Source organism: Micromonospora parva, assembly GCF_000718515.1.
In the GTDB taxonomy this organism is placed as follows: domain Bacteria; phylum Actinomycetota; class Actinomycetes; order Mycobacteriales; family Micromonosporaceae; genus Micromonospora; species Micromonospora parva.
Window position 1 is genome coordinate 1 of record NZ_JNZS01000043.1, and the last position, 40,396, is coordinate 40,396.

Here is a 40,396-nt window from a genome sequence, read left to right on the forward strand (position 1 = left end):
TGGGGGTAGCTCCTTCGGGGGTAGGAACACCCGAACCGCCAAAGGGGGGAACGGCGGCGGGGTGTGAGCACCTCGTCCGGCGCTGCACAAACAAACGGGAAAAGTCTCAGGGGTCGGCGACTTCACGGGCGCGGGGGCTCGTGGCGCCGGGGTCCAGGTGTAACGACCGGGCGGCCGGGGTCATTCCCCGGTGGCCCAACCTGCCGGCACCCCCATCACAGCGGTGCCTGCGGTCGATCGTCCCCGGCCCGGCCACGATTCCCGCCTGCGCGTGCGCCCGGCCACCACCCACAAACACCCACAACCCGACACACCACCCACACAACCACGGCCCCACGGCACCGAACCGGCCCGCACGCCCGTGATCCACTCGGGTTCCCGGAAACCGGGGCATCCGGGACGCCAGGACACCCCGACTTCATGAAACCCGAGTCGATCACGCATCGTCTGACGACCTCGGCTGGCGCATAACCGGACAAACATCGCGGCGAGCAAGGTCGGGTGGGTTCGTCTGCGATAGCGCGATGGGATCAGCCTGAGCGACACCGGCCCGGGTGGGCGTTACCCTGACACCATGCAGGCCGTCTCCCCCACCGCGACCGGCGTGGCGTTTCTGGCCCGCCCGGGTCGTCCCGCTGTGGTGGCGCGGACGCTCGCCGAGCTGGCCGGTCCCACTCGGGGTGTGGTGGAGCTGCCGGTGCGGCTGATGTGGAACGCCGAGCGCACCTTCGACCTCGGCGACCCCGACCAGCTGCTCTGGATGTACGAGAACGTGCTTCGCGAGACCACCCGGGCCGAGGATCTGCGCTCCCTGATCAACGGGCGGACGTTGCGCCGGGTGTGGCGACTGCTCAACCTGCCTCGGGGCGTACGCCAGGCGTGGGAGAGCCGGCACCGCGGCCTGCGTACGGCGTGACCGAACCGCATCTGCACGAGTTCTACCGGGAGGTGGCCCGGGTGGCGCTGTCCGCCGCCGGGCCGTACCGGTTCGTGCTGGGTGGTGGGGTGGCGTGGGCGGCGCACGGTCTGGTCGCCCGACCGACGGAGGACGTCGACCTCTTCGCGGACGTGGAGGGTGCCGCGGCGGCGGCGTCCGCCGGGGTGCGCGTGGCTCTGGAGCGGGCCGGGTTCCTCGTCACTGACGCCGACCCGGACAGTGAGCTGGCCGAGCTGTTCGACGGGTACGAGCAGGACATGAAGGACTTCGTGGTGAGCCGCGACGGACGGCAGATCCGGCTCAGCCTGGCCCGGTTGGACCGCCAGCAGAGCCCGGTGGTGATGGACCTCGGCCCGGTGATGGACGTCCGTGACCTGGTGGCGAACAAGATCGCGGCGTTGGTCAACCGGCGGGAGGTTCGCGACTTCATCGACGTGGCCGCGGCTCTCGACCACTATGACGTTACCGAGCTGTTGGTGCTGGCCCGTCAGGTCGATCCCGCGCTGGACCCGGACGACGTCCGCGCCGCTGGCCGCTACCTGGACCGGCTCTCCGACCAGCGCTTCGGCCGGTACGGCCTGGGCGCCGCCGAGGTCGCCGAGATTCGACAACGCTTCGCCAGCTGGCCGCGTTAACCCCACGCCCGACCGCACCGCACCATCGGTGCGCACCACCCGACCACGCCCGATGAGCCGGTTCGCGGGAGCGTGCGGGGCACTGAGCCAGCACGGCCGGTGGCCCCGGCACACCACAGCGCCGGGTGGGCGCCCGCACGACGCCCACCCGGGTGGGTCATCACTTGGTCGGTCGACCGCCGGTGACGCCCAGGATCTCGCCGGTGACGTAGCTCGACTCCTGCGAGGCGAAGAAGACGTACGCGGGTGCCAGCTCGGCCGGCTGCCCGGGGCGTCCCTCGGGGGTGTCGGTGCCGAACTGTTCCACCTTCTCCTTCGGCATGGTGGCCGGGATCAGCGGCGTCCACACCGGACCGGGAGCGACAGCGTTGACCCGGATGCCCTGCTCGGCCAGGTCGGCGGCGAGGGCCTTGGTGAAGTCGGCGATCCCCGCCTTCGTGGTGGCGTAGTCCAGCAACTGCGGCGACGGGTCGAACGCCTGGATCGACGACGTGTTGATGATCGCCGCCCCTTCGGCCAGGTGCGGGATGGCGGCCTTGCAGAGCCAGAACATCGCGTACAGGTTGGTCTTGAACACCCGGTCGAACTGCTCGGTGCTGATCCCGAGGATGCCCTTGTCCTGCGACATCTGGTACGCCGCGTTGTTGACCAGGATGTCGAGGCCACCCAGGTCCCGCACCGCCCGGTCGACCAGTTCCTGGCAGTGCGCCTCGTCGGTGATGTCGCCACGTACCGCGATGCCTCGGCGCCCGGCGGCCTCGATCAGCCGGACGGTCTCCCGGGCGTCGGCGTCCTCCTCCTCGCCAAGGTAGGAGATGAGGACGTCCGCGCCCTCCCGGGCGAAGGCGATCGCGACCGCCCGGCCGATCCCGGAGTCACCGCCGGTGATCAGTGCCCGCTTGCCGTCGAGTTTGCCGCTGCCCCGGTACGACTCCTCCCCGTGGTCCGGCTTGGGGGTCATCTCCGCGGTCGCGCCCGGCGCCGACTGCTGCTGTGCGGGTTGGCCGGACTGCTGGCCGTACTGGCTGGTCGGGTCCTGCTGGGTGTGCTGGTCCTCGCTCACTGCTGCCATCTCCTCGTCGCGCGCGGGAGGTGGGGCTCTCCCGCGAATGTCGTCGTGATGGCCCTACCCTGCGTCGGCCTGCGGAAACCGTTGCAGCTGTCGGGGCTGGCGTGGCGGGAGTGTCAGCTGCTGGTTATGGTGCGCAAGGCGCTCACGAGGCGCGTCCACCCCCATGGAAAGGCACGTCATGACCTCTGGATCCGGCCCGTCGCGCCGCCAGGTGCTCGTCGCCGCGGCGGCGGCGGCGACCACCCCGCTGATCGCCGCCGCGCCCGCGCAGGCGGCCGGCCCGGCCCGGCCGCGCACCTGGGACCTCACCCTCCTGGGCACGTCGGACACGCACGGCAACGTCTACAACTGGGATTACTACCGCGACGCCGAGTACGACGACAGCAAGCAGAACGACATCGGTGTTGCGAAGCTGGCGACCCTGATCAACCAGATCCGTCGGGAGCGGCGCGGCAAGGCGACGCTCGTGCTCGACGCCGGCGACACGATTCAGGGCACGCCCCTCGCGACGTACTACGCCAAGCAGGAGCCGATCACCGCCACCGGGGAGAAGCACCCGATGGCCCGGGCGATGAACGTCATCGACTACGACGCGGTGACCCTGGGCAACCACGAGTTCAACTACGGTCTGCCGCTGCTGGACCTGTGGATCCGCCAGCTCGGCTTCCCCGCGCTCGCCGCGAACGCCGTCAACGCGAAGACCGGCAAGCCGTCCTTCCTGCCGTACGTCATCAAGAAGGTCTCCCTCGGTTTCGCCGCGCCGACCCTGCGCGTCGGCATCCTGGGGCTGACCAACCCCGGCGTGGCCATCTGGGACAAGGGCAACGTCGAGGGCAAGCTGCGCTTCGACGACATGATCGCGACCGCCGCGAAGTGGGTGCCGATCATGCGGGCCCGCGGCGCGGACCTGGTGCTGATCTCCGCGCACGGCGGTGACAGCGGCACCTCCAGCTACGGCCCGGAGCTGCCGAACGAGAACCCGGTGGCGCTGATCGCCCAGCAGGTGCCGGGAATCGACGCGATCCTCTTCGGCCACGCGCACAACGAGGTGGTCGAGCGGTTCGTCACCAACGAGCGGACCGGCGCGCAGGTGCTGCTCTCCGAGCCGTCGAAGTGGGGCCAGCGGCTCACCCGCATGGACTTCACCCTGGCCCGCGAGCGTGGTCGGTGGACGATCACCAAGAAGGCCGCCACCATGCTGAACACCAACACGGTGGTCGAGGACCCGAAGGTGCTCGCGGCCGTGCGGGCCCAACACCAGAAGACCATCGCGTACGTCAACCAGGTGGTCGCGCAGTCGACGGTGGAGCTGTCGGCGGCCGAGTCGCGGTACAAGGACACGCCCATCCTGGACTTCATCAACCACGTGCAGACCGAGGTGGTCGGCGCGGCGCTGGCCGGCACCGCGTACGCGGACCTGCCGGTGCTGTCGATCGCGGCGCCGTTCAGCCGCACGGCCGTCTTCCCCGCCGGCGACGTCAAGATTCGCGACGTGGCCGGCCTGTACGTGTACGACAACACCCTCGAGGCGGTGGTGCTCAGCGGGGCCGAGGTGCGCGCGTACCTGGAGTACTCGGCGAAGTACTTCCGCACCCTGGCGCCGGGCGCGCCGGTCGACCCGGAGCAGATCAGTGACCCGGCCGTGCCGGACTACAACTACGACGTCTTCTCCGGCGTCGACTACGACATCGACATCTCCAAGCCGGTCGGGCAGCGCATCACCCGCCTGGTGCTGGCCGGCACCGACACGCCGGTGGCCGACAACGCCCAGTTCGTGGTGGCGGTGAACAACTACCGGCGCAGCGGCGGCGGCAACTTCCCCGGCATCGTGAAGACCCAGGTCTACAACGCGCAGCAGGAGATCCGCCAGCTGCTCATCGACTGGGCGCAGGCCAAGGGGACGATCGACCCGGCCGACTTCTTCCAGCCCAACTGGCGGCTGGTACGCGAGGGCGTGCCGGTCTTCTGACCTCAGCGCAGCATCGACGGGCCGTGGGTGGCGACACCCGCGGCCCGTTGTGCGTTGTCAGCCGGCGTGGCGCAGGTCCCAGTGGACCGGGTCGTCCCACACGTCGGGCCGATCGCTTCGTGACTCGGTTTCGGTCAGCTCGACCCGCTGATCGGGGCGGGCGGCGAGCGGCAACTGCCCGAACCGTACGTGGCGCAGGAACGCGTACTCGTCGTCGGTGAACGGCTGCTCGGTCATCGGCACCTCCTGACTCCCCTGCGATTGTCCGACGCCCAGCCCGTTGGACACCAGTGGCGGGGCGCACGTCGCATAGGGCATCCTAGGATCCTGGGTGAATAGCGGGTGCCCGGCGGGGGGCGGGTAACCGATCCAGCACCGCGAGGGCTGCCCGGATGGGGCGGCGGCGCAGCATCTCGTCGAAGCTCGCCCGACCCTGGCAGAACTGCACGAACATCCGCCAGCCCGGCGGGGTCGCCAACAGGGCGTGGAACACATCCGGGCGGCGGGTGAACACGTCGAGCAGCCGGAACCCCGCCCGCATCTCCGGCAGCAGACGCTCGGCCACCGCCCGCTCGTACCCCGCCAGATCACCGCCCGCGACCGCCGCCCCGGCCAACGCACCGGACCGCAACGCGAAGCTGATGCCCTCCCGGCTCCACGGCTCCAACAGCCCCGCCGCGTCCCCCACGACCAGCACCCGGCCGTTGCGCAACGGTGAATCCTCCGCACGGCACCGGGTCAGGTGACCGGAGTCGTGCTCCGCCGGCAACCCGGTCAGACCCAACCGGTCGACGAACCGCCGCAGGTATTCACGGGTCCCCTCCCCCGCGCCGCGACCGGCGATCACACCGACGGTCAGCCGGTCACCCTTGGGAAAGACCCAGGCGTACGAGCCCGGCATGGCACCCCAGTCCAGCAGCAGCCGACCCCGCCACCGCTCCTGCTCGACGGGCGGCACTGGAAGCTCCACCTCCAGACCCAGATCCACCTGCTGGTACCGAACCCCGACATGCCGGCCGGTCACCCCCGACGAGCCGTCCGCCCCGATCACGGCACGAGCCGCGATCGTCGTACCGTCGGCCAGCCGCAGGCGTACCCCATCAGGGTCCTGCTCGATAGCGCGGACCGCGACCCGCTCCCGCATCTCGGCCCCGGCGGCGACCGCCGCGGCCCGCAGCCGGTCGTCGAACTCCTCGCGGCGCACCATCGTCACCACCGGACTGTCGTTGCGGCGAGTGAACTCCCGTCCGCCGTCGCGGGTGAACGTCACCCGGTCCACCCGGTCGTGCGCGGGCACCTCGATCCGACCCTCGACGGCCGCCAGCGAGGTGCCGATCAGACCACCACCGCAGGTCTTGTACCGCGGGTGCGCGGCCCGCTCGACAACAAGTGTGGAAACGCCCGCACGGGCGGCGGCGTGCGCCGCGGACAGCCCGGCGGGGCCAGCGCCGACAACGACGAGGTCCCAAACGATCACGGAAGCAGCCTAGGGCACCACCGACGCGCGACCGGCCGACCCGCCCGCCGTCGCGACCGCCCGATCGGGTGCGCATCTTCGGTCACCGAGGGGGTAACCGGCGCACGGCAACCGCCACCGCAGTGGCGGCCGAGCGAAGGAGGAACCATGCAGCAGGTGCCACTGTCGGAGGCCGAGCAACGGGTGTACCAGGCGGTCACCACCCTTGAGGCACGCGGGCAGGTGCCCTACCCGGACCTGATCGCCGAGGAATCCGGACTCACCGAGGAACAGGTGAGCAGCCCCCTGCACCTGCTCACCGAGAAGGGCCTGCTGCACCGCGAGGACTCACCGATGGCCGGCCTCGACTTCGGCCCCCGGTTCTGCGCCCGCCAGATGGCGTGACCCACGGAACCAGCCGGCACGGTTCGCCCCCCGCCGACCCGGGTAGCGGTCAACCATGCGTGACCAAGGGCCGACGGGGGGCACGATGAACGCGGCGCAGCCGCCGCAGCCGGTCACCCCGGCCGAGAACCGACGACGCTGGCAGGCCGTCGGCGTCGGACTCGTCGCCGCGTTCATGACCCTGCTCGACGTGAGCATCGTCAACGTCGCGGTGCCGTCCATCGACCGGGCGTTGCACGCCTCACCGAGCGACCTGCAGTGGGTTCTCTCCGGGTACGCGCTCACCTTCGGCCTGGCGCTGGTGCCCGCCGGCCGCTTCGGCGACGCCCGCGGGCGGCGCAACGCGTTCGTCTTCGGCATCGCGCTGTTCACCATCACCAGCGCGCTCGCCGGCCTCGCCACCTCCCCCACCTGGCTGGTCATCACCCGACTGCTGCAGGGCGCCGCGGCCGGCGTCGTCAACCCGCAGGTCATCGGGCTGATCCAGCAGCTGTTCCGGGGGCCCGAACGCGCCCGCCCGTTCGGGCTGCTCGGCGCCACCATCGGCATCTCCACCGCCGTCGGGCCGCTACTCGGCGGGTTGCTCATCGCCGTCGGCGGCGAGGAGCACGGCTGGCGCTGGGTCTTCTTCGTCAACGTGCCCGTCGGTGTTCTCGCGGTGATCCTCGGCTGGCGGTTGCTGCCCGGTCGGCCCACCGGTCAACCCGGCTGGCGTCGACTCGACCCCGTCGGCGTCCTGCTGCTCGGCATCGGCGTGGTGCTGGTCCTGCTGCCACTGGTGCAGGAACAGCAGTGGCGCACCCCCTGGAAGTGGGCGCTCATCCCGGCCGGCCTGGCGGTGCTGGTCGCCTTCGGGCTCTGGGAACGACGGTACGCGCGCCGCAACCAACCCCTGTTCGACCTTCGACTGTTCAACCTCCAGTCGTACACCCTGGGCTCGATCCTGGCGCTCGTCTACTTCGGCGGGTTCACCGCGATCTTCTTCATCTTCACCCTGTTCCTGCAGATGGGTCTCGGCTACAGCGCCCTCGTCGCCGGCCTGGCCATCACCCCCTTCGCCCTGGGTTCGGCCGCCGCCGCCGTACTCGGTGGCCGCATCGTCAACCGCTTCGGCCGACCACTGGTCGCCATCGGCCTGCTCACCGTGGTGGTCGGGCTGGCCGCGACGGTCATCGCGCTGCACCTCGCACCGCACGCCCCGGCACCGTGGGTCACCGCCGGCCCGCTGCTCGTCGCCGGCATCGGCAGCGGACTCGTGATCGCCCCCAACCAGACGATCACCCTCTCCGAAGTGCCGGTAGATCAGGCGGGCAGCGGCGCGGGCATGCTCCAGACCGGTCAGCGGATCGGCGCGGCGGCCGGCATCGCCGCCGTCGGCTCACTGTTCTTCTCGTCGTTGGCCGACAGCCGCGGCGACTGGACCACCGCCTTCGAACAGTCCCTCATGCTGGCTACCGGCATCATCGTGCTCGCGCTGATCGCCGCGCTGATCGACATCTGGCGCAACCACAACCACAAGAACTGACCGGGGTACGCCGCTGGCCCGGTGGTGCGGGTGTGCTGGTGGTCAGCTGTTCCAGTGCTGGGCGACGAGGTCGGTGGCCTGCTGCTCCCACTGGGCGTAGGCGTCCGGGTACGCCGAGACCTGCACGGTCTGCGCGGCCACGGTCAGTGGCATGTCCTGCCACCCGTCGACCTGCTTGAGGCCCTTGAGGAACGCGGTCGTGGAGTACTCGGGGTCGGTGATCTGCTCCGGGGTACCCCAACCACTGGACGGGCGCTGCTGGAACAGGCCCAGCGAGTCATGGTCGTTCTTGTCGCCGAGGTGGCCCAGGTTTTCCAGCTTGGACTCCTGCAGGCTCGTCGCGATCGAGATCACCGCGGCGCGCTCGGGCAGGCCGGCCTTCTTCGTCGCGGCGATGATCGCCTTGACGTTGGCCGTCTGCTCGTCGTTGAGGGTGATGTGCGACTGGTCGCCCTGCGGCTTCGGCGCCTGCACCGCCACCGCGGCGGGCCGGCGGCCTGCGAGCGGGGGGCCGGGGTCATTCCGGGGGTGGCCCGACCCGTCGGCACCCACGGGGAGGCGATGCCTGCGGTCGATCGTGGGGGTCACAACGACCGGGCGGCCGGGGTCATTCCGGGGTGGCCCAGCCCGTCGGCAGCCACGGGGAGGCGGTGCCTGCGGTCGATCGCGGGGACCATAACGACCGGGGGGCCGGGGTCATTCCGGGTGGCCCAACCTGTCGGCACCCCCATCACGGCGGTGCCTGCGGTCGATCGTGGGGGTCATAACGACCGGGTGCCGGCGGGCATTCCACCCTGCCGGACCTCGGATCCCGCGCCCGTGAAACCGGGCGGCGGGAGGTGGTGCTGTGATCGTCAGGATGTGTAACGACCCCGGCCCGGCCACGATTCCCGCCTGCGCGTGCGCCCGGCCACCACCCACAAACACCCACAACCCGACACACCACCCCCATCGGGAACGACCCGCCGGCGAGCCGGGCGGCACGGTCGGGCTGGTGCAAAGCGGACACGCCGACCCTTGGGGCAGAACGCCATCATCAGCGCCTCCCCGGCGGACCGCCTCCCGTCTCGCCGGGAGCCGTACCTGGCGGCGCAGAGGTCACAACCCGCACCAGACCAGGCCGAGATCACAACCCGCACCAGACCAGGCCGAGATCACGACCCGCGCCAGACCCAGCCGAGGGCACGACCCGTGCCAGACCCAGCCGAGGGCACGACCCGTGCCAGACCCGGCCGAGGGCACGACCCGCACCAGACGAGGCCGAGGTCGGGAGTCGCGCCGGACAACGCGGAGGTCGGGAGCCGTACCAGGTGGCGGGGTTTTTCTGGACGGGCTGGCGCCCGTCGGAGTGTTCCGACGGGCGCCAGCTTCCGTGCGATCCGGGCGCAGCCCGGTGGGGTTGATCAGTGCGCCGCACCACCGAAGCGCTGGCGGCGACGCCAGGCCAGGGTCAGCAGGAGCATGACCGCTCCGGCGCCGACCAGGCCGCCGCCGAGCTTCATGGGTGTGCCGAGGCTGTCACCCGTGACGGGCAGCGGCTGCTTCTTGTGCAACACCCGCAGCTCGGTGCTGGCGGTCCGGCCGGACTCCCGACCGGTGGCGGTGAAGGTCAGCAGACCTGTCACCGACGGCTTGTAGCTCTTGGTGAAGCGACCCTGGGCGTTGGTGAACGCCGTGAAGTTCAGGGGCGCGCTCGCCTGGTACGCCACCGGGGTCATGGCCACGGTGCTGCCGTCGCTCCGGCGAGCCGGAGCCTGACCGCCGGCCGGTGCGGCCAGCGGGGTCACCGTCACGGAGATGTCGACCGTCTCGTTCGGGCCGAAGCCGGTGCCGGTCAACAACACCGTCTCGCCGAGGAAGATCGTCGGCCGGTTGACGGTCAGCGAAGCGGCTGCCGGCGGGTACGGCGGCGGCTGGGGCGGGTCAGTGGTCGCGCTGGGCGTCGGCTGCGGCTGTGCCGCCCCCGCTGCCGTCGGCACGGCCACCACGGCCAGGCCGACCGTGAGCGCCATGATGATGCGGGATAGCCGCATGATTGGTTCCCTCCTACTGGTCACAGCTTGGTGCGGAATGAACTTGGGTGGTCCAGGGGCTGGCGGTGGGGGTCAGCCACAGCTCGGCCTGCCCGACGCCGGTCTTGGCGGTCAGCACGGTGACCTCCAGCGCCCGTTCGGCACCGGGGCCGACGTCCACGCTGGCCGTCGCCACCTGGCGGCGGCGTTCGGTGCCGCTGCCAAGTGCCGTCTCGACCCCGTCGAGCCGGGCCTCGAGCACCGCTCCACCGGCCGGGCTGAAGATCGACACCAACGTGCGTGCGGTGTACGGATCGCCTGCCAGGCCGAGGCCGAGGACCGACTCGGTGAGTCCGGACTTCGGCGCCGTCGAGCGGAGGGTCACCCGCAGCCGGAGCTCGCGGCGGCCGTCGGGCCGGCATTCGCCGACCGTCAGGTTCGCCGTCGGCCGCAGGTAGTAGCCGAGCTTCGCGCCGCTGCCGTCGTTGAGGAACACGCCGACAGTTGGCACGGTGTCCTGCTCCGGGAGCGTTCCGGCCATCCGGCTGTCGCCGAATGTCCGCTGCTCCTCAGGTCGGGCACTCCAGAACAATATCCGGCGTTCCGTGATAGCACGGTCAAATGCGGACAACAACACCTTCGGGTTGACATTCTTCTTGAAAAAGGCGTCGAAGACCGCTGCCGCCGACGCCGCGAAGAACTCGTCCTGCTGTTTCAGGTCCAGCCGCTGGTAGCTGTCGTTGAGCAGCGTCTGCACGACCTTCTCGCTGGCGAGCGGCACACCACCGGGCACGAGCACCGGGCCGGTCGCCTTGAGCAGATAGGACAGCACCACCGGGTCGACGGCGAGCACGCCGTCGACTGTGGTGCCGGTCTTGCGGCGGAACATCTCGCGGTACAGCGTGGCGGCGGTCGGGAAGTGCGGAGACAGGTTGACGTCGGCGGGGTAGATGCCGGGCAGGTCGGTCCAGAGGGCGCGGGTTTCGGTGGGCACCTTCAACGCCGGGACGAACCGACCGAGCGAGGCGCTGCTGCCCTGCTTGCCCATCTTCACTGCGCCGTTCTCGGCCTCGATCATCGCGTACGCGCCGAACATGCCGCCGGTCGCGCGGAGTTCGGCGAGGTTCTGCGAGACGAGCAGGTAGCGACGAGGGCCGTTCGCGCCGAGCAGCGGCGGCAACAGACGGGCTCCCTGGTCGGCGGCCGTGGTGAGGCTGGCCAGCCGGCCGATCTCGTCACGCAGGTCGGTCAGCGCCTGCCGAATCTGGCTGACCAGCCGGTCGGCGGGCACCGCGGCCAGATCCCGGCGGGTGCGCTGCACCGACTCGTTCACCCGGGTCAGCTCGCCGGAGACGGTGGTGAGCCGGGCCAGGTCCAGCCGGCCGCCGGTCGGCACCAGGCTGGTCAGGTCCGTGCGGAGCAGGGTCGGGAACGCCTGCCGGGCCAGGTCGTCGATGGCGATGGCGATCCGGCGGACGGCGTCGAGGTCGTCGCCGGCGATCGGCGTACGGCGGCCGAGTTGCCAGCTCGGGTCGGTGGTCGCGGCGCGGGCCGCACCGGCCTGCTCCTGGAGCGCGGCGAGGGTCCGCAGCGCCCGGGCACTGTCCCCACCGACCACCTGGGCGCTCAACTCCCGGGCCAGTCCGGCGGCGTTGAGCAGGTGGGCGCGCGCCTGCCAACCGCGGAAGCCGATCCATCCGCCGGTCGCCAGCAGCAGCGAGCCGACTACCAGGACGCCGAGAAGGGCCCGGCGCAGTCGGGCACGCCGACGACGCCGGGACCGGCTCCGTCGCCGGGTCGGTCGATCGCTCACCGTCACACCACACTCCTGTTCACGGAACCGGACAGAAGGTCGATTCCCTGACGTTCTTAGCACGCCTTAGGGAATTTCGTACCCTTATCACGGTTGTTGCCCTTTTAATGAGTCTTCTTCGTACTTACCGGCTGGCTGGGCGCGACCCGCCCGGCCGCCTCGTGCAACAGCCGTTCGATCTGGTCCACGCCGGCGGGCAGCGCCATCTCCCGCAGGTACGCGGCCCGCCCTCGACGCCCCATCTCGGTACGGGTCGGCGGCGGAATGGTGGCGGCCAACCAGAACCGGTCGGCCAGCGCCGCCCAGTCCTCCGGCGGGCAGGACAACCCGGCCCGCGCCCGCTCGACCAGCTCGGCGGTGTCCCCACCGGCCGACGCGATCACCGGCGCGGCACAGGAGAGCGCGGCCTGGAGCTTGCCGGGCACGGTGCCCCGCAGCTCCGGAAGGTCACGCAACATGACCAGTTGGTAGTCGGCGGCGGCGTACAGCTCGGGCATGTCGACCGGCGAGCGCCGCTCCAGGAAGCGCACGTTCTCCGCGCCCAGCTCGGCGGCGAGCCCCCGCACCCGCCGCTCCTGCGCACCCGAACCGACCAGGACCAGATCCATCGTCCGGTCCAGCGCCGCGGCCGCCCGGACCGCGGTTTCCAACCCCTGCCGTGCCCCGATGGTCCCGGCGTGCATCACCACGCACCGACCGTCGCGGCGGACCAGTTGGCGGGCCGCCGCGCCGGGCGTCGCCGGATGGAAGATCCGCTCGTCGGTCCAGTTCAGCACCATCCGGACCCGGTCCGGGTCGGCGCCGGCGGCGACCACCAGGTCCCGCATCGACGGCGCGGCGACCGCGATGCGCGCCGCGGTCCGGTAGACCCGGGTCATCGTGGCGCCCAGCCGCGCCGCCCAGCGCCCCTCGCCCCGCTCGTCGACGCCGTCGCGAGCCCAGACGTCCTGCACGTGCAGCACCGCCGGCACCCGGCCCAGCAACCGGAGCACCCCGGCGGCGGCGAACGTCGTCGCCGGCAGCTGGAAGACGTAGAGCGCGTCGATGTCGCCGAGGAACCGGCGGGCGACCAGGCCCGCGCTGCCGGCGAAGGAGAGGTAGCTGGCCATCCGGCCCCCGACCGACGCGGCGCCCCCTGGGTAGCGGGGCACCCGTCGGACACTGAGCCGTTGGCTGTGCGTCTCGTGGTACCACCGCTGCCGCCAGCCCGGATAGACGTGCCCGCCGGGGTAGTCCGGAAAGCCGGTCAGGACCCGTACCTCGTGCCCCCGCGCGGCCAACTCCTCGGCGAGGCTCCCAGGGATGAACGCCGGCTCGGGCGGAAAGTGGTACGACAGGATGCCGATCTTCACCGGTTCACCCCCGTCCGCGGCGGATCGACGTCGGCCGGCGCGGCAGCACAGCCGGTGGGCGTGCGGCCCGCGTACGATGCCGACAACCCCTCCTTGCGCGGCCACCGACGTCGACGCACCGCCCTCGCGGTGTGCGCGCCCGCGTCCGCACCGATGAGAGGGGCACCGATGCCTGATCGCGTGTTGTTCGTCTGCCACGCCAACCTGTGCCGGTCGCCAATGGCCGAGTACCTGGCCCGTCGGCTGCTGACCGACCGACCCGTCGAGGTGGCCAGCGCCGGCACCGACGCGATCGACGGGTTGGCCATGCACCCGTACGCCATGGAGGTCGCGACCGAGAGCGGCGCGGACCCGGCGGCGTTCCGGACCCGGGTGCTGCGCCCCGAGTACCTGGTCGACGCGACGCTCGTGCTGACCGCGACCCGGCGCCAACGCTCGGTCTGCACCGCGTTGGCGCCGGGAGCGCTGCACCGGACGTTCACGCTGCGCCAGTTCGGACGGCTGGCCGCCGCGGCCGAGCCGCCCGCCGGGTCGGCCGACGACCCGCTGCGGGCGGCGATCGCCGCCGCCGCCCAGGCCCGGGGCCGGCTGCAACCGGCCGCCCCGGACGCGGACGACCTTCGGGACCCGATCGGCGGCACCGCCGCCGACTTCCGACTCTGCGCCGAGGAGATCGAACGGTCGCTGCGACCCCTCGCCGCGCTCATCGGGGCAGCCGGGTGAGTTCCTGGGTGTGGTCGGCGACGCCGTTGACCCCGGTGATGGTCTCGCTGTGCCGGCCGGACGCGGCCCGGTCGGCCGGCACCGAGGCTCCGGTCGCCGAGGCGACCACCCGGTAGGCCTCGTACTGGTAAGCCTCAGCCTTGGCCACCTTGGCCATGTTCAGCACACAGCCGAGCAGCCGGACCGAGACCGAGTGCAGTGACCGGGCCGCCGCGGCGACCTGGGTGCGTGAGGTACGGCCCTGCTGGGTCACCAACAGCGCGCCATCGGCCTGCACGGCCACCACCACGCCGTCGGTCACGGCGAGCAGCGGCGCGGTGTCGATGATCACGATGTCCGCCGACTCGCGCAGCGCCAGCAGCAGGTCCGACATGGCCTTCGAGCCGAGCAGCTCGCTCGGGTTCGGCGGGGCGGACCCGCTGGGCAGTACCAACAGCGACTTGTCTCCCCAGCGCTGCACGACGTCGCCCACCTTCACGTCGCCCACCAGCACGTCGGTGAGGCCGACGCCGGCGTCGAGGCCCAGGTAGTCGTCGACCTTCGGTCGGCGCAGATCCGCATCGACCAGCAGCACCCGCCAGCCCGCCTCGGCCAGCGCGATGGCCAGGTTGCAGGAGAGCGTGGTCTTGCCCTCGCCCTGCAGGGCGCTGGTCACCGCGATGACCCGGGCCGGCTCGTGGACGTCCACGAAACGCAGGTTGGTGCGCAGCTTGCGGACCGCCTCGGCCCGCGCCGAGGTCGCGGCGTCGCCCACGATGAGCGGGGCGCTGCGGGCGTTGGCCTCGAACGGGATCTCACCGAGCAGCGGGCTGCCGGTGGCGCGTTGCAGTCCGGCGGCGTCGCGCAGTCGGACGTCGGCGACGCCGCGCAGGATCGCCAGGCCGATGCCGAGGATCAGGCCGATCAGACCACCGAGGGTGAGGTTGCGCACCGGTTGCGGCGAGACGGGGTTGGCGCTGACCCGCGGGCCACTCACCACCTCGATCTTGATGGGTGCCTTGCCCTCCGGCGTCGTCTCGACCTTCTGGACGAGTTCGACGAACTTGCTGGCGAGGCTCTCCGTCACCCGCAACGCGCGGGTCTGGTCGGTGTCGGTGACCGATGCCCGCAGCAGGACGGTGCCGGTCTCGGTGGAGGTGCTCACCCGGCGCTGCACCTCGTCGGCGGTGAGGCCGACCGGAGTTTCGGCCACCACGCTCTGCGCCAGCCGGTCGCTGCTGAGCAGGTCGGCGTACGACTTGACGCGCTGTTGCAGGAAGAGCCCGCCCTGGTAGGCGTCGGTGACGCCCGAGTTGGGGGTGGTGACGAAGAAGGTCACCGAGGCGACGTACCGGGGTTGGGCCCGTACGGTCACGAACGCCGAGACGCCGAGGGCCACCATGACCGTGACCAGTGCGACCCACCAGTGCCGACGCACGTGGCGCAATTGGCGGAGCAGGTCCATCAGGAGCGCCTCCGTGTCGGTCCGGTTACGCCAAAGAACTTCACGAAAACCCCCAAGGTCGTCTCTAAACTCGTGAAACCATTAAAGCGGCTCATACGGCTTATGTCCGGAGTTATGCATTTTCCGGTGACGTGATGCGCGCCCGCTTGACCAACCCGACAAACACCCATTCGGCAGCGGCGACAACCGGGAAAAAGTCGCCGGCCGATCGGACGGCAGCCGATCGGCCCGGCCGTCGCCCCGCCCGAGGCGCCGGATAGGGTTGACAACGGTGTGCCGGGAAGTCTGGTCGGCGAGTGGATTTTTGCCGTCCCGACTCCCCTAGGTGAGCCCGCAGATGACCTCCCACACCCCGCCATCGGGGCCACGCCCGCCGAAGACCCGGCTGTTCTCCCGGTCGTCCTGGCCGGAGGCCCGGCACCTGGCCGACGTGCTCCGCACCGAAACCGTCGGTGGCGCGCTGCTGCTGGCCGGCGCCGTGCTCGCGCTGATCTGGGCCAACTCCCCGTGGTCCGACTCGTACACCCGGCTCAGCCATGCCGTGCCCTGGCCGGGCGCCCCCTGGCACCTCGACCTGGACGTGGCCACCTGGGCGGCGGACGGCCTGCTGGCCATCTTCTTCTTCGTGGTGGGCCTGGAACTCAAACGGGAGTTCGTCGCCGGGGAACTGCGCGACCCGCGCCGGGCCGCGCTGCCGGTGGCGGCCGCACTCGGCGGAATGCTGCTGCCGGCGCTGATCTACGTGGCGGTGGTGCTGAGCGCGGGCGGCGACGGCCTGCGCGGATGGGCCATTCCGACCGCCACCGACATCGCTTTCGCGCTCGCCGTGCTCGCCGTGGTCAGCTCACATCTGCCGCAGGGCCTGCGCGCATTCCTGCTCACCCTCGCGGTGGTCGACGACCTGTTCGCGATCACCATCATCGCGATCTTCTACACCGCCGACTTCCAACCTCTCGCGCTGCTCGCCGCGTTGGCGCCGATCGCGCTCTTCGCGGTGCTGGTGCAGCGGGGGCGTACCTGGTGGTGGGCACTGATCCCCCTCGCGGTCGCCGCCTGGACCCTGATGCACGCCTCGGGCGTGCACGCCACGGTGGCCGGCGTCCTGCTCGGCTTCACCGTCCCGGTGCTCGCCCGCCGACCGCGCGGCGGCGGCCAGCCGGCCACCGCCGACGCGGGAGCGGACCAGGGTGGCCTCGCCGCGCGCCTGGAGCATCGCTGGCGGCCGGTGTCGGCCGGCCTCGCGGTGCCGATCTTCGCCCTGTTCGCCGCCGGGGTCACAGTGCGCGGCACCGACCTGGGTGCCCTGTTGCGCGACCCGATCGTGATCGCCATCGTCGCCGGGCTGGTGTTCGGCAAGAGCATCGGCATCTTCGGGTCGACGTACCTGCTGGCGCGGTTCACCCGCGCCGAACTCGACGAGGACATCACCTGGACCGACCTGCTCGGGATCGCCCTGCTGGCCGGCGTCGGGTTCACCGTCTCGCTGCTCATCGGCGACCTGGCCTTCGGGGCGGGCAGCACCGCCGACGATCGGGTCAAGGTCGCCGTACTGCTCGGCTCGGTGATCTCCGCCGGGCTGGCCGCCACGGTGCTCAGCCGCCGCAACGCGACGTACCGGAGGGTGGCGCAACGCGAGCGGATGGACGCCGACGGGGATGGCGTACCCGACGTCTACCAGCACCCCGACGCCCACTGAACCGCCCGCCCCGGGGTGCGCACGGCGCGGCCTGACGAGCATGGGCTCGTCGCCGCGCCGGCGGCCCGGGGCCGGCGCTCAGTGGCGACGGTCGGCGGGGGGCAGGTCCTCGGTCTCCTCGGCCAACGCTTCGGCGGTCGGCCCGGTGAGGTCGTCGCCCGGCACCGCCACCGCCTCGGCGCGGTCCTGCTCGTCGGGCTTCCCGCCGGGCTGCGGCTCCGGAGCGGTGGCACCGCCGGCGAAGCCGTACTCGTTCGGTTCGTCGTGCCGACCCATCTGGTCATCCTCCCGATTTACCGATTTCACCTGTCGACGCCAACGGTAGGTGGTGATCGTCGTCGGCGCAGCGGGCCGGGGATTGTCGGCCGGACCACGGTGCTGGCCTGCTCAGCGCCGCCCCGAGCAGCTGACGCAGGGCGATGATCGCCACCGCGCCGGCCAGCCCGTTCCAACCCGGATCACCGGCGAGCCGCAGCAGGCCGGCCGCGGTGAGCAGGTCCAGCAGGACGCGCACGCCGCTGCGCAGCGCGCGGGCGCTGAGCGCGGTGACCACGCCAGCGACCAGCGCCAGCGCGGTGACCGCTGTGACCAGGACGCCCGTCACCGCCGCTGCTCGCCCTCAGCCACCTGACGCTGCTCCTGGCGGATCTCCCGGCCCAGGAAGTAGTTCAACGCCGTTCGGATCGTCGCGATCGCGGCCAGTTGGCCGATCTGCGCGAACGACGGGGACACCGCCGTGCGCAGCACGTCGGCCGCCAGCTGGAACTCCAGGCCGAGGGTCAGAAACCGACCCAGCGAGAGTCGGATCGGCGTGAAGCGGGCGGCGGTGCGGTGTCGCAGCCCCTCGACCACGAACCGCACCGCCGCCCACACCGCGCCAACGAAGATCACCAGCGCGCCGGCCACCTCCACCACCGCAACCAGCACCTGGTCGCCCTGGCGCAACAACTCGGCCGGGTCCACCCCGGGCCGTTACCCGCCCACGGGGCAGCTAGTCGGCGCTCAGGTCAGCTCGTTCACCGCCTCCAGGATCAGCCAGAGACCGGAGATGGCGAAGAGGATCGCGGCGCCGTACTTGATGGTCTTCTCCGGCAGCCGCCGACCGAGCATCCGGCCGACCAGGATGGCCAGCGCGTCCGCGGCCACCATGCCGATCGTCGAGCCGAGCCAGACACCGAACCAGCCGTACTTGGTGGCGAGCGTGATCGTGGCCAGCATCGTCTTGTCGCCCAGCTCGGCGAGGAAGAACGCCACCGACACCGCCACCAGCGCGGTCTTGTTGGTCTTCTCGGCCTTGCGCTTCTCCTCCTCGGTGAGCTTGTCCCCGCGTAGCGTCCACGCACCGAACCCGAGGAACGCCACGCCGGCCACCAGGGAGATCCACTCGGTGGGCAGCACCGCCCCGAGACCCGCGCCGATGGCGACCGACGCCAGGTGCACCACAGCTGTCGCCACCGTGATGCCGATCAGCACCGGGATCGGTTTGAACCGCGTGGCGAAGGTCAGCGCCATCAGCTGGGACTTGTCCCCCAGCTCGGCGACGAAGATGACGCCGAAGCTGACGACCAGCGCGGCGAAGAATCCCTCCATGACGTCCTTCCCGTTCACGCCGGGAGGAGGTACAGGGGCGCCCTCGACCCGGCTGCAACAGCCTGAGTCGAAGGTCTCGCCCGCCCCGGGAGAACCGGGGCCGCGTGGCCGGATGCGGAACGCACCAGTATGTCGACCACGACATTGGGGGCTACTCCCCTTCGCGTGGTCAGCCTAGCGGATCACCCTCCGGCCCGACCGGGTCGGGTGAACAGGCTCACCGCGCCCGCGCCAGCGTGACGCCGAAGAGCGCGTCCGGGTCGGTCCAGAACTCCGCCGTGCCGAAGCCGGCCGCGGTCAACTCGGCGGCGATCCCCTCCCGGCGGAACTTCGCCGAGACCTCGGTCCGCAGCTCCTCCCCCGCCGCGAAGTCGACGGTCAGCCCCAGCACCCGCACGTTCATCGGCCGGGTCGCCCGCAACCGCATCTCGATCCACTCATTGTCGGAATCCCAGACCGCGACGTGCTCGAACGCGCCCGGGTCGAAGTCGGCGCCCAACTCGCGGTTGATCACGTGCAGCACGTTGCGGTTGAACTCGGCGGTGACCCCGGCGGCGTCGTCGTACGCCGGCACGATCACCGACGGGTCCTTCACCAGGTCCGTACCGAGCAACAGCCAGTCGCCGACCTCCAGCGCCGCGCGCATCGCCGTGAGGAACTCGGCCCGCTCGGCGGGCAACAGGTTGCCGATGGTGCCGCCGAGGAACACCACCAACCGCCGACCGCCGGTGGGCAGCCGGTCCAGTTGCCGGGTGAAGTCCCCGACGATGCCCCGGACCCGCAGGCGGGGATAGTCGGCGGCGATCTCGGCGGTGGACCCGCGCAGGGCACTGACCGACACGTCCAGCGGAACGAACGTGCCCAGCCCACCCTGGCGGGTGAACGCGTCCAACAGCAGCCGGGTCTTCTCCGACGAACCGGAACCCAACTCGATGAGCGTCTTCGCCCCGGTCAGCGCCGCGATGTCGGCAGCGTGCGCGGCCAGCACCGCCCGCTCGGCCCGGGTCGGGTAGTACTCCGGAAGTCGGGTGATCTCCTCGAACAGCTCGCTCCCCCGCGCGTCGTAGAACCACTTCGGCGGCAGCCACTTCCTCCCGGCGCTCAGCCCGGCCCGAACGTCGTCACGCAGGCCCCGCTCCAGGTCACCCTCTTCGAGGTAGATCTCCAGGGGTTCGGCTGTCATCGGTTCGCTCCTCTGCTCGATCAACCGTTGCGTGTGTGCCCGGCGCGGCGCACCGCAGCCGGCAGTGGACGTACCCGCACCTCGCCCGCGGTGGCGACGACGAGGTGCCCCTCCGGCACCGGCCGCCACCCGGGATCGTCGTCATGCGGCTCCGAGGCGAGCAGCACCGAACCCGGCGACTCGCGGACCGACAACGCGTGCCCCGCCACGCTGGCCACCACCCGGTGCCCGTCGGTGAGCAGCAGGTTGAGCCGCGACCCGGCAGCGGCGGCGGCGACGTCGGTCACCGTCCGCCCGACCGCCTCCACCGGGTCGACGCCGGCGCGCAACCGATGCCGCACCAACGCCCAGAGCAGCGCCGAGTCGGTGGCCGCGTCCAGGGTGAGCAGGTCACGCACCGGCAGACCGGTGGCGAGCGGCACCACGGCGTCCGGCCAGCCGCGGACCACACCGTTGTGGCTGAACAGCCAGCGCCCCTCGGCGAACGGCGCCGCCGCGCCGTCGAGCACCGCCATCCCCACCGTGGCCGAGCGCACCGCCGCCAGCACCGCGCCGCTGCGCGTCACCGCGGCCAACTGCGCGATGGTCGGGTCGCTCCAGATCGGCTGCGCCCGCCGGTACCGCACCGGCTCACCCTCACCCGGATACCAGCCGACACCGAACCCGTCGGCATTGATCGTGCCGCCGCCGCGCATGTCGCGCGGCGCCCAGGACTGCCGCACCAACGAGTACGGCGGCTCGAACAACAGTTCGGCGAGGGTCACCGGCGGCCCCAGGTAGGCCAGGTGGCGGCACATCAGCGCCCACGGCCCGCCGCCGGGCCACCGGTCGTGCGGCCACTCACCGGTACGACTCGTCCGGTCGCACGTCCCGGGCGCAGCGGAAACCGCTGAAGATCTGCCGGCGGATCGGATAGTCCCAGTTACGGAAGGTGCCCCGACAGGCAGAGCGGTCGGTGCCGAACGAGCCACCGCGCAGCACCCGGTAGTCGCCGCCGAAGAAGACCTCCGAGTACTCGCGGTACGGAAACGCCGCGAACCCCGGGTGCCCGTCGAACGTCGTCGAGGTCCACTCCCACACATCGCCGATGAGTTGGTGCACACCCAACGGCGACGCACCCGCCGGGTACGCGCCCACCGGCGCCGGCCACAGATGACGCTGGTCGAGGTTGGCGTGCACCTGGGTCGGGTCGTCGTCCCCCCAGGGGTAACGACGGGACCGCCCGGTCGCCGGATCCCACCGGGCGGCCTTCTCCCACTCCGCCTCGGTCGGCAACCGCTTGCCGGCCCACGCCGCGTACGCCTGCGCCTCGTACCAGCACACATGCACCACCGGCTCGTCGGCGCGAACCCGATCCCACCGACCAAAGCGCCGGTACGACCAGTCGTCGCCGTCGCGGCGCCAGTGCATCGGCGCGCTGAGCTGCTCGCGAACCCGATGCTCCCAACCCGCCGGGCTCCACCAACGCCGCTCGGTGTAGCCGCCGTCGGCGATGAAGGCCGCGTACTGGCCGTTGGTCACCGGCGCGGCGTCGATGGCGTACGCCGGGAGGTCCACCCGGTGCGCCGGGCGCTCGTTGTCCAACGCCCACGGATCAGTGTCGGTGCCCATGATGAACTCACCCGCCGGCACCAGCACCTCCCCGCCGACCCGCGCCGACGGCTCCGGCGGCGGCGGAGCGTGCAGCACCGCCGGCCCCGAACGCAGCTGGTGGGTGGCGAGCATGGTCTCGTCGTGCTGCTGCTCGTGCTGCACGATCATGCCGAACGCGAACCCGTCGGCGACCAGCGGCCGCTCGGTGAAGGCCACCGCGTCGAGCAGGTCGTGCACCTTGTCCCGAACGGTGGCCAGATAGGCGCGCGCCTCCGCGGGCGGCAACAGGGGCAACGCGGGGCGGTCCCGACGTGGCTGCTTGAACGCGTCGTACAACTCGTCGATGTCACACCGGACCGGCTCCCGGCCCCCGACGTCCCGGACCAACCAGAGCTCCTCCTGGTTGCCCACGTGGGCCAGGTCCCAGACCAGCGGTGACATCAGCGGTGAGTGCTGGTGCATCAGGTCGCGCTCGTCGACCACCTCGGTCAACAAGGTGGTACGGGCACGCGCCCGCGCCAACTCCGCCGCGATGCGGTCGCGCAACCGCTCCCCGTGAACACCGCCCTCCGTTCGCGACTGCGAGGCTCGCAACCCCGGCTCACTCCTCGCGCTCACCGAGCCGCCCTCCGTTCGCGACTGCGAGGCTCGCAACCCCGGCTCACTCCTCGCGCTCACTGGTCTCTCCTCTCTGCGGCAGCCAGCCGTCGGCGTACCCCTTGTTGGATCTCGTCGTGGGTGCTGGCCGGCAGCTCCAGTCGGGGTAGGGCGGTCAGGGCCAGGTCGAGCAGGGCCGCCGCGACGGCGGCCAGCGCCGGGTCGGCCAGACCGTGCCGGGCGGCCGCCGACCAGCGGTGCGCCACCGGCATGGCGATCGCGGACGCCTCGCGCACGGTGCCCGGGTCGTCGAACAGGGCGGTCAGCACCGCCAACGGCAGCCGCCAGTCCCGGTCGGGCTGGGCGTCCAGGTAGCGCAACTCCAGGTAGCCGCGCGGCCGCACCGGCGGGAAGAGCGTGCTGACGTGGTAGTCGAGGTCATCGGTGGTGGGCGACTGCGGCAACGCGCCGTCGAGCCAGTCGGCGAACGTCACGCCGGGCGGCGCGGCCCAGTCGGCGTCACGCCGACGCAGGCACAGCAGCGGTGCGGCGAGCACATAGCTGACCCAGGCGTCGATCGGATCGTCAGCGGCGCCGGCGGGTGACCAGACCGGGCGGGTCCGGGCCGGGTCGATGGCCAGCCAGGCGGCCATCCGGGCGGAGGCCCAACCGGTGCGACGCCCGGCGTGTCGGGCGGCGGAGGCGAACGCCGCGAGCAGTGGCGGCCCGACCGCGTGGGCCGCTGCCCAGCGGTCACCGACCTGGTCCGCCTCACCGGCGTCGAGGCAGACCTGCAGGCCGGCGGTGCTGTACATCATCGTGCGGCCGGCCGGGCCACGACGGTCGAAGGTGTCGCGCATCGCGCGGTAGCGGGGGGTTTCCACCACCGGGCGGGGCCGTCGGTGGGGATCGATGCCGCTGCGGCCCAGGATCAGCCCGGCGGCGGCCAGCAGGTCGGTGACCTGGGCGATATCGGCCTCGGTGGCGCTGATCAGCGCGGCGACCGAGGGGCGGGGCGGGGTGGAGATCTCCAACTGGCCACCCGGCTCCAGGGTGACGGTGCCGCCGTTTCGCAGCGGCTCGGCCGGGCTGCCGGCATCCAGCGCGGTGGGGGTGTGCCGCCCCAACGCCGTCCGCAGCCGCGTCGCGTCGACGGGGCGGGCGGGATCGGCGGCGTCGTGCACGGTCCATTCCAGTTCGACGCCGGTGTGGGTGGGCGGCCCGGTCTTGAAACAGATCCGGACGAGGTGTCGGACCGCGGCTGCGGAATCGCGCAGGATGATGCTGCGGTCCAGGTCGGGTGACGTCACCACGGGTCGGACCCCCTCTCCGTGTGCCGGTTTCGGCACTTCGCGCCACCGTAAACCCACCCACCGACACCGTCGGTGGGTGTGCGTGCCGCCAATCTCTGTCTAACAGACGAATTTCCGGCGCAGGGCGGAACCAAACCGTCTCGGCCGCCTACCGTTCAGCCGTCGGTGGGATGGCCTGGCCGCGGTGGTGACGGTGGGGCTTTCGCCGCCGGGGACGGCTTGCTCTTCGCCGACTCGGACGGGGTGACCTTCGCCGACTCGGACGGCTTCGTCTCCGGCACCAGGCGCTGGCAGTACGCCTCGACGTCGGCGGGGCCGCCCGCGGCGGTCACCAACGGGTGGAAGGCCGGCGAGCGCAGTGCCCTCTCCCGCTGGTCGGGCTTCTTGGCCCGCCACGCACGGCACAGTCCGGGCAGCTGGTTGGTGAGGGCGGGACTGGCCGATGGCGTGGCGGTGACGGACGACGACGTGCCCGGCGACGGGACACCCGGGGCCACCGACCGACCGGACTCGTCCGACCGGGACGTGCCCGGCTGCGGCGACGGTGACGAGCCCGACGGGGCCGGCGCGACGGGGTCCGGTGCCCGGTCCCGGGTGACCGCGGCGAAGGCGGCCCCCGCGGTTGCGGTGGCGGCCACCGCGCCGATCCAGGCCACCACGCCGGTCCGGATCCGACGACGACGGGTCGGCTGCGGCGCGACTGAGGCCGGGTTGGCCCGGGCGGCCCGGAACGCGGCCAGCGCGGCCTCCTCCCCGGCCAGCTCGCCCGCACGGACCGGCCCGGCAGCAGCGGCGAGCAACGCGGCCACCGGCTCGGCCGGGGGCACGTTCGGGCCGGTGGCGTACGCCTCCGGCGCGGTCGCGTCCGCGGGCGTGGCGGCGTGACGCTGGGCCGGCGCGGTGTCCAGCCGGGCGCGGGCCGCGTCGAGCAGCCGCTCGGCGTCGGCGTGGTCGGCCCGCCGGAACGGGTTCATCGGGAGTCCCCTCACGTCAGCCGTCCGCCGGTTCGGCCTGCGGTGCCCGCCGGGCGGGGCCGCTGCCCGCACGCGGCTGCGTCCCCTCGCTCGCGACCGGCGACCCGGTCGGGCTCTGCCGCTCCAACAGCACCGCCAGCCGTCGTAGACCCCGGTGAGCGGCGGTGCGTACGGCACCGGCGCGGCGGCCCAGCACCCGGCCGGCGGATCCCGCGTCCAGGCCGATCACGGCCCGCAACAGGACCGCTTCGGCCTCCCGGGGCGGCAGGGTGGCGATCAGCGCGAGCGCGGTCTCGGTACCGATCGTCTCGCTGGCTCGCTCGGCGGTGTCCGCGTCGCTGGCCAGATCGACGAGCGCCTGCACCGGGACCGGGAGCGAGGGGCGGCGGCGCATCCGGCGGAGATGATCCATGGCGCGGTTACGGGCGATGGTGACCGTCCAGGCCCGGAACTCACCCCCGGTGAAGCCGGGCAGGTCACGGGAGACCTGCAGCCACGTCTCGGAGGCGACGTCCTCGGCGTCGGCCCCGACGATGGCGGTCAGGTACCGCAGCAGCCCGGGCTGGAGGCTGCGGTAGAGGAAGCGGAACGCCTCTTCGTCTCCGGCCTGCGCGGCGCTCACCACCTCCGACAGATCGTCGGTCATCCGCGGCCCACGTATCGCCCGGGGCGGCCCCGCCCGACCAACGGCACCGGGGCACGGCACGGGGTACGAGTCGTCCGCCCGTTCAGCACCACGCCCGCACCGCCCTCCGCCGCTCTCGTTGTGCCCGCGACCACGATTGTCGGGGCGGCGTGTTTGGGGCCGACGCCAGGGGGGTCGATCGGCGCGCTGCCCGCCGAGGTAGCCGGGAGGGCCCGAGCCGGGGCTAACGCTAGGAGGGGGCTCACGACGCGACAAGTCGGCGTCGTGTCACGGAAGAGTGACAATTCTCAGCCCTGCCGGGCGGCGCGTCGCGGTAACGGCCGGTGAGCAGGGAACACGAACCGCGTTCGGAGGCGGTTTCTTGCCACCGCTGAGGGCTTGAACGACGGAATTTGTCGCTTTTCGTGACACCGCATATCCGCTGCGTCACCAAGGGTGAGCGTCCACACAGGTCACAGCGAATCAGCCAACCCGAACCAGCCGCACGGCGGCCCTGCCACGGCGCGCCGGCCCGAGCCGCGCTAGGTACGGTAAGGCGGTGTTGTCATCGGAGGTCGTGCTCAGCGGTCGCTACCGCTTGGACGAACGTGTCGCCACGGGCGGCATGGGCGACGTTTGGCGTGCCTCCGACCTGATCCTCGGCCGACAGGTCGCGGTCAAGGTTCTGCTCCCCGCGCTGGTCTCCGACCCGGACTTCATCGCCCGGTTCCGCGCCGAGGCCCGGATCATGGCGGCGCTGCGGCACCCCGGCATCGTGCAGGTCTTCGACTGCGGCGCGGACGACCTGCCCGACGGCGGCCGGGCGGACTACCTCGTCATGGAGTTCGTCGCCGGTGAGCCCCTGTCCAAGCGGATCGAGGCGGCCGGGCGGCTCGACGTGGCCGAGACGATGTCGATCGTGGCCCAGGCGGCGGCAGCGCTCAACGCGGCCCATCGCGGCGGCATCGTGCACCGCGACGTCAAGCCCAGCAATCTGCTGGTGCAGGAGGACGGCACCGTCGTCCTGGTCGACTTCGGCGTGGCCCGCTCCACCGACATCACCAGCATCACCAGCACCAACGCGGTGCCGGGCACCGCCCTCTACATGGCTCCCGAGCAGGCGGCCGGGCGGCCGGTCAGCGGCGCCACCGACATCTACGCCCTGGGCGCGGTCACCTACTGCTGCCTCACCGGCAGTCCGCCGTTCACCGGCGACAACCCCCTGCAGGTCGCCGTCCGACACCTGGACGACGAGCCGCCGGAGCTGCCGCACGACATCCCGGAGGCGGTCCGCGCCCTGGTGTCGCGGGCCCTGGCCAAGGATCCGCTGGAGCGGTTCACCAGCGGCGCGGCGATGGCCGAGGCCGCTCGGACGGCGGTCACCGACGGCGAGCCACCGACGGCGATGGCCACCCCTGTCGCGCTGCGCAACGCCGGGCCGGGCACCCGCACCGACGTGCCGGTGGGCGCGGCGGTGGCGAACGGGTCACGGGCGGCGCGCCGGCGGGGCCCGCTGGTCGGTGCGGCCGCGGCCATGCTCGTCGCGCTGGTCGGGCTCGGCGCGGCACTGGCCGCGCAGCGCCACGCGGGCGAGGATCCGGCGGTCCATCTGCCGACCACCGCGCCGACGGTCGCGCCGAGCGGTCCCGTGGACCTGCCCGCGGCCAACGAACAGATCACCAGCGTCGACCCTGGCCGGCCCGACCGCACGCGGGCACCCAACAACCCGCCGTCGGTTTCGGTCTCGGCCACGCCGAGCCTGGAGCCGAGCCAGACCGCCACTTCGCCGACGCCGACGGCGGTCGTCACCAGCGCACCACCGACCAGCGCACCACCGACCAGCCTGCCACCGACCGATCCGACGCCGCCGACCACGCCGCCCACGACCACGAGCGCGCCGGCCGATCCGGAGGTGCCGGCCGGCGGTTGAGCCACGCGCCGTCGACGTCCCCACAGTCCCACCGGCACCCATATCCCCAAAACGGACTTACGTCACCGAAGACGCCTCTAGGCTCTCAGCAGGCCATTTACACCATCTGCTGCGGGAGCCTGGGTGAGCGCTGAAAAGCTGGTCGTCATCGGTCAGGGGTATGTGGGACTGCCACTGGCCATGCGGGCCGTCGAGGCGGGGCTCGACGTGGTCGGGCTGGACGTCGACGCCGACCGGGTCAAGCGCCTCGCCTCCGGCGAGTCGTTCGTCGAGGACATCCCGGCCGACCGGCTGGGCCGGGCGTTGGGCAGCGGTCGCTACCACCCCAGCACCGAGTACACCGACGCCGACGGGTTCGACATCTGCGTCATCACGGTGCCGACCCCGCTGCGCGACGGCACCCCCGACCTGAGCTTCGTCGAGCAGGCCGGCATCGGCATCGGCCCGTACGTACGCCCGGGCTGCACGGTGATCCTGGAATCGACCACGTACCCCGGCACCACCGAGGAGCTGCTGCGCCCGCTGCTGGAGTCGGCCAGCGGGCTGACCAGCCCCGGCGACTTCCACCTGGGCTACAGCCCGGAGCGGATCGACCCGGGCAACCCGACCTGGCGCCTGGAGAACACCCCGAAGGTGGTCTCCGGTGTGGACCGGGCGTCGCTGGCCCGGGTGGACGAGTTCTACCGGCGCCTCGTGGAACGCACCGTGCCGGTGGACTCCACCCGCGTCGCCGAGCTGACCAAGCTGATCGAGAACACCTTCCGCCAGGTCAACATCGCGCTGATCAACGAGCTGACCATGCTCTCGCACCACCTCGACATCGACGTCTGGGAGGCGATCGACGCGGCCTCGACCAAGCCGTTCGGTTTCCTGCCGTTCCGGCCCGGCCCCGGCGTCGGCGGGCACTGCCTGCCGATCGACCCGTGCTACCTGTCCTGGCAGGTCAAGCGCCGCCTCGGGCGGCAGTTCCGGTTCATCGAGCTGGCCAACGACGTCAACCACGAGATGCCCGAGCACGTCGCGCAGCGGATCATGGCGGGGCTGAACCGGGACGGTCGGGCCGCCAGAGGCGCCCGGCTGCTGCTGCTCGGTCTGGCCTACAAGAAGAACACCGGCGACATGCGGGACTCCCCCGCCGTCGATGTGGCGCGACGGTTGCAGGCCCTCGGCGCCGAGGTGCACGCCGTCGAGCCGTACGCGGAGGCGCACCAGCTCCCCGCCGGGGTCACCATGGTCGGGCTCACCGAGCGGGAGGTGCGCGCCGCCGACGCGGTGGTGGTGGTCACCGACCATGACATCTTCGACTACGACCTCGTGGTCACGCACGCCCGCTACGTCTTCGACACCCGCAACCGGTGCGTCGGCCCGATGGTCGAGCGCCTGTAGACCCGGCACCGCTGGCCGGTCCCGCCGCCGGGGAAGAGGGCGGGGCCGGCCGGCGATGTCCGTCCGGTGCCACTGCCGACAACCCGGCCGGTCACTGGTCGGCGAGCGCCTCGACGACCGGGCGGGACAGCGCCCGGCGGGCCGGCAGCACCGAGGCGAGCAGGGCGGCCAGCACCGCGACGCCGACGATCAGCCCGAGCTGACCGAACGGCAGCACCACGTGGAAGTCGCCGCCGAGGCGGTCCAGCAGGGCCATCGTGGACGCGCTGACTCCGGTGCCGAGCCCGACACCGAGCACCGCGCCGACCACCGCCATCAGCACCGCCTCGACGGCGAGCACGGCCCGCATCCGCCCCCGGGTGAGCCCGACCGCCCGCAGCACGGCGTTCTCCCTGGTCCGTTCGAGCACCGACAGGCTCAGCGTGTTCGCGACGCCGACCAGGGCGATCACCACGGCCAGGCCGAGCAGCGCGGTGACGAAGGCGAGCAGCATGTCCACAGTGCCGGTGAGCATCTTCTTGTACGCGCCCTGGTCCATCAGGTTCACCGTCGGGTACCGGCCGAGCACGGCCGTGATCGCCGCACGAGCCCGATCGGCGCTCACCCCGGCGGCGGGGTCGATCTCGGCCAGGTAGCCCCGCTGGGCGGGGAAGAGCGCGGCGAAGTCCTGGTCGGACAGGTCGATGACGTGACCCGCCGGCACCGCACCGCCCGGGGTGTCGTCGGTGACCACGGCGGCCACCCGCATCGACCGGCCCGCGACGGTCACCGGCGAACCGACCTGCCAACCACGGGAACGCGCCAACTCGCTGTGCACCAGCACCTGCCCCGGACCGACACGGTCGGCGTCGCCCGCCAGCACTCCGCTCAGCGTCCGAGAGACCAGCGCCGGGTGGGCCGCGCGGATCTCGACGTCGTCGACGACGACGCTGCGCTGCTCGTGCACGACCCCCAACTCGGGGCGGGCGATGAGCTCACCGACGAGCGCGGCCGGCAGGTCCTGTCCGATTCCGCTGACCACGAAGTCGGTGCCGATCTGAGCGTCGACGCTGCGTTCGATGCCGTCCTTGGTGCTGCGCGCGCCCACCATGAACGCCGAGACCAGTCCGATCCCGATTACCAGTGCCGTGGCCGTCGCGGCGACCCGCCGTGGATTGCGCACCGTGTTGGCGACCGCCAGCTCACCGGCGGTGCCGAGCACCCGTCGTACCGGCCAGCCGAACACCCGGGCCAGCGCCGGGACGAGCACCGGCCCGAACAGCACGATCCCGAAGAAGCTGAGCACCCCGCCGGCCGCCACCAGCAGCAGCTGCCCGGCGCTGGCGGCACCGGTCAGCGCGGCGACCCCGGCGGCGAGCACCACCGCGCCGGCGGTCAGCCGGAGCCGACCGGCACCCCGGCTGGGCTGCACCGCGGCGTCGGTGAGCGCGGCCACCGGGGCGATCCGCGTTCCCCGCCAGGCCGGGAGCAGGGCGGCGCACACGGTGAGGCCGGTGCCCAGCAGCAGGCCGGTCAGCACCGTCGAACCGGTCACGGTCAGGCCGCCGGTGACCGGTACGTCCAGTCGGGACAGCAGAAGCCGCATCGCACCGGCGAGGGCCACCCCGATCAGCACTCCGAGCGTGGAGGCGACCAACCCCAGCACTGCCGACTCCAGCACTGTGGACCGGAAGACCTGCCCCCGGGTGGCGCCGATCAGGCGCAGCAGCGCGGTGCGCCGGGTGCGCTGTGCCAGCACGATCGCGAAGGTGTTGGCGATCACGAAGCCGGCCACCACGATCGCGACCCCCACGAAGATCAACAGCAGCATGCGGAACTGGTCCACGTTGCGGACCGCCTCCTGCACCGCCTCGTCGAGGATCTGCTGGCGACTCTTCACAGTGGCTTCGGCGCCGACCACGGCGCGTACCCGCTCGGTCAGCGCCGCGACGTCGGCGCCCGGGCGGGCCGCCACCATGACGCGGCCGTAGCCCCGCTCGCCGGTGAGGGCCAGCGCGTCCGGCCCGACCAGGCCGACGAACGGACCGCCGACGTCGCGGGAGGTGCCGGCCACGTCGACGGTGCCGACCAACGTGTACGGGCGGGCCGCTCCGCCGGTGGCACCGATCCGGACCGTCGCGCCGAGCCCGAAGCCCTGCTCGGCCGCCGTGGGCGCGTCGAGCACCACCTCACCGGCCCGGTCGGGCAACCGGCCGGCCACCACGTCGTACGAGCGCAGCGCGTCCTCGGTGGGGACGGCGACGAGCATGGTGAAGCCGAGCACCGGCCGACCGTCGGCGCCGACGATCCCGGCGGTGTTGGTCAGCTCACCGGCTGCGGCGGCCACCCCGTCGACCGCCCGCACCCGGTCGACCAGGGTCGGGGGCAACACCTCCCGGCCGGTCGAGTAGGCACCCAGGTCGGTGTGGCGGTCGAAGGTGCCGGCCCGCTCGTACGCGCCGGTCCGCATCCCGTCGACGAAGATCATCGTGCCGGCGACGAACGCGACGCCGAGCACGACGGCGAGCGCCGAGAGCAGCATGCGCAGCGCCTCGGCACGCAACGAGCGCAGGGTCAGGCGGATCATGCGGGGCTCCCGGTGCGGGTGGCGGATCGGACCCCTCCGACGCTATGGCCGGCACCGCTGGATCGATCTCCACCTGCGCGCTCGACCTGCCTGCGCCAGGGGTCGCGGTGCGCCCGCCGCCCGCTACGACCCAGGTCGTACGCGGTGTCATCCGCCGGGCGTGACCAGCCCACTCTCGTACGCCAGGACCACCGCCTGGACCCGGTCGCGCAGCTGGAGCTTGGCCAGGATCCGCCCGACGTGGGTCTTCACCGTCGCCTCGGCGACGTGCACCCGGGCGGCGATCTCCGCGTTGGACAGCCCCTGGGCGACCAGCAGCAGCACCTCCCGTTCCCGTTCGGTGAGCTGGGCGAGCCGAGGGTCGCCGCTCGGGGCGGCGCCGAGTTGCCCGGCGAACCGGTCCAGCAGACGCCGGGTGATCGACGGAGCCACCACCGAGTCGCCCTGGGCCACCACCCGGATGGCCGCCAGCAGCTCCTCCGGCGGGACGTTCTTGAGCAGGAATCCGCTCGCCCCGGCCTGTAGGGCGGCGAACGCGTCCGCCTCGGTGTCGAAGGTGGTCAGCACCAGCACCCGGGGCCCGCCCGTGGGCCGCTCGGCGCAGAGTCGCCGGGTCGCCTCCACCCCGTCCATGGTGGGCATCCGGATGTCCATCACGACGACGTCGGCCTCGGTGCGGGCGAGCACCCGCAGGGCGTCCGCGCCGTCGATCGCCTCCCCGACGACCTCAAGGTCGGGCTGGGAGTCCAGCACCATCCGGAACCCGGCGCGGACCAGCGCCTGGTCGTCCACGATCACTACCCGGACCGTCATGCCGCGATCACCTCCGTTGCCGGCTCCGACGGTAGCGGCAGCCGAACCTCGACCTGCCAGCCCCCGGTCGGTCGGGGGCCGGCGGTGAGGCTGCCGTCGTACACCGTCACCCGCTCCCGCATGCCGAGCAGGCCGTGACCGCCGGGCGGCGCCGGGCTGACCAGCGGGCGGCCGCGACCGTCGTCGACCACCCGGACCACGACGGCTTCGACGGTGTACGACAGGACGACCTCGACGCTGGCGCCGACCCCGGCGTGCTTGAGCGCGTTGGTCAGCGCCTCCTGCACCACCCGGTAGACGGTCAGCTCCAGGCCCGGCGGCAGGGTCGGTGGCGTACCGGTGGCGGTGCTGCGGACGTGCAGGCCGGCGTCGACGAACCGGGCCAGCAGGTCGGGCAGCTCCGCCAGGGCGAGACGCCGGTGCTCCGGGTCGGCCGCCACCGCCAGCCCGGCCGCGTCGGCCTCCCCGCCGGTCGGGCCGGCGTCGCGCAGGACCCCGACGAGCCGGCGCATCTCCTCGAGGGCCTGCCGGCCGGTGTCCGCCACCACCTTCACCGCGGTACGCGCCTGGGCGGGGTCGCTGTCGAGCATGAACCGGGCGCCGTCCGCCTGGACGATCATCACGGCCATGCTGTGTGCGACCACGTCGTGCAGCTCACGGGCGATCCGGGTGCGCTCCTCGGCGACCGCCGCCCGGGACTCGGCCTCCCGTTCGCGTTCCAGGGTCGCGGCCCGCTCCTCCAGGCTGAGCACGTAGAGCCGGCGGGTCCGCACGTTCAGCGCTACCAACCACACCGCGCCGGTGACCAGCGCGTACCACAGCGCGGTCACCCACCACTGGATGACGTTGGGGGTCTGTGCGGCGGCCAGCAGCACCCCGACGGCCGCGACCGCGCCGGCCAGCACGCCGTCGCGTAGCCGCCGCCCGTACTTCACCACGCTGTAGAGCGCGATCAGGACGGCCACGTCGTAGATGAGCGGACCCCACCGGGCGACCACCTGGATGAGGGCGAGCGCCGCGACGGCCACCGTCACCACGCCCGGGTGGGTGCGGCGGAACAGCAGCGCCACCGCCATGCCCACGCCGACCGCCGTGGCCGCCCAACCTCCCGGCTGGTTCACCGCCGCGGCCAGCGAGACGAGCACCACCAGGGCGGCGACGGCCACGTCGAAGGCGACGCCGCGCAGCGGGCGGCCGAGCACTGTGCGTCTCACGGTCACCCAGCGTACGTGCCGGGACGGGCGGCCCTCGCCCCCCGCGCGCCCGGGCCCCTCGCGCCCCGGCTCAGGAGCCGAGGATCTCGCGCATGCGGTCGATCTCGACGGTCTGCTCGGTGGCGACGGCGTTGGCGAACTCGTTGAGCGTCAGGTCGGAGCCGACGGTGAGCAGGTTGGTGGCCATCTCGATGGCGCCCTGGTGGTGCTCGGTCATCATCTGGACGAAGAGCTCGTCGAAGTCCGGGCCACGGGTCGCGGCGAGCTGCGCCATCGCCTCGGGTGACTGCATGCCGCGCATGGTGCCGTGGTCGTGCCCCTGGACCTCCGCGGGGAGGCCGCGGGTCTGCAACCAGCCGCGCATCATGCCCATCTCCGGGCCCTGGCTGGCCCGGATGCGCTCGGCGATGGCCCGCACGTCGGGGTCGGCGGCCCGGTCGGGGGCGAGCTCCGCCATCGCCAGGGCCTGCGCGTGGTGCGGGATCATCATCCGGACGAACCAGACGTCCAGCGAGTTGTGCGGGGCGGGGCCGACGTCGCGGACCTCGTGCGCCGGCCGGGTGGCCGCCGTCTCGCCCGGGCGGCCGGGCGCGATGACGGTCAGGTCGGTGGGGACCGGGCTGACCGTCGGCGACGCGGTTGCGGGGGCGGGCGCGGAGACCGGCTGCGCGGCCCGCGTGCCGGTGTCGCCGTCGAGGCGGATCATCATGAACGCCACCAGCGGCAACGCGACAGCGAGTGTGACGATCGCCAGGGTGCGTGCGCGCCGGTTGGTCATGGGCCACTCCCTGCAGTCGAGGTCACCGCGATGCTATCCATTGAAGAACCCACTTTCATGTGATCCAGCTCACATCGACGTTCTTCGTCGAGCGGTAACGTGTCAGCCATCGTCTCCCCCTTGCGAAGGGCCCCGCCGATGATCAGACTCCACAAGCCACGGTTACGACAACTGCGCATCGTGGCGCTCGCCACGACCGGCCTCCTCGTCGCCAGCGCTCTCGTCGCCCCGGCGAGCAACGCCCAGACGGTGCCGCAGGCGGCCCCAGCCCCCGCGCTCACCAACACGATCCCCGGCGTCGACGAGATCGTGAGCAGCCCCAACCTGCGCCAGATCGCCAACGTGCCCAAGGTCGCCCCACTGGACGCGACCAACAGCGACATCGCCTTCCAGGGCAAGTACGCGTTCGCCGGCAACTACAACGGCTTCGTCATCTACGACATCTCGCGGCCCAGCGCCCCGACGGTCAAGGCCCGGGTGCTCTGCCCGGGGTCGCAGAACGACATCTCCGTCCACGGTGACCTGCTCTTCCTCTCCACCGACTCGTCCCGCAGCGACGACTCCTGCAACAGCACCGCGCAGGGGGCGGACGTGAAGGGCTCGTGGGAGGGCATCAAGGTCTTCGACATCAAGGACAAGGCCAACCCGCGCTACATCAAGTCCGTCGAGACGGCCTGCGGCTCACACACCCACACCCTGGTGCCGGGCAAGAACAACAAGACGGTCTACCTGTACGTCTCGTCGTACAGCCCGCGGGCCGAGTTCCCGGACTGCCAGCCCCCGCACGACTCCATCTCCATCATCAAGGTGCCGCTGAAGAAGCCGACGGACGCCGCGGTGATCGCGGCCCCGAACCTCTTCCCGGACGGCGGTTTCCCGGGCAGTGAGACCGGCTCGGCGACCACCGGCTGCCACGACATCACCGTCTACCCGGCCAAGGACCTGGCCGCCGGCGCGTGCATGGGTGACGGCATCCTGCTCGACATCAAGAACCGGGAAGCGCCCCGGGTCATCAACCGGGTGCGGGACGAGGTCAACTTCGCGTTCTGGCACTCGGCCACCTTCAACAACGCCGGCACCAAGGTGATCTTCACCGACGAGCTGGGTGGCGGCGGCGCGGCGACCTGCAACGAGGCTGTCGGCCCGAACCGGGGCGCGGACGCCATCTACGACATCAGCGGCCGCGGCAACGCCCGGAAGATGACCTTCCGCAGCTACTACAAGATCCCCCGGGCGAACGCCGACACCGAGAACTGCGTGGCGCACAACGGCTCGCTGATCCCGGTGCTCGGTAAGGACATCATGGTCCAGGCGTGGTACCAGGGCGGCATCTCGGTCTGGGACTTCACCGACTCGGCCAACCCGAAGGAGATCGCCTTCTGGGAGCGCGGCCCGCTCTCGGCAGACCGGCCTGTCGGCGGTGGCACCTGGTCCGCGTACTACTACAACGGCCACATCTACTCCAACGACATGGTGAAGGGCCTGGACGTCCTGGAGCTGAACGACTGGCGCACCTGGACGGCCAAGCTGACCCGCTACCAGGAGCTCAACGTGCAGACCCAGCCCAGCTACCTGGGCTGGTAGGCACCGAGCCCGCAGCCGGGCCCGGCCCCCGATCTCCGGGGGCCGGGCCCGGCCCTGTTCGGGCGGAATTCGCCGGTCACGCTACCTATCGGACGCGGCGGGGCCGATCGTCGGTTGTCTCCCATCCCGGGCCGGTCTGTCGGGTTCCCCGCGCCGCAGCGCCGCGACTGGTCGACCGCGCTGCTCCGGTCGCCGGTCACGCGCTGGTGGGCCTGGTCACCCTGACAGTTCCAGCGCGGGCGGCAGACCCGCCACCGTGTCAACGTGGTCAGACGTGAAGCTTGCCGCCGTCGCACCGCCCGCCACACCCGAGCCGACCACCCGCTGGCGACCCCACCCGCTGGACCTGGTGGCGGTCGTCCTCGCCGTGGTCGGCGCGACCTGCGCGCTGAGCGGGCTGCTGCCCCGCGCGGAGACCACCGCCACGCTGCACCGGATCCTGCCGCTGCTGCTCTTCCTCGGCACCGTCATCGTGCTCGCCGAGCTGACCGCCGTAGCCGGTGTGTTCAACGTGCTGGCCAGCCGACTGGCCATCGCCTCCCGGGGGAGGTGGGCGGCGCTGTTCCTGCTCTGCGGCGGCCTGGCGACACTGACCACCCTCGTGCTCAACCTCGACACCACCGCCGTGCTGCTCACCCCGGTCCTGCTCGCGCTGGCGCGCACCCTGCGCGTGCCCGCCGGCCCGCTCGCGGTCACCACGGTCTGGCTGGCGAACACCGCCAGTCTGCTGTTGCCGGTGTCCAACCTGACCAACCTGCTGGCCGCCGACCGGGTCGGGCTGGCGCCCCTGACGTACGCGACCCGCATGGCGCTGCCTCAGCTGGTGGCGGTGGCGGTCACGATGGCGCTGCTCTGGTTCACCTGGTGGCGGCGGGACCAACCGACCGGGGGGCGCTTCGTCCCGCCGGCCGCGCACGTGCCGGCGGACCCGGTGCTGCACCGCACCGCCCTCGCCGGTTGTCTGCTCTTCATCGGCGGGATCCTCGCCGGCGTGGAGATCGGTCTCGCCTCCACCGTCGCGCTGGCGCTGGTGCTGGTCGGGTTCGTCATCCGCTCCCCCGCCACGCTGCGCCCGGGGCTGGTGCCGGTGCGCCTCCTGCTCTTCGTCACCGGCCTGTTCCTGGTGGTGCAGACCCTCGGCCGGCACGGGCTGGACGACCTGGTGGGCACCCTGCTCGGGGCCGACGGTGGTGCGCTCGGCGCGCTGCGCGCCGGCGGCACCGGAGCGCTGCTCGCCAACGCGCTGAACAACCTGCCGGCCTACCTGGCCGGCGAGTCGGTGCTGCCGGGCGGCGACGCGACCCGGCTGCTGGCCCTGCTGATCGGCACCAACGTCGGCCCGCTGGCCGCACCCTGGGCGTCGCTGGCGACCCTGCTGTGGTTCGAGCGGTGCCGGGCGGCCCGGGTCACGGTGCCGGTGACCCGGTTCGTGCTGACCAGCACGCTGCTCGCGGTCACCGGCACGCTCGGCGCGGTCGGCGCGCTGCTGCTGGTGAGCTGAGCGCCCGGTCGGCGGGGCGATCCGGTGCGCGGCGGCCGGCTCAGTCGCGGTACACGGCGAGCTGAAGCTCGGTGACGCCCTTCTCCGGGGTGTCCGCGCAGTAGTCCAGGTAGACCTCCCGGGCGAAACCGTCGGTGCGGTAGCCGTTCTCCTCGATCCACCGGGCGAGCGCCTGCATGCTCGGCTCGACGTCGGCCATCGCACCGTGGTGGATGATGGTCGCCGCGCTGCGCAGCGCCGGCAGGTCGCGCACCGTGACGTCGGGAGCCGCGGCCGGCTCGGCGTCGACGAGCACCCCGGCGTGCACGACGACGGCGTCGCCGCCCGCATCGGCGGGCTCGTACCAGGCGACGGCGGGCCCGCTCGGGTTGACGCCGGCCGCCGACAACCGCCGGAACAGCTCGGGGTAGAGCGGTTGGATCACCGGTCCGATGTCCTCGCCCTGGTAACTGGCCGCGACGGCGGTCAGCTCCGCGACGCGGACCGGTGCGATCTCCTTGAGTACGACGTCCTGGGTGGTCATCCGACCCTCCGACTCGATCATTCGGAGCCTCGCCTCCACGGCCGCCAACCGGGCCGTGTCGGCGGCCAACTGCTCCGCCAGCTGGCTCCGGCGCAGCCGCAGCATGCCCCGCAGCTCGGCCACGTCGACGGCGTCGTCGACGATCGCGCGCACCTGTTCCAGGGTGAGGCCCAGCTCCTTGAGGGCGATCACCCGGTTGAGCCGACGCAGCTGGTCGGCCCGGTAGAAGCGGTAACCGCTGTGCGGGTCGACGCTGGCCGGGCGCAGCAGGCCGATGCTGTCGTAGTGGCGCAGCATCCGCACCGACACCCGGCCGAATCTGGCGAAGTCTCCGATGGTGAACATGGCCCCCTCACACTCGTCCCTGACACCGTGTCAGAGTCAAGCGTGGCGTGCGGGGCGACCGTCAGGGGCGGGCCGGGCGCGGGCCGACCAGCCGGCGGACCATCGGCGCGGCGTTCCACTTGGCCGCGCCGACCAGGTCGCGGGCGTGCTCCAGGACCGTGTAGTCGGGTCGGCTGAGACCGTCGGCGATGGCCCGGTCCAGGTCGTTGCCGCAGCGGCTCAGCACGGTGTCGAAGTCCCGCCGGACCGGCTCCTGCAGGTCGTAGCCGAACGAGCGGTGCAGCCGGGCGAAGAGCGGCTTGTACAGCCGGACCCGCTCGTGCAACCCGGACGAGTACGACATCGGGTTCTTCGGACGGCGGAGGATGTAGTCGGGCAGCACGTCGCCGAACGCCCGCCGGACAATCCACTTCTCCTGCCCGTGGCGCAGCTTCAGATCCACCGGCAACCGCATCGCCAGCTCCACCACGCTGAGGTCGAGGAACGGCACCCGTGCCTCCACGCCGTGTCCCATGGCGGCCCGGTCGACCCGCTGCAACTCGGTGCGGCACAGGTTACGGATGCGGTGCAGGAACAGCCTGCGGGCCGCCGCCGGGGCGACCTGGTGGTACATCGGGTACCCGCCGAACAGCTCGTCGGAGCCGTCACCGGTCAGCACCACCTTGATGCCCAGGTCGCGCAGCCGCCGGAAGATCGGCACCGAGACGACCGCGTTGATGATGTCGCCGTACTCGGTCAGTTCGGAGATCCGGATGGCCTCGCGGACGTCGGCGAGCCGGATGTCGCGCGGGCGCAGCTCGACCACCACGTGCGGCACGTCGAGGTCGGCGGCGAGCCGCCGGGCGTACGCCACGTCGGGGCTGTCCGCCACGCCGACGGTCACCGCGACACAGTCCGGGTGGATGTCCCGCACCTGCCGCAGGGTCAACGAGCTGTCCAGGCCACCGGAGAGCACCACCCCGACGGTCAGGTCGGTCTCCACCCGCATCCGGATCGCGTCGCTCAGCGCAGCGCGGACCAGCAGCGCGGCCTCGTCCGGGTCGTCGATGATCGGCAGGCCGTCGCCGATGGTGAGCAGGTCGACGTACGGGCTCAGGCGCACGTGCCCGTCCGCCTCGGCCCAGCCGTGGTGCCCGGGCGGCACCTCGGCGATCGGGGCGCCGTGCCCGACGAGCGCCTTGACCTCGGAGGCGATGTGCAGGCAGCCGGGCCGACGGGACCAGTACAGCGGCTTGACGCCGAGCGGGTCGCGGGCCAGGTACGCCCGACCGGTGGCCCGTTCGACGACCGCGAAGGCGTACTCGCCGCGCAGCCGGGTCACCGCCGCCTCGCCCCACTGCTGGAACGCGGCGAGCAGCACCTCGGTGTCGCTCTCGGTGCGGAAGGCCTGCCCCAGGCGGGTCAGCTGCGCCCGTAACTCCCGGTAGTTGAAGATCTCGCCGTTGAAGCAGAGCAGCCATCGTTCGTCGGTCGAGGTCCACGGTTGCACCGCCCGGTCCCGGTCGACGACCCGCAGTCGACGGGTGCCGGCGAGCAGACCGTTCTCCGACCGGGTCTCGGTGACCTCACCGCGTGGGGCCAGGGCGGCGAGCATCCGCCGGAAGGTCGCCGGGTCGGCTTCGGGGCCAATGCTCAACGCGATGCCGCACACCGGCTCAGACCCCCATCTCGGCCTCGTACGCCCGGCGTAGCCGACGCCGGGCGGTGGGCGCGAGACACAGGTGCCAGGCCTGCCCCTCGTCGATCACGTTCAGCTCACCGGCCTCCTGTCGGCTCAGCAGCAGCTGCGCCAGGGTGTCCCGCGCGCCGAAACGCTCGAACCAGGCGAGCTCGACGTCGACCGAGTAGCCGAGGCAGTGCCCGCTGGGCAACATCGCCGCGTAGCCCAGGCGGCGCAACCGGTACTGGTGCTCGGCGCTGCGGACCAGGCTGGTCACCCAGAGCGGCGGGGTGGCCGGCGGCGCGACGGCGGCGAACTCCCGGGCGATGTCGTTGAGCAGCGCCACCACCTCGCGGCGGGCGCGGCGGAACAGCAGCCCCGCGGTGTGCGGGGTGGCGTCGGGTAGCAGTCGGCGCCGCAGCCCGCGCGCGGCCCGACCCAGCATCGTGGCGGGCTGTTCCTGGTAGCGGAAGCGCAGCAGGTCACGGCGGCGCAGCCACTCCAGGTCGACCAGTTCGGCGCTGCCGTTGACCTGGTCGTCGGTGACGAAGGTCGGCGCGTCCTGCCACCACAGCACGTCGATGCGGGAGAGCAGGTAGATCCGGACCAGGGCGCTGAGGTCACCGGCCGAGGTGCGGTCGTTCGGCTGATAGCGGGCCATCTCCAGCAGCAGGGTCTCGCGCGCGCCGATCAGCCCCTGCGGGGTGCCGTCGAGGACCGCGGCGAGCGCCGGCTCCCGCAGCCGCTCGTCGATGAGCACCTGCCGGGCCCGGGTGCTCGCCGCGTCCGCCAGGGCGCCGACCTCGACCAGCAGCTCGGCGACGGCGGCCCGGTAAGCGGACAGGTCGGGCGCGGCGGCGGGAAGGCGGCGGGGGGCCGCGCCGGAGGGTCGACGGCGGGCCGGGGCGGTGGGCGACGGAGGCGAACCGGGCTGCTGTCCCGGACTACGGCTGGGCACTCGCATGACGGGGTCCCTTTCTCCGGTCACGGCACTGGGTGGTTCGCCCTGAAACACACCGTAATCATCAGCACCGGAAGCGACCGAACATTCCTCCTATTCGCCCCCGAACGGACCACACACCACCCACCCGCCCTCGCCGGGGGCCATCCCATGGTGGTGCCCCCTTTGGAGCTGATGTCGCCAACGAATCACCCCCCCCCCCCCCCCCCCCCCCCCCCTCC

The 40,396-nt window shown here is 72.2% G+C and carries 36 protein-coding genes; 11 read left to right on the forward strand and 25 right to left on the reverse strand.

Features of this window, described 5'->3' with window-relative positions; genetic code table 11:
• Positions 1-574: 574 nt before the first annotated feature.
• Both IF22_RS0131665 and IF22_RS0131670 read left to right on the forward strand, forming a co-directional pair.
• Positions 575-916 carry a hypothetical protein gene (locus IF22_RS0131665; protein ID WP_030338026.1) on the forward strand — a complete coding sequence of 114 codons (342 nt, stop codon included), beginning with the start codon at positions 575-577 and terminating at the stop codon, positions 914-916.
• Positions 913-1,572 (forward strand): nucleotidyl transferase AbiEii/AbiGii toxin family protein, encoded by a 660-nt coding sequence (locus IF22_RS0131670; RefSeq protein ID WP_036412771.1) that lies wholly within the window; start codon positions 913-915, stop codon positions 1,570-1,572. Before IF22_RS0131665 ends, IF22_RS0131670 begins: the two co-directional genes overlap by 4 nt.
• Before the next feature lie 160 nt (positions 1,573-1,732).
• On the opposite strand, the gene IF22_RS0131675 is transcribed toward IF22_RS0131670, so the two are convergent.
• Positions 1,733-2,635 carry an SDR family oxidoreductase gene (locus IF22_RS0131675; protein WP_030338028.1) on the reverse strand — a complete coding sequence of 301 codons (903 nt, stop codon included), beginning with the start codon at positions 2,633-2,635 and terminating at the stop codon, positions 1,733-1,735.
• Positions 2,636-2,822: 187 nt separating this feature from the next.
• Between IF22_RS0131675 and IF22_RS0131680 the strand changes: the two genes are divergently transcribed.
• Positions 2,823-4,613 carry a bifunctional metallophosphatase/5'-nucleotidase gene (locus tag IF22_RS0131680; protein ID WP_030338029.1) on the forward strand — a complete coding sequence of 597 codons (1,791 nt, stop codon included), beginning with the start codon at positions 2,823-2,825 and terminating at the stop codon, positions 4,611-4,613.
• A gap of 57 nt (positions 4,614-4,670) precedes the next feature.
• Here the strand turns inward: IF22_RS0131680 and IF22_RS0131685 are convergent, their stop codons facing one another.
• Positions 4,671-4,931, reverse strand: a complete 261-nt coding sequence (locus IF22_RS0131685; protein WP_245233798.1) for a hypothetical protein — start codon at positions 4,929-4,931, stop codon at positions 4,671-4,673.
• Between the two features lies 1 nt (position 4,932).
• A complete protein-coding gene (locus tag IF22_RS0131690; RefSeq protein WP_030338031.1) occupies positions 4,933-6,090 on the reverse strand; it encodes a geranylgeranyl reductase family protein in 1,158 nt (385 codons plus the stop codon).
• A 147-nt stretch (positions 6,091-6,237) separates the two neighbouring features.
• Between IF22_RS0131690 and IF22_RS0131695 the strand changes: the two genes are divergently transcribed.
• Entirely contained in the window at positions 6,238-6,474 is a 237-nt protein-coding gene (locus IF22_RS0131695) for a hypothetical protein (RefSeq protein WP_030338032.1), read from the forward strand.
• Between the two features lie 85 nt (positions 6,475-6,559).
• Positions 6,560-7,999: an MFS transporter gene (locus IF22_RS0131700; RefSeq protein ID WP_030338033.1), complete on the forward strand. Its 1,440-nt coding sequence runs from the start codon at positions 6,560-6,562 to the stop codon at positions 7,997-7,999.
• A 42-nt stretch (positions 8,000-8,041) separates the two neighbouring features.
• Here the strand turns inward: IF22_RS0131700 and IF22_RS0131705 are convergent, their stop codons facing one another.
• From IF22_RS0131705 to IF22_RS0131720, 4 genes are all read right to left on the reverse strand, one after another.
• A complete protein-coding gene (locus tag IF22_RS0131705) occupies positions 8,042-8,551 on the reverse strand; it encodes a hypothetical protein (RefSeq protein WP_051708907.1) in 510 nt (169 codons plus the stop codon).
• Between the two features lie 851 nt (positions 8,552-9,402).
• The gene (locus IF22_RS0131710) at positions 9,403-10,032 is read right to left on the reverse strand and encodes a hypothetical protein (protein ID WP_030338035.1); all 630 of its coding nucleotides are present in this window, start codon (positions 10,030-10,032) and stop codon (positions 9,403-9,405) included.
• Between the two features lie 13 nt (positions 10,033-10,045).
• Entirely contained in the window at positions 10,046-11,824 is a 1,779-nt protein-coding gene (locus IF22_RS0131715; protein ID WP_245233799.1) for a DUF4012 domain-containing protein, read from the reverse strand.
• A 104-nt stretch (positions 11,825-11,928) separates the two neighbouring features.
• Positions 11,929-13,176 carry a glycosyltransferase family 4 protein gene (locus tag IF22_RS0131720; protein WP_051708908.1) on the reverse strand — a complete coding sequence of 416 codons (1,248 nt, stop codon included), beginning with the start codon at positions 13,174-13,176 and terminating at the stop codon, positions 11,929-11,931.
• Between the two features lie 168 nt (positions 13,177-13,344).
• Between IF22_RS0131720 and IF22_RS0131725 the strand changes: the two genes are divergently transcribed.
• Positions 13,345-13,899: an arsenate reductase/protein-tyrosine-phosphatase family protein gene (locus IF22_RS0131725; protein ID WP_030338038.1), complete on the forward strand. Its 555-nt coding sequence runs from the start codon at positions 13,345-13,347 to the stop codon at positions 13,897-13,899.
• Here the strand turns inward: IF22_RS0131725 and IF22_RS0131730 are convergent.
• The gene (locus IF22_RS0131730; RefSeq protein ID WP_030338039.1) at positions 13,880-15,343 is read right to left on the reverse strand and encodes a tyrosine-protein kinase domain-containing protein; all 1,464 of its coding nucleotides are present in this window, start codon (positions 15,341-15,343) and stop codon (positions 13,880-13,882) included. The two genes, IF22_RS0131725 and IF22_RS0131730, sit on opposite strands and share 20 nt — an antisense overlap.
• Positions 15,344-15,680: 337 nt before the next feature.
• Here IF22_RS0131730 and nhaA point away from each other — a divergent pair, with 337 nt between their 5' ends.
• Positions 15,681-17,039 carry a Na+/H+ antiporter NhaA gene (gene nhaA, locus IF22_RS0131735; RefSeq protein WP_030338040.1) on the forward strand — a complete coding sequence of 453 codons (1,359 nt, stop codon included), beginning with the start codon at positions 15,681-15,683 and terminating at the stop codon, positions 17,037-17,039.
• A gap of 78 nt (positions 17,040-17,117) precedes the next feature.
• On the opposite strand, the gene IF22_RS0131740 is transcribed toward nhaA, so the two are convergent.
• The 10 genes from IF22_RS0131740 to IF22_RS0131785 all read right to left on the reverse strand — a co-directional run bounded on the left by IF22_RS0131740 (position 17,118) and on the right by IF22_RS0131785 (position 24,935).
• A complete protein-coding gene (locus tag IF22_RS0131740; RefSeq protein ID WP_030338041.1) occupies positions 17,118-17,315 on the reverse strand; it encodes a hypothetical protein in 198 nt (65 codons plus the stop codon).
• A gap of 4 nt (positions 17,316-17,319) precedes the next feature.
• Positions 17,320-17,643 carry a hypothetical protein gene (locus IF22_RS0131745; RefSeq protein ID WP_156058029.1) on the reverse strand — a complete coding sequence of 108 codons (324 nt, stop codon included), beginning with the start codon at positions 17,641-17,643 and terminating at the stop codon, positions 17,320-17,322.
• Positions 17,640-18,002 (reverse strand): DUF1622 domain-containing protein, encoded by a 363-nt coding sequence (locus IF22_RS0131750; protein WP_051708909.1) that lies wholly within the window; start codon positions 18,000-18,002, stop codon positions 17,640-17,642. Before IF22_RS0131750 ends, IF22_RS0131745 begins: the two co-directional genes overlap by 4 nt.
• Before the next feature lie 39 nt (positions 18,003-18,041).
• Positions 18,042-18,629, reverse strand: coding sequence for a TMEM165/GDT1 family protein (locus IF22_RS0131755; protein WP_030338044.1), 588 nt, complete (start codon positions 18,627-18,629; stop codon positions 18,042-18,044).
• A 217-nt stretch (positions 18,630-18,846) separates the two neighbouring features.
• Positions 18,847-19,812, reverse strand: a complete 966-nt coding sequence (egtD, locus tag IF22_RS0131760; protein WP_030338045.1) for an L-histidine N(alpha)-methyltransferase — start codon at positions 19,810-19,812, stop codon at positions 18,847-18,849.
• Positions 19,813-19,832: 20 nt separating this feature from the next.
• Complete coding sequence (gene egtC, locus IF22_RS0131765) at positions 19,833-20,609, reverse strand: ergothioneine biosynthesis protein EgtC (RefSeq protein WP_030338046.1); 777 nt, start codon at positions 20,607-20,609, stop codon at positions 19,833-19,835.
• A gap of 43 nt (positions 20,610-20,652) precedes the next feature.
• Entirely contained in the window at positions 20,653-21,999 is a 1,347-nt protein-coding gene (gene egtB / locus IF22_RS0131770) for an ergothioneine biosynthesis protein EgtB (RefSeq protein ID WP_030338047.1), read from the reverse strand.
• An 80-nt stretch (positions 22,000-22,079) separates the two neighbouring features.
• Positions 22,080-23,315, reverse strand: coding sequence for an ergothioneine biosynthesis glutamate--cysteine ligase EgtA (gene egtA / locus IF22_RS0131775; RefSeq protein WP_030338048.1), 1,236 nt, complete (start codon positions 23,313-23,315; stop codon positions 22,080-22,082).
• 155 nt (positions 23,316-23,470) lie between these two features.
• Positions 23,471-24,289, reverse strand: a complete 819-nt coding sequence (locus tag IF22_RS0131780; RefSeq protein WP_051708910.1) for a hypothetical protein — start codon at positions 24,287-24,289, stop codon at positions 23,471-23,473.
• Positions 24,290-24,305: 16 nt separating this feature from the next.
• On the reverse strand, positions 24,306-24,935 hold the full coding sequence (locus tag IF22_RS0131785) for an RNA polymerase sigma factor (RefSeq protein WP_030338050.1): 630 nt from the start codon (positions 24,933-24,935) through the stop codon (positions 24,306-24,308).
• A gap of 538 nt (positions 24,936-25,473) precedes the next feature.
• On the opposite strand from IF22_RS0131785, the gene IF22_RS0131790 reads away from it, so the two are divergent.
• On the forward strand, positions 25,474-26,844 hold the full coding sequence (locus IF22_RS0131790) for a serine/threonine-protein kinase (protein ID WP_081884236.1): 1,371 nt from the start codon (positions 25,474-25,476) through the stop codon (positions 26,842-26,844).
• A gap of 123 nt (positions 26,845-26,967) precedes the next feature.
• Entirely contained in the window at positions 26,968-28,230 is a 1,263-nt protein-coding gene (locus IF22_RS0131795) for a nucleotide sugar dehydrogenase (RefSeq protein ID WP_030338052.1), read from the forward strand.
• 91 nt (positions 28,231-28,321) lie between these two features.
• Here IF22_RS0131795 and IF22_RS0131800 read toward each other — a convergent pair whose 3' ends face one another.
• The 4 genes from IF22_RS0131800 to IF22_RS0131815 all read right to left on the reverse strand — a co-directional run bounded on the left by IF22_RS0131800 (position 28,322) and on the right by IF22_RS0131815 (position 33,601).
• Positions 28,322-30,796 carry an ABC transporter permease gene (locus tag IF22_RS0131800; RefSeq protein WP_030338053.1) on the reverse strand — a complete coding sequence of 825 codons (2,475 nt, stop codon included), beginning with the start codon at positions 30,794-30,796 and terminating at the stop codon, positions 28,322-28,324.
• 147 nt (positions 30,797-30,943) lie between these two features.
• Positions 30,944-31,609, reverse strand: a complete 666-nt coding sequence (locus IF22_RS0131805) for a response regulator (RefSeq protein ID WP_030338054.1) — start codon at positions 31,607-31,609, stop codon at positions 30,944-30,946.
• Positions 31,606-32,829 (reverse strand): sensor histidine kinase, encoded by a 1,224-nt coding sequence (locus IF22_RS0131810; RefSeq protein WP_030338055.1) that lies wholly within the window; start codon positions 32,827-32,829, stop codon positions 31,606-31,608. The genes IF22_RS0131805 and IF22_RS0131810 overlap by 4 nt, the downstream gene beginning before the upstream one ends.
• Positions 32,830-32,893: 64 nt before the next feature.
• Entirely contained in the window at positions 32,894-33,601 is a 708-nt protein-coding gene (locus IF22_RS0131815; protein WP_030338056.1) for a DUF305 domain-containing protein, read from the reverse strand.
• Positions 33,602-33,739: 138 nt separating this feature from the next.
• Between IF22_RS0131815 and IF22_RS0131820 the strand changes: the two genes are divergently transcribed.
• Positions 33,740-35,185, forward strand: a complete 1,446-nt coding sequence (locus IF22_RS0131820; protein WP_030338057.1) for an LVIVD repeat-containing protein — start codon at positions 33,740-33,742, stop codon at positions 35,183-35,185.
• 274 nt (positions 35,186-35,459) lie between these two features.
• A complete protein-coding gene (locus IF22_RS0131825) occupies positions 35,460-36,686 on the forward strand; it encodes an ArsB/NhaD family transporter (RefSeq protein ID WP_030338059.1) in 1,227 nt (408 codons plus the stop codon).
• Positions 36,687-36,726: 40 nt separating this feature from the next.
• On the opposite strand, the gene IF22_RS0131830 is transcribed toward IF22_RS0131825, so the two are convergent.
• The 3 genes from IF22_RS0131830 to IF22_RS0131840 form a co-directional block, all read right to left on the reverse strand.
• The gene (locus IF22_RS0131830) at positions 36,727-37,554 is read right to left on the reverse strand and encodes a MerR family transcriptional regulator (RefSeq protein WP_030338061.1); all 828 of its coding nucleotides are present in this window, start codon (positions 37,552-37,554) and stop codon (positions 36,727-36,729) included.
• Between the two features lie 61 nt (positions 37,555-37,615).
• Complete coding sequence (locus IF22_RS0131835; protein ID WP_030338063.1) at positions 37,616-39,205, reverse strand: asparagine synthetase B family protein; 1,590 nt, start codon at positions 39,203-39,205, stop codon at positions 37,616-37,618.
• A 4-nt stretch (positions 39,206-39,209) separates the two neighbouring features.
• Entirely contained in the window at positions 39,210-40,178 is a 969-nt protein-coding gene (locus IF22_RS0131840) for a DUF5715 family protein (protein ID WP_030338065.1), read from the reverse strand.
• Positions 40,179-40,396 lie beyond the last annotated feature (218 nt).

Bases quoted from the DNA above. Each gene is read 5' to 3' on its own strand.
- IF22_RS0131840 (WP_030338065.1), bottom strand. From the start codon at position 40,178: ATGCGAGTGCCCAGCCGTAGTCCGGGACAGCAGCCCGGTTCGCCTCCG.
- IF22_RS0131700 (WP_030338033.1), top strand. From the start codon at position 6,560: ATGAACGCGGCGCAGCCGCCGCAGCCGGTCACCCCGGCCGAGAACCGA.
- IF22_RS0131805 (WP_030338054.1), bottom strand. From the start codon at position 31,609: ATGACGGTCCGGGTAGTGATCGTGGACGACCAGGCGCTGGTCCGCGCC.
- IF22_RS0131695 (WP_030338032.1), top strand. From the start codon at position 6,238: ATGCAGCAGGTGCCACTGTCGGAGGCCGAGCAACGGGTGTACCAGGCG.
- egtD (WP_030338045.1), bottom strand. From the start codon at position 19,812: ATGACAGCCGAACCCCTGGAGATCTACCTCGAAGAGGGTGACCTGGAG.
- IF22_RS0131685 (WP_245233798.1), bottom strand. From the start codon at position 4,931: ATGCCCTATGCGACGTGCGCCCCGCCACTGGTGTCCAACGGGCTGGGC.
- IF22_RS0131780 (WP_051708910.1), bottom strand. From the start codon at position 24,289: ATGAACCCGTTCCGGCGGGCCGACCACGCCGACGCCGAGCGGCTGCTC.
- IF22_RS0131680 (WP_030338029.1), top strand. From the start codon at position 2,823: ATGACCTCTGGATCCGGCCCGTCGCGCCGCCAGGTGCTCGTCGCCGCG.
- IF22_RS0131820 (WP_030338057.1), top strand. From the start codon at position 33,740: ATGATCAGACTCCACAAGCCACGGTTACGACAACTGCGCATCGTGGCG.
- IF22_RS0131830 (WP_030338061.1), bottom strand. From the start codon at position 37,554: ATGTTCACCATCGGAGACTTCGCCAGATTCGGCCGGGTGTCGGTGCGG.
- IF22_RS0131755 (WP_030338044.1), bottom strand. From the start codon at position 18,629: ATGGAGGGATTCTTCGCCGCGCTGGTCGTCAGCTTCGGCGTCATCTTC.
- nhaA (WP_030338040.1), top strand. From the start codon at position 15,681: ATGACCTCCCACACCCCGCCATCGGGGCCACGCCCGCCGAAGACCCGG.
- IF22_RS0131800 (WP_030338053.1), bottom strand. From the start codon at position 30,796: ATGATCCGCCTGACCCTGCGCTCGTTGCGTGCCGAGGCGCTGCGCATG.
- IF22_RS0131725 (WP_030338038.1), top strand. From the start codon at position 13,345: ATGCCTGATCGCGTGTTGTTCGTCTGCCACGCCAACCTGTGCCGGTCG.
- IF22_RS0131815 (WP_030338056.1), bottom strand. From the start codon at position 33,601: ATGACCAACCGGCGCGCACGCACCCTGGCGATCGTCACACTCGCTGTC.
- IF22_RS0131710 (WP_030338035.1), bottom strand. From the start codon at position 10,032: ATGCGGCTATCCCGCATCATCATGGCGCTCACGGTCGGCCTGGCCGTG.
- IF22_RS0131665 (WP_030338026.1), top strand. From the start codon at position 575: ATGCAGGCCGTCTCCCCCACCGCGACCGGCGTGGCGTTTCTGGCCCGC.
- IF22_RS0131740 (WP_030338041.1), bottom strand. From the start codon at position 17,315: ATGGGTCGGCACGACGAACCGAACGAGTACGGCTTCGCCGGCGGTGCC.
- egtC (WP_030338046.1), bottom strand. From the start codon at position 20,609: ATGTGCCGCCACCTGGCCTACCTGGGGCCGCCGGTGACCCTCGCCGAA.
- IF22_RS0131785 (WP_030338050.1), bottom strand. From the start codon at position 24,935: ATGACCGACGATCTGTCGGAGGTGGTGAGCGCCGCGCAGGCCGGAGAC.
- IF22_RS0131730 (WP_030338039.1), bottom strand. From the start codon at position 15,343: ATGGACCTGCTCCGCCAATTGCGCCACGTGCGTCGGCACTGGTGGGTC.